We start from the raw sequence: 55,729 nt of genomic DNA on the forward strand, positions 1-55,729 counted from the left end.
TCTCGACACTGCCGGGGGCCGGCAACGCCACGGTAAAGTGGAACTGCGTGTTCCGCGCGAACGCGATCCCAGCCGGTGACCACACCTACACCTGCTACGTGGTTGTCGGTACGCTACAGGACGTGAAGGACGGTATGCGCGTTCTGCGCATTGCGCTCGGTGGTGTCCCGGCGCCAGTCGTAAAATCGAACGCCGCCCCGGTGCTGCGCACTGAAGTCGCCACGGGCGTCGCGCTCTTTGTTGGAATAGAGGCCGGTTGCAACGCTGGTGTGGTCACAGTCGATCCCGGGTACAAGGGATGCGCTACGGCGCCCGTGGGCTCGACCAGGGCGCGGCCTACTTCATCCGGAGATGTGGCCGTCTTTGTCGGCACGGCAGTTGGGCTCGATGCGGGACTTGTCACAAGCAACCCAAACTATCTCAATGCCGGCACGCGGCCTATCGGCTTTCTTACCAACGTGGGCTCAGACGGAACCCCGCTCTATGTCGGCACGCAAGGAGGCTGCAACGCGGGCGTTGTTTCCACCAACCCGGCCCATCTCAATTGCCGCAGTGCTCCACTCGGCTTCGCAGCACGCTAGGGTGTGTGAAGGGCGCCGAGCGCAAGAGCTTCATGAGCACCTGTCTCAAGGACTGAAACGCGCAACCATGGGAAGGTCTACCCGATGCAGCAGGACACGCTCGACGCCGACCAGCTGCCCGGAACATCGCAGAGAACGTCTATGCAGCGTTCACGCGGATCTCGACGATTCCCACTGAGCCGCTGGCCGAACAGACGGTTCTGACGCGGCTCGTCGAGGCGATCCGACCCGAGGTCTGGCAAGGATCAATGCCGGCGATCGTTGACGCGGCGAACGGCGCGCTCGATGCGTGAGAGCAGCGGGATGCGGATGCGCGCGGACCGCGGGTCGAGGCGGTCGATCCTCGCGATGGTGCTGTGAGAATGCGTTTTCCGTAGGGGCCGCGCCTTCACTTCGTTGAAACTGTAAAGGTTGCACATCGTAATATCGTGCGTCAGCGCAGCTTGAGAGCATAATTCGCCGCGTTAAGCCCCGCGGCGAGAGGATCTGCCTCTTTGTGTTGCCCTGAAGATGCGAAGGGCCACTCTCAAAAGATCGAGGCAGCTGGCTCTGTCTTCTGCGTCGTCAAAATCTCATGATTTTACTATGGGGTCGCCAGACTATCCCGGGAAAATCTGGGACAATCTGGCAATTGCACACAGTCTTTTGATCGAGTAGCGTGGAAAAAACTAAGCTTGAGATCAAACAGAACATGGGCTATAGGGAGATCATCCAGGGCGTCGACCTTGTGCCGCAGATTGTGCATAGTGATGCTAGAGGAAATCTCGTTGCCTTCGAAGAATTCGGCAACGTTCCGTTTTGTCCCAAACGCGTTTTTGTCATCAAAGCGGCTCATCCGGGGCAAGACCGGGGTGGCCATGCTAATTCCTGTGATGAACTGATCAGTGTCATCAGCGGCGCTGTGACGATCGAGATCGACAACGGCGACTGTCGTCGCTCCGTGCGCCTCGACAGTTTCGACGAGGCCTTATGGGTCCGAGCGGGAATCCTCATCGTCTTGAAGGATTTTGCGCCGGGCACCGCTCTCGTTGTCTGCGCGTCCGAGCGCTACGAGGACACGCGCCATTTTGACCGTCCCCGCACGAGCGTGAAGCGGCCCGTGTGCCCAGCATGATCCCGCAGGCGGCGCCGCCGCTACGGATCGCCCGGTTCCGAGGCGAAATCGACGCGAGCATAGCCCGTGTCCTCTCCGGTCCGTCTTACATTCTGGGGGAGGCAGTCGCTGCTTTCGAGGCCGCCTTCGCCGTGACGGCGGGCGTCAAGCACTGCGTCGGCGTCGCCTCCGGCACGGATGCGCTGGCACTGGCTCTGCGGGCGCTGGGGGTTGGGCTGGGCGACGAGGTGCTGCTGCCCTCCCTGACCTTCGCTGGCACCGCCCAGGCTATCCTGCATTGCGGCGCCGTCCCGGTCTTCGTGGAAGTCGATGCAGCCACTCGTTGCATTGACCCGGTGGCGGCGGAGCAGGTCATTGGTCCCCGTACTGCCGCTCTCGTACCGGTCCATCTGTTCGGCCACCCGGCCAACATGCACGCCTTGATGGCGCTCGCGGATAAACACCGGCTCGCGGTGGTGGAAGATTGTGCCCAGAGCCACGGTGGCACCCTCGACGGGAGAGAGCTCGGCAGTTTTGGTCACGCGGCGGCTTATTCCTTCTACCCAACCAAGAACCTCGGCGGGGTCGGTGACGGTGGTGCCGTAGTCACGGCGGACTCGGACCTAGCCGACCGCCTGAGACGCCTACGCTACTATGGCTTCGCAGCGGGTGGGCGTGTGAGCGGCGGGATCGGCTTCAACTCCCGTCTTGATGAGATCCAGGCGGCGATCCTCCTCGCTCTGCTGCCACATCTAGCGGAAGCCAATGCTGAGCGAAGGGCAAGCGCAGCTCGCTACCGGGCGCTGCTTGCGGGGATGGGGATTGGCATGCCGCCCGAGCAGGCCGGAAGCGTTTATCATCAGTTCGCGGTGACTGTTCCCGACCGGGACAGGTTGAAACGCCGCCTAGATGCGGCGGGGATCGGCACGGCAGTTCATTACGCGCCGGGCCTGCACCGCCACCCGGCCTTCGTCGATGGCGCCCGCACTCCCCTACCGATTACAGATGCGCTGGCAGACAGTCTCCTCAGCATGCCGATCCAGCCCGAGGTTGCATCGAACCACGAGGAGCGCGTGGCTTTGGCGATCCGAGGACTCCTTCATTGCGCGGAGTGATCCTGTACGGAATCGGTTCGCCGATCGTGGTCGATGTCGAGGAGAGCCTGTACCGGGCAAACCTGTCCCTTGTCGCTGGCATCGCCAATCATCCGGGGCCGGCCCATCTGCCAGAGGGCGCTCGGATTCTTGTGCCTTCCGACCTCTCCGTCGAGGAACGAGACCTGCCTTTCCTCGTGCCCCTGTTCACGCCGGGCCACCGGCAGGCAGCCGCTCGAGAGGCCGCTCGGCACGGCCTTAGCCGACCGCTAACCCTGATCGACCCGAGCGTCGCCGCCCCGCGTCATCTGGAGATGGGGCCGGGCTCCTACGTCAACGCCGGATGCAGCCTCGGCTCCGGCAGCGTGTTCGGCGCTTTCGTCTTCATCAATCGCGGGGCGAGCCTCGGCCACCATGTCCGAGGCGGCGAATACGTTTCGGTTGGGCCCGGCGCCGTACTCGCCGGCCATGTCAGCCTTGGCACGGGCGCCTTCGTCGGCGCAGGGGCGACGATCTTACCGGAAGTGTCCATCGGAGCGAACTCCGTTGTTGGTGCGGGCTCGGTGGTGACGAAGGACGTACCGGACGGTTGCCTTGCGCTTGGCAACCCGGCTCGGATCGTCCGCCAGAACATCGGCGGCTATAGAGGGCTCGCCACTTTATGACTCGGCCTGTCGTCCACCTCTACACACTATGCTGGGACGAAGCCGACATGCTCGGCTTCTTTTTCCGGCACTATGATCCCTTCGTCGACCGCTACGTGATCTACGACGACGGCTCGACGGACGGCTCGCGCGAGATTCTGCACGCCCACCCCAAGGTGGAATTGCGAGACTTTCCCCGCACGGATCCCGATTCCTTCGTGCTTTCTCACCGGGCAATGCAGAACGAGGCCTGGAAGGAGAGTCGTCATAGGGCAGACTGGATCGTTGTTACGGCCATCGACGAGCACCTACACGTGCCAGGCCGCGCCATGGCCGATTACCTCGCTGAGGAGGCCGACCGGGGCGTCACTCTGATTCCGGCGCTGGGCTTCGACCTAAACCACATCGAGATGCCCGATGATGCGGGCTTACTCGTGGAGCGCATCACGCGCGGGCGCCCGCGCCTCGCGTTCAATAAGCTCAGCATCTTCAAGCCCGAAGCACTTCGCGAGACTGGCTTCGGGCCTGGGCGGCATGGGGCAACGCCGGAGGGCGACCTCGTCCTGCCCCCGCACGACACCCTCCAGCTCTGGCACTACAAGCATCTCGGCTTCGAGCGGAACGCAACCCGAGAGACGATCCAGGCCGAACGGCTTGGGCAAACAGACCGCGTGGAGGGTTTCGGCCAGCACTACCTATGGGGACGCGACCGCCTGCGCGTTTTCTGGGACGAGATGGAGCGCGAGAGCATCGACCTCGCCGTCGCTGATGCGGGATCCCTCGCCATCCGGCCTCTCTGGTGGGAAGAGCATGGGATGCGGCGGGCCAATCCGGCGCCTTTGCCGCGCCTCGTGCCAGCGGCGCCGGGGGCCGTGCCAACTGTGTCGGTGCTGATTAAATCATACCAGCACGCGCCCTATGTCCGGCAGACAATCGAAAGTGTGCTCGCCCAATCCTTCCAGGATTTCGAGATCGTCGTCACTGACGACGGCTCAACCGATGGCACCGCCGATATCCTGCGCGGCTTCACCGATCCGCGTATTCGCCTCGAATGCCGGCGCGAGAACCAGGGCATATCGGCGGCAATGAATGCTACCGTTGCGCGGGCGCGGGGGCGCTACCTTGCGATCCTCAACTCCGACGATTGGGCGCTGCCGGGTCGTCTTCGGCAACAAGTCGGCTTCCTGGATGCGCATCCGGACGTCGCCGCAGTGTTCGGGATGCCCAGAGCCGTGGATGAGGCAGGCTTACCGACGCAGGCCTACAACGATTTCACTCTGCCGCTGCGCTTCGCAGACTTCTCCCGACGAACATGGCTGCGCTTCTTCTTTTTCCGAGGCAACATCATCTGCGCGCCCACCGCGATGATCCGCAGGGAGGCCTACGAGGCCGCTGGCCCCTACGACCCGCGGCTGACGAATATGCAGGATTTCGACATGTGGATTCGCATGGTGATGGCTGGGCAGCACATTCACGTCCTGCCCGACAGCCTGACGGCGTTCCGCATCCGCGACAACATGGCCAACGCCAGCGCTCCGAGCCTGGAGGCGCGCCTGCGCTCGACCTTCGAGCATTCCATGATCCTGCACCGGTTCAAGGTGATGAGTGAGGTGCTGTTCTCCGAGCTGTTCGACCCGGAGGAGATCGCCCATCCCGACGAGCCGCTTCCCCTGCGCCTTGCCCAGCTCGCGAGTGAGATCGATGCGGCCGTGTTCCGAAGCTTTGCCCTGCACACTCTCTACGAGGAGGCGCACACGCCGAAGCAGCTCGCCGACTTGCGCGACTGGAGCAGCCGGATTGACGTCCTCGGCCTTCGCGGAATCGAGGAACGCGAGAACCGGCTCCACGCCATGGCCGCCGAGCGGGAAGCACTCGCTGCCGACCGTGATCGCATCACCGCGGCACTAAGGAACGAGGAGGAAGTGCTTGCGCAGGAGCGCGCTGCGACCGAGGCTGAACGGGTCGTTTCCGTCGAGCGCCTAGCCCGGGCGGAGGCGGACTGCGTCCAACTCGCGGCCGAGCGAGACGATCTTGGCGCACGGCTGCACGCAGCCCTCCAGATACAGCAGCGTATGGAGAGGACTCTGTGGTTTCGCTCAGCCCGTGCCGTGCGCAAGGTTCGCCGGATGTTTCACGCCTGACACACGCTCTCGTACTTTCATGCCGGCGATGATCCCAACTATTGCTGGTGCTTCGATGAGCCCGACAGGTATCTCGGCACGTCGAGTTGCGACATCCTGGAACCGCTGCCGGTGGCGCGCCAGGTCGTAGGTGCCGCGCCGGTTGCACGGCGGGCACGCGACGACGAGCCGGCGGCCCCGGAGATCGCACAGGCGCTCCATCAGCCGGCCACCGCGATCGGCAGCTCGGCGACCTGCGTCGTGTAGCGCAGCGTGCGCATCTCGAACTTCGTGCTCCACGTCCGCTTCTCCACGAGACCAGCCCGGGCGGGGACGACGCTGCCGCGGCCGAACCGGGCGTTGCAGGCGTCGATCGCCGCCATCAGAGGCCCGGAGCGCTCTCGGTCGAGCTGTCCGATCGGTGCGCGCGGGCTGGCGTCGAGCAGCATCAGGTCCGTGGTGACGATCCCGGCCTTGCTGAACCGCCACGGCCGGGCGCCGGGCTCGCGCCAAGTCCTCGCCACGCCGAGGCGAGCGGCTTTGATGAGCGCCAGCGTGTCGTTCGTCGCCTCCGGCAGCGTCACCGTGGATCGCATTTCCCGTCGGCTCGTCGGCGCCTCGCGGCCCTGCTACGGTCGGACAACTTGTCCCGGAGCACCACCGCCATGCGCTCGCTCAGCCTCGTTCTGCCGATCGTCCTCAGCCTCGCCGTCCCGGCCATCGCACAGACGCCAGCACCGTCCGCTGCGCAGGCTGCTCAGCGCGATCGGATGAAAAGCTGCAACGCAGACGCTGGCTCGCAAAAGCTCTCCGGCAGTGCGCGCAAGGGCTTCATGTCCGACTGCCTCGCCGGTAAGGCTGCAGCGTCGGCGAAGGAGCTAACGCCGCAGCAGGCGAAGATGAAGAGCTGCAACGTCGATGCCTCGGCCAAGAGCCTAAAGGGCGCCGAGCGCCGCAGCTTCATGAGCAGCTGCTTGAAGGAGTGAACTACTGTTGCAACTGAGTGCTGCGACCTCCCCTTCTCAACGTTGAGCGATGGCTTCAGCGCATCATCGTCAGCGCGATCTCGCCCTCGGCTAGGCGAACCATTGATGCCTGAATTGGTGTTTCTATGCGCCGCGTGCAGCTGCGATAAATCCATCGATATCAGGCGATAGCATCCGATCATACAAAGCTCGGATCCGTTCCTCGGGCCAGTTCCACCAACCGATCTCGAGCATCGCCGCAATTTGCTCCGGAGAGAACCGCAGACGGATAACGCGGGCTGGGACACCGCCGACAATAGCGTAGGGTGGCACATTCCGCGTCACCAGCGCACCGGTCGCCACGCATGCCCCATCCCCAACCGTGACGCCTGACAAGATCCGGCAGGAGTCCCCCAGCCACACGTCATTGCCGATGTGCACATCTCCGTTGGTGACGGGGTGTCCGGTGTGGGCAGCTGCAGCGGGGTCCAGCACGCCGAACGGGAACGTCGTGACCCAATCCGTACGGTGATTGCCCCCAAGCATGATCGATACGCCACCAGCGATCGAACAATATCGGCCGATCGATAGGCCTGCGTCCTCCCCCCACCATAGCACGGCCGGCACGCCATACGTGTATTCACCAACCTCATATCGGAACCCGTACCCAGCCGCCTTGAAGGCGTCTCGTGTCACTGCAACGTTGGCTGCGGCGAAAGCCGCACGCATCGAGGGAAGCATTGCTTGATCCAGACCCAATAAGGTGCCGCACATAGTACCATGTGCACAGCGTATAAAAAGGCCCGCCGCGGCGGGTGCCGGGTGGGCTGAGGGGATCTGGAGGAAGTTGCTCAGCCGATGTGAATGTTGGTACGATGCTCATACGCTGGCTTGGGCCAATGACATACGGAAGGTTGCCGTTGACTGGACCGTCCTCGGAATTTGCACCAGCGAGTCGGCAAGCATTAACGTCTTGCGGTCCAAGCGTCGATTTAATCGCTAGGATCCATCTGGAGGCGGTCCAGGGCGCTTAGGGCGCCCGATCTTCAACAAACGGAGCGGCCGCGTCAGCTTCCAACTTAATGATGCTGCCGTCGAATCGTGGAAGGCGACGCTCCATTGCAGCAGTGCTGCATAGCGCAATCTCGCTCTCTCTATGTCCGACCGCGCCGTCTTCAATTCAGCTTCCAGTTCCTGGCGTGCCAGAATAGACGTGTCGCTCTCCAATAAAATTGAGTTGCGCTCCGCGATGATCGCATCGCGATCCGCGCGAGCGGCATCGCGATCCGCTCGAACAGCATCGCGATCCGCTCGAACAGCATTTAGTTCATCCTTGTTATTCAGAGATGCGGCGTTCACGGCAGCAAGCTCGGCCTTGATAATGTCCAGGTCCGCCTGGTACGCTTGTGCGCCGGCGAGTGCCGATCGCAGGGTCTCGTTGTCCGTCCGAAGCGACTGGATCTTGCCCTCGCTCGAGCTAACGAACGACTCGATCGCTGCAATGGCCTGGGTGTTGGCGAGGTTGCTCAAGTGAAAGTCGTGCGCTTGAGCGCGAGATACATCTAACTGCTGTCTGAGGGCCAAAATTTCTGCCCCGCGGGCGACGTATTCTTGTTCTCTCACGATTGCCCCGCCAAGGCGGGCGAAGTAATCACGGATCAACTGTCCATGTGGCTCGATACGGCCTCCGAACAACCGATCCATCCAGGGTGGCATTGGATCAAAGCCAACATAGATTACGCCTAATCCGTAGGAGTGATCGAAATCGAATGATGGATATCTTTGAGAAACTTCGTTCCAAAGTTGCCAGACACCAAAATTATTATCAAGTACGCGAATATCATGAAATAGCACGATTCCTCTACGACTCAACTTTGGCAGCCAGGTTTCTAAGTCGTGCTTTACGGCCTCATAGGTGTGGAGGCCGTCAATATGCAGCAGATCAACGCTGCCATCATCAAAATGCGGCAATGCGTCATTGAAGCTCATGCGCATGAGGTTGAGGGCGTCAAGTGGCCGTGCTGCCACGTATGCTTTGAGGTTCCAGTAGGTGTCTATGGTATGGGAGCCGGCATGTGCATCGCCAACCCAGTGATCCACGCCGTAAAATGCCCCAGCATGCCCAACATCGTTCGCCGCCTCGGCCATGGCACAGAGAGATGCACCATTGTGGACGCCCAGCTCGACTGTAATAGACGGTTGATGAATACCGACTAACCATTTGGAAAAGGGGATATGCCCCAGCCATGCCGACGCAACAATACGATCAGGCATCGTAAAGACATGTCGTTCGTTTAAATTCGGCAAGATCTGTTCGTCAGGCATTCGTAGCGCTTCCCCAAGTCAGACCAAGCCCTTATAAGTCCCTTTACTGTATAATGATTCAGCTCGAATTGGCTAGAGCTGTTTCTGAAGATGTGGCGATGAATTTCCCGCATCGGGCGGCGGGTCGCGGCACGCGGCTAGATCCTTCAGGACCGCCACCACCAGCATGACGATCGCGCTACACAGAGCCGCCATCCAGAGGTGGCCGGACGTGAACGCGCCTTCGGCGGAGGCCTTCAGATAGTTCGCCCTCTATGCGTCCTCGAACGCGCTCAGGATCGGCGAACCGCCAAGCCATGCTGTCGCCGCTTCCAGCGTCGGAAATCGGTGCTCGACGCAATCGAAGGGCCTTGGGCGTGTCCCAGCTGGAAGATCCTCCAGCAGCTCCGCGCACCACCCGGTAGGAACGCCTCCCGCGGTGGTCTCGCGAACGACACCGCCGACGATCACCCCGTCGAGGGCCAGGTCGTAGCTGCCGGCGGCGAGCTGATGCAGTGTGTATGTCATCAGCCGCGTGGTGCGTTCGAGCTCCAAGGTCTGAAGCGCCGCAAGCTGCTTGTCCCGCGTGCCACTGGACTGCGCCTGGCGTCCGCGTTCGGCGATGTCGTTCTCGATCGTCGCGGCGCCCATGCCCTGCGGCGTGAAGCCGACGGTGCGCTGCCCGAATTGTGCCTGCCGTAGGCTGGCGGCGTACTGCTCCCCGCCGGCCGCCATGTTGTCCTTCAGGATCCGCGACTGCGCAACGAGGCCTTCCATCGCGCTCCGGGCTGCGCCCTGTTCATCGAACGGCAGGCGGCTCAAGTTTTTTCCGATGTCCGTCACCTGGTCGGAGATTTTCTTGATCATCTCCGCCGCGGGGTCGAGGCCGCGGACGATGTCGCCGATCCGCAGGGAAAGCTGCCCCTGCTGTGCCTGACGGCTCGCCGCGTCGCGCTTGTCGACTTGAGCCTGCAGGCGCGCCACTTCATCCCGCGCCGCGGTCACGTCGCTGCCGGCGAGGCTCGGGAGGATGCTGCCGAACACGCCCGCCGCGCGGCTCCTGGAGTTCTCCGGCACCTTCTGCGCGGTAGCGAGACGGGTTTCTAGGTCGCCGCCGGTAACGACTCGATCGATCGCTTGGCCGGCCTTATCCCAGATATTCGAGATGGTGGCGCCGACGGCAGCCGTCGTCCGGCCCCACCCGGAGGTCAGTTCCGTCGCGCTCGTCAGGCCGGTCCGGTAGGCGTCGAACAGCACCTTTTGCGCGCCGAGGCGATCGCCCTGAGCCTGCAGCCGCTGGACGTTCTCCCGGGTCGTGTCGTTCAGGAACCCGAGCTGCTTGTTCAGCGCATCGGCGCCCTTCGACGGGTCGGCGAAAGCCTCGGCGAGCGCCTTGGTCGCGTCGGGCAATTCCTGACCCGTGGTCGCTGCATAGTCCTTGGCCGTGCCGATCAGGCCAGCATACATTTCCGTGCCGATCTGGCCCGTGGCCGCGAACTCGCCCGCCATCTGGCGTGCCGATCGGACCGACATGTTGCCGGCGGCCGCGGCGGCTGGCGCGATGGCGTTGATCTGGCCTGCGGTGGTGCCCGATGCGCGTCCGATGCCGGTGAGGGATTTCTCCAGTTCGGCCTGCGCGCTCCTGTACGACGAGAAGGCTGCCACGCCGGCGAGCGTGATGGTCGCCAAGCCGCCGATCACACCGCCGACGATGCCGATGCGGGCCGCCAACCCTGCTGCCGCCTCGCTGGCCTGCGCCCGAGGTCGGCGATCTGCTCCGCGAAGGCGCCTTTCCTCCGACCCAGCGCCGCCGTGTAGGCGTCCTCCGAGATGATGCCGGCGGCGAGGGCTCCCTTCATCTCCATGAGGTCGGTGCGGTAGGCCTGCTGCACCGCGAACAGCGGATCCAGCTTCGCCCGCAGACGATCGGCGCCGGCGGCCGCGGCGAGGAAATCAGCCTCCCTGTCGCCGTTGCTGGCCCCGATGTTAAACCGAGAGTTCAGGCTCCCTTGGAATTGCGCTGCCGTCGACCGGGCCGCGCTCTCCGTTGCTTCCCTTGCCGCGATGGTGGCGCGGGCGGCGGAACGCTGGGCGGCCTCGAAGCGTGCAGCCTCCGCGGCGGCTCCCGAGTAGCGCGCTTGGAGAAGGGCCACTGTCCGCTCGTAGCCGCTTGTTTCGGTGGCGCCCTGCTGAAGGGCTCGGTTGGCGGTGGCCATGCCACGCTCAAGCGCCTGCTGGGCCTTGAAGCTGTCATCGACGCTCCGTCGCAACCGGTCATAGGCGGTTGCTGCCGAAAGCTGACGACGCGAGGCAAGGTCCGTGGCGACGGAAACCGGGTCAGCAGCCGCGGCCACCTGTTCCTGGCCCTCGACAAGGCCGCGAAGATCTCGACGGACGGCGTCCGCACCCTCTGAGACCTGCTGGACGCGGATGCGCCTGATGGTTTCGATCGAGGCCATGGCGCTCTCCGTCAGTTCGGACGCCCAGCGGCCTGAGCCGCCTGCGCCATCACATCGATCTCGTTTCTCAGGGTACGCGTAGAGCGAGGCGACCGCCGCGCAGATGGCCCAGGTCTGGACCGTGAGGCTCTGATAGGGGCCGGCCGGGAATGGAACGTCTGCCGGGGTCAGCAACTCATGTCGAAGCTTGCTCGGCGCCGCGCTATCGGGAAGGCGGCATCGCCAAGAGCCAACGATAGAGTTGTCCGTGCTTAGCTTCCTCCTTCTCGTCGCTGGCATCGCGTTCGGCCCCGCTCTCATCCTGGGCGCCATTCGGCTCGCTTTGGGTCCGAGGGCAGCTCGCGCTACCTGGAGGCAAGCTCTCCGATGGCTTTACCTTGCGGCGCTGGCCATCGGCGGACTTGGGTTGATGTGGTGGGCCTGGGTCGATGGCGTGGCGGAGACTGACACCGGCATTCAATTCGGCATGGCCATCATGCTGATGATCCTAGTCGCGTTCTCCGGGGCAGTCTCGTGGACAGTCGCGGGCACCCGGTGGGTCTGCATGGCTGGCGGCACGATCCTCCGCTAGGCCGACTACCTATAGCTGGCTACTAAGGTCGCCTTTGGGTTCAACGCCCGATGCACCGATCCCTTGCCGATACCGAGTTGCGCAGCGATGGCGCTCATGCTGAGACCCGAGGCGGATAGTGCCTTGATGTCCTCGGCCTTCGCTCGCGCCGTCGGCTTCCGGCCCCGGTACTTGCCCTCGCTCTTCGCCTTGGCGATGCCCTCGCGCTGCCGCTCCAGCATCATTTCCCGCTCGAACTGAGCCACGCCCCCAAGGACGTTCAGCATCAGCTTGCCGGTTGGAGTCGCGGTGTCCACGCCGAGGTTCACGATCCGCAGGGCCACGCCCTTGGCTTCCAGCGCCGCCAGGATCGCACCCATGTGCGTCACCGACCGGGCGAGGCGATCGAGCTTGGTCACCACCAGCGTGTCACCCTCGCGGCAGAACTCTACGGCGGCATCGAGCGCCTTGCGGGTCGCCACCGACGACACCTGCTCCGAGAACAGCTTCTTGCACCCGAGGACTTTCAGGTCTCGCATCTGGGCCTCCAGGCCAGCTTCCTGCTCCAGGTTCGAGGTGCGAGCGTATCCGATGAGCATGGGAGGCCGTGTCCGTTCCAATAGGATCTCGGACATGATGCTTCCTGCCGTTCCAAAATTAAATATGACTTTATTGGAACCGTCGAGAAAGGGCTTCTGGAACGTTCCATACGACCTTGCTCTATTGGAACGGAGGCGCCGGTGCGCCGAATGCATGGGTGTATGTGACAGCCGTTATGGGCGGGAGCGGTCCAAAGCCTTTTGTCCCAGAGCGGACGGCCGCTTCCAGCCTATCGCGGTCATTGGCGACCGGCACAATATATTTTAGCTTCTGCCCCTAAACTGTCGCTCGGCTCCCAGCCTTCTCCTTAGATCCTGCGAAGGCGCGCTAGCGCGCGTAGTACGGGCGGGTTCTCAATGCCATGAGGTATGTAGGGGTCGTCGTCCGGTCGTAGCGCCATCACATCGGGATCATTGTCACCAACCTCCCACGCCGGGCGTACGTGAAGTTCGCGCATAAGAATTGGCTCAATTGGGATCGGGATGGGCTGACCTCGCTTTCCAGGCAAGTGGAACGGCACAAGTAGGAAGGCTCCTGCGCGTGCGTATGCGTCCAGAAAGCCCTCAAGATGAGCATTGTTTGCGGGATACATGCGATTCTTGCGAGAGACGTAGCCAAAAATTTGTCCGGGTTTCAGTTCATCACCGAAATGCATCGGTGGCCCGATCGACACACCATAGGCATTAGGGTCTTTATTATCGACGCCACGTAGGATGGTGATCCGTAAATGCTCGGTGCCATCGTCGCTGCCGATACGCGTATGCCAGCCGGCAAAAATCTCTTCTGCCGCTTCACGGTTTTCGAAGGAGAGTCCCAGGAACGGGATGTCTTCATATGGCGCGGGCGCGTACATGAAGGCTGAGCCGTTCCACTGCGCCCGGTTCCACGTCTGCACCTCGATCGGGGAACGCACCTCATAAGCGGTATGCGGCATCTTCTTCATATCGAAGCTGCCCGGCGGCGGCTCGCCTTCGCCAAAGACCGGCGGGCCTGCGGGCCGCTCGTCAACAGGGGCTGTCCAAGCCCGAGTGCGTTGATCCGGATAGAGGGCGGGCTCTTGCTTAACAAGTGCAAGCGGTACGGGTACGTTTTCGCCGAAAACATTGCGTGTCATCAGCGGGACGTTGCAGAAGATGAACGTACGATCAAAAACTCGTTCTTCAACGGCAAGTTTCTCTAGCCACTGTTCAGAGTCGGAAAAGCCCATCATGTGTCCAACGATCATAGCAAGTGCCTGATGGCAAAATTCGCGGAAGTTTTGGGCATCTTCCCGCGACGCACCTTCAAAGCTTGGACTGTAAGTTATGACACCCACAGAGACGCCCTGCGCGCTTTCAAACCGGATTGAGGGTGCGCCAACATGCGCCGCATCCGCGGTCACACGCACCGTCAACCTGTCTACGTTTGGCAGCGCGCGTGCCCCAAGGCTTGTGGCGAGAAAACTTTCGATCACGCCTAGAACCGCTTCCCCGATCTGTATTCCCTGCACACCTGCGTCTGTCTCAAAGGTCAGCTTTACGCCGAGGATGCGCGCTGAGAGCACGCGCATATCATCAAGGGTCAACTTCGGCGTTGTTCGAATGTCGTGTTCCTGACCAGCGTGCCATAGCGACTGCATGAGGGTATGCACTTCGTCATCGCCGATGCTCAGCGTAATTAATCCCTCTTCTCGTAGCTGGTCGAGCCGACCAAGCAGGAATAGCGACGGCATCCTTGCTTCAAATAACGCATACTGGTCAAGAATATCGGGCAGGCGCGTCAAGTCTTCTCGCCGCTCGAACGGCGTTCTGATCAGCAGCGCACTTATCAGCATCGCATTGCCATAACGACGCTGATCAGCGGCTGCGTCGCTCATCCCACGGGCGTGATGAATGATCATCTCGAGCTGATGTGTGAGCATGGCGTAGCCGACCCGACCAAGAGACAGCTCCATGCGCATGAGGCCGTGCAGCATCGCAGGGCTAATGGCACTTAGGCTGCCGTCGACCATAGTACCGGCGGTGATCTGATGGCTGATTACGGAAAGCGCGCAGACCCGCGCTGCCCACCATAATCCAGCCCTGTCGTACGCCATGGCAAGGCCGCCCAGCGCGAGCATCAGTTCACGTTCAAACTCCTTTTTCACAAGGCGATCGACAGCGTTGCCGAACCAGCGGATCGCCTCATAAGGCTCGCTTTGCTTCAGCTTCTAGTGACCGCGAGTCACTAACATGGTCGCGGCCTCGCCCTCACCCCTTCGCTGTGCCTGCACTTCCGCAATAACATTGTAAAGGGCGTCGAATACGTCACTATCTTTGATGTATTCTCCAAGCTCGATGAGCAAATCTGTGAGCTCTTCGAAGGGAAATGTGCCGTATCCTTCAGACCCGGTAATTATCTCACGAAGTGCGAGCCAGATATCGTCCATAGGCTCATCAGGACTATCATGGCGGCGGTCGATCATCTCGACTAACAATTGCAGCGACCGAGCATGTAGCGCGCTGTTGGGCCTAGTCTCATCGGCCGCGATATCCGAGAGCATTTTCGCGAGCGCAACTTTACGATCCGAAATCTTGGCCTGCGCTTCGTTCAGAGTGCCTGTGAACACCGCCATTCGTAGCAAGGACCACAGGTTAGTGAGCTTGGAGATTAGCTCCGCATTACCGATGTTCGCTACGAGGTCAGCGGCATCACCGTACAGATCCGACAGAAGGTCAAAGTCGTCGAACCAGAAGTTTGCTGTCCATGCCCAGTTATAGACGATTTTGTATTCGAGCAGATGGTTTCCCGCCTTGCGGGCGATACGGCGGGCCTGGGTGAAACGCCCCTCTATTTCAGAACGGGGTCGTTCAAGGCCACGGGCCGCGAGCGCGGCCTCCAGCATGTCTTGAGCGACAAGACTCGGCGCGCGGGACGTATCTGCAATCTGAGCATCCAGCGTCTCAAGCTCCCTTATACGCTCTTGGTCAAGCGGGCCGATTTCGGTGATCTGGCGCTTGAGTTCATCGCTCATGCCGAGGGCGTTTACTGCAAGCGGTACGTGCCCATGCTCGAACACGCATTCGAGGATCCAAGCCTGATCAAGGATCGTGACCGGCACGCCATGCTCTTTCTGCAGCGCCGCTTCGATGTCGGCTCGGTCTTTCGCGCGTGCATTACGGCTCGTGATGAAGTAGATCTTGGTATAGCCCCGATCCGTCTCGATGATTTTTTTAACGTCGCTGCGGACCTTGCCCTTCCACTCTTCCTTAGCGCTGATCGCAAACGCCCAACGCTCTGACGCAGCCTCCGGCTGGCCGATAAACCAGCGATCGGCGATCTCTGCGCTGACTTCGTAAGTTTCAGTGTCAACCTTGCCATCTCCACCGCCGCTAGGGCCGGTGTTCGGACGCAAATTCGGGCAGATTTCAACGGCGGCCAACTTGCGCGCAAATTTCTCAAAGACATTTTCTTCGTTGCGCGCAGTCATTGTATTGATGTGATTTGCTAGCACCTCGCGTGTCAACACGAACTCGATGCCGCCCTTAGTGTCTGAATACAGGTAGGGACGCCGCGCCCGCATAAAGCTGGATGGCGCATATCGCGGCCGATCTTCCGGTGCATCGTTTGTCATGTGCACCAGTATGTAGAATAATCGGTGCCGGAGTCGATCACTCCTTGCCTGGACCGGCGAGACGCTGGGCTGCCTGGAGGGCGTTGATCAAGGCGCCGATCTGCGACACCGGGACCCGAAGGCCTTTAGCCGTCTCGCACATCACGCCCCGGCCGTTGGTGGCCGCAACGCGGAGATCGAGGCCGAGGTCGCCCCGCTTCTCGCGCAGCACCACGCGGATGCTCTCCCGAGCTGACTTCCGCACCTCGCCAACTATGCGGTCGCTCATGCTGCGGCTCGCTGGAGACGGGAAAGCGCAAGGATGGCGGCGTCGCAGTCTCCGAACTGTCCAACCACGCTGCCCAATGGATCGTAGGCGAACGCGTTGCCGCCCTCCGACCGGATCACCGATCCGATGCACACGCCGCCGATGTGGATCTGGTACGCCACGCGAACCCCCGTCGAGGACGGTACAAAAATAATTTAATATCAGTACCATTTCTGTTTGAAAAATTCAACACGGCGTAGGGGCGTTGCTCCTGCTGACCGTCACGCGGTTCTGGCACTCCATGCCGAGTTCAACCGAGGGTCTTCTTGATGAAGCTGAAGGCGCCGGACACCGCAGATCCAGCCGTATGTGCGGCATCTTCGGCTGATGCGATGACCTTCGCGGCAATGCCAGTTTCGGACGGCGCGATCAGCGCTGGCTCTGGGTTGAACCGCTCGGCGGCGAGTTGGATCACGCGACGATCGTTCTCCATCAGGGCGGCAATGCCGACGTCCGTCATTGCGAGCATGGTGGTGCCGTCCTGAAACACCACCTCGATCAGGGCCCGCTGTTTCGGACCACTATCAAGAGCGCCGAGGCCTGCACCGAGGGCCGTGGCGGCCACAGTGACCGGCATCGTGAGATCCATCTGCTGCGCCAGGGCCAGACCACCTCGAAGGCCGGTCAGCACCTGCCCGAGCGTCGACTGTTTCTCACCGACGCCGCCATGAACCGTCACGGTCGCGATGGTCTCAGCACCACGATCACCACCGGCTGGCAGGGTGAATAGACCGGTGTCATATTCGCCGGAGCCACGACCGCACTCGCCCGCCACGATCATTAGCTCTGCCATTAATTCCTCTCACCGGCCCGATCCGGCATGGCGGGTCAGGGCTCTGCTAGGATCGCCACCAAAGGGCAAAATCCGAATTTTCTGCAATTTCGGCTAGAAATTAAATTCGACGCCAATTTGTTTTTGGCGACCGCCAGCGAAAAACCTCCGTCCGTGAAATCCGATGCGGTTGGAAACCCTATAGGCGCCAGACTTTCGACTCCCCCCCCCCTCCCTCATTAGGGGCGCCACAGAAGCACGTGTGCTGGATGCCTAAGCAGGGTGCCACTGAGACGTGGTGCGGCCGAAGAGGTGATCCCTCGCCGCCTCAGGCGATCGCCACCACGTGGGCCCAGCGCACGCAGACATCTCCTTGGTCAGCCGTCCGGACCCATACGAACTCGTCGCCGCTGTGGATGTGCTTCGACCCCTCACGCATGGCCGACCATGAGGTTGGATAGGGGAGCGCCACGTTGGTGATGCTCGCCAACTCGAAGAAGGCGCCCATCTCGCGGAGCATCAATTCGGTGGCCGTCTGAACCTTCTGGAGCTGTTCCGTGGCCTGCTTGGCGGCGACGCCTGCCAGGAAGCCGGACACCAAGGTGAGTGCACCGGCCTCGGCCGCGAGCGTCCAACTCGGCGACCCACCAACTCCGACGAAGCTGGCCCCTGGTCCGAGCGCCTTCATCGCCTTGGCCCGCGTCGTTGCGATTTGCCCTACGTCGTCGGCCTTGTAGAGCTTGATGGCCTCGGCATGGAGCCATATCGCGCCTGGCAGCAAAACCTGCATTCTGGTCCCCACCGCAATGGCCGATATCAATTAGCCTATGGTCACCCCGCCGGCATGTTGAATGCCGGCGCCACGAGAGCCCAGATCATCATGGGGTAGGGGGCATCGAAAGTCCGGAGGTCTAGGAGCCTCCGACCCCACCAGGTGCCGATCGCACAAAACTTTTTCGGTGCCGCAGAATTTTCGGCTCTCCTATTTTGGCAAATTCCGAATTTCGAATTGGCTGGTATCAATGATCGCCGTTGCGCTTCGGATCGAGGTGATAGCGTGCAGGAGGTATCAGCCCGCCTGAGCAGATCGTCGAACAGCACCGACCGTCGTCGGTGAGATCCCGAGACGCCGAGCTATTTCTCGATCGGGATGACCCTGAGCCAGGAGAGCACGAATAGCGGCGTGCCGTTCGGCTCGGGTTGGGCGGCGTGCCTGTACAGAATGGACGGGGCCGGTCTGGCTCGGATTTGAACTATCGGATGGGATTTCGTCTCGCTCGCGAAGCCGCTGTCCCATGCGCTCAATATCGGCGCGCAGGGTGGCTACCGCGGCGCGGTGGTCGTCTCTGCTCTGCTCAGCCTCGCCGTCTGCCCAATGGCTCAGCCACGCTCCGCGGGCGCGCATATCGTGGAGGGAGCGCGCCGGCAGGGTGTTGAGGATCTCTGCCACGAGCTGCTGGCGCGCCTCGGTGAATAGGTGCGGCTCGTAATAGCCGTCGACAGTGTAACGCTCACGGGTGAGGCGATCGGTGGCCTCGTATTCAGCCTATGTCGCAGCGACGGTCTCGGGCATTGGCCATGCCCGGCAGACCGCATCCCGCACAGTGGCCGGCATTTGGTGACGAGACCCCAGGCTGCCCCAGCCGTTGAGGTGGTAATCCATTTCCCAAGTCTCATGGGACCCGAGGAGCGGCTCGCACGCGGCGCGCCAGGCCTCTTCCATTGGGGTATCCGCGAACACCGCACCTTCCGACCCGTGCCGCTCAAGGATCGCCGCAACCTCGATCCGCCGGCGCGCATCCCGCTCCATCCGCTCAGCCACAAACTCGGGCCGGCTCGTGAATTCGGCGAAGGAGTCGGCCATAGCCTGAGCGGGCGCCTTCGGCGTGTCCAAATTGGACACGGCCTGCTCAACGGTGAGCCCGGCTTTACGGGCGAGGATCTTCATCCGTGCAGCGGCCGCTGCCTTCTCGCCCGGGTTCGAGGTGCTGTCGTGCAGAGCAAGGACCTTGGCGAAGGTCTGCAGGCCGGCCGTCATCCCACGCTCCCCGTCGGGTGCCGCGCGCACGTGGTCGCCATATCCTCGGCCGCTTCTCTTTTTCTATTTGCAGACACGGTCCGACAGCCTCGCGCTGGCGGATGGTCACCACCAACGGCGGCGACCATCGAGATTTGAATTATCAGTGGGTCGAAGTCAGGTAGGGGGCGACGGTCTGGAAGGCGTAGGCATAGGCCGCCGGGTAGGGCGCATAGAGGTTTGAGTGCTCGCCGTAGAGGTGCCCCCAGAACTCCGCGAGGTTCATCCCGGGCTCGACGTCCCCGCCCGACCCATATTCGGTCCGACGCATCCGACGCGCGAGCTCAAGCGGGCCGCGATGCGCCGCCTCGGCCAGGGCGAGCAGTTCAGATCGATCGCTGATGCTCTCGAAAGCGCGGACCGCCTCGAATTGCGCGACCGCCCATTCCTGCTCGGGTGAGCCGTCCGACATCCAGGGGTGCATCTGCTTTCGGACCGTCATGACGCACGCCCTCTGATCGCAGGGCGACGCTTGGTCCGGTGCTCGACGACTACAGGGGGTCGAGGTGCTGGTACCTGCACGGCAGGCGGTGGGGAGGGCTCGGCTTCAATGATGGGTTCGGCGGCCACCACCTCAACACATGGAGGCAGCACAGCGTCAACCTCGCAGAACACAGCGAATTCTCTACCGAGCCGCTCGGCCAGCACCACGGCCTGAGCTTTCGCCTCGGCGCACGTCCCGTGCTCGTAGGGTGTCTTTCCGAGAGTGATTAGCCGGCCCGTTCGATCATCTCGCCTAACGATAATGAAGCCGCCTCGTATCGTGGCCGGCGGCTTATTGGGGTTGGGCGTCGGCACGTTCGTGGCGAAGGCCCTTTTTCCATCGGTGCTCATCAGGCCTGCCCTCCGAAATCGAAGCGGTCGTTGATGTCCTGGAGGCGTTCGAGCTGCGCCAGATCGTCGGCAATTCGAGCCAGGAGCGATGCACGGAGCGTCTGAAGTGCCGACCGTTCGTGATCGCCATCGCGCATCGCCGCTATTACAGCGGCAACTGGAGCTCGTTGCGGGCGTGCGTGCGGATCGGCCGGAGCCGTGATATCGATGTTCATGATCGGATTTCCTGCTGAGGGGATTGGATCGAGGCTCGGGAGCGCTGGCCGGCGTTTCCCGAGCCGCTCTATTTCGATCTCAGCCGCGGGCTGGATCTGAGTGAGCGTCGTCGACGTGCTCCATCAGGTGCTCGACGAGCGTCGTTGCGGTGTCGCTGGCGCTTCGAAACCCGATATCGCGCAGCAGCACCGGTTGCGTCTCCGAGGTCTGCGAAGCCATCTCGTCGTGCCAGGCCTCGGAATACCGACGCATGAGGTCGTCCGGCACGTCGATCACGCTGGCCGCGATACGCTTCAGCAATTCGGCGGCTGGTTTATTTCGCGGCTCGTTCGGGAATTGTTCGGCCTTCTCGAGGCGCCACCGTGCGGTTTCCAGGATGGCCTCAGACAGCGCATCGCGAGCGTCATCGATTTCCGACGATTCATTTCTCGGATGACGACGATTCGGATTGATCGGCTGTGGCTTGGTGCTGAACTCCTCCATGGTGCCTCTCACAGCGTTGTTGAGGCTCTCGGCACGCGGGGCCTGTTCCTGTTCGATCGACATAGTTCTCTCCTCTCCTCGGTAGCGCGAGGTCGCACAGCCGCGGTGACGGCCGATCTGGGATGGTGCTGGATGCTTGTCGCGTGAGGCGCTCGGCGCTCTACGGACTGGCATATTAGATGTGTACCTGAGGACGGACCGTGAGAGTGCCGAAACCGACCTTCACAGTCCGCGCTGAGATACCGTTTTAGGAATTGATGACCTCAGCGGTCCGCCCTCAGATACCGACTGTCCGCCCTCAGGTACCGACCGTACCCCAGCGCGGACCGTCAAATCCTTTCCAGGCGCCCAACTCATGAAGCGCTTGGTCGGCAATTCGCGAGTCACATTGCATTCGTGTTCGGTCAGCCGCCACTCGGTCGCCCGGCCATCTTTCCGCCCGTCGAAGCTTCCGCGGATCACGATCTCGATGAAGCCGTGCACCTCCAATTCCTGAAAGGCCTTGGCCGCGGTCGTTTTTCCGATTTGGAGATTCTCGCAGGCCTGCCGCACCGAGAGGATGATCCGGCCATTGTTATTGCCGCGGTATTTCTGCTTCAGCAGGATATAGAGGGCCCGGGCGTCCGTGCTAAGATCCGTCCAAGCCTTGGAGTCGGTGAGCCACTCGTAGAGTCGCAGGTGGGGCTTTTCCTTTTTCGGATTGCCCTTTGAGTCCGCGTGCTTCACGCCGCGCCCCCCTGGCTGATCAGGAGGCGCCACAGGTGCGCTCGGATGGCGCCCTCGTAGGATCCGACCTCGGACCGGATGAGCGGCTCCGCGACGCCCTTCTTCCGAAGCCCGTCCTCGAGCCTGCGGAGCTGTTCGCGAAGGTGTCCCTCGGCATGGTTGGCCGGGACCGAGACCATATAGCCGGCCGTTTTCCTGATTTGCGGGAGCCGCCGAGCGAACCGGAAGGGCAGGACGATCGCGCTCATGCTGCAGCTCGCCGACGGGCTGCCGACGCCTGAGACCTTTCCCAAGTGAGAAGCTCTGAAAGGGGATAAAGCTTGCGCCGGTTGATCACCATTGGTGCCGGAAATTCGAGCGCTTCATCGCGATCCCAGCGGTTAAGCGTCGCTGCCGAGATTCGATATCTAGCGCGAACCTCTGCGCTGTTTAGCCAATTTTCTGTATCGCTCATCGGGCGCTCCTGTTTGCTTGCGAGCGACCGACTGAGTATGCGGGATTTCAAGCTCCTCCTATGGCATCCGAATTCCCGGCGGAATTCCCAAAATACCATGCCGAGTTCTCAGAACGCTCTCGACGGGCATCCTGCTTCCATCGTTGGATTGCGCGATTGAGGGTGTTGAGACTCGGCTTGCCGAGACCGGCCCCGTCATGGACGACATTGACGAAGCGGTGGAGCTTATTTGTCCCATTAACCGAACCTGCCACTCGTCTTCCGTGCTGCTCCCAGATCATGAACAGTGTCGGCCACAAGGCGGCAGTCTCCAAGTTGTTATTGGCCGCATGGAGTGGCGGCAGAAAGTAATAGCTCCTCAGCATTTTGTCGTTACTCGCGAGCCGGCCCGAAGACCTCGCAACATTGCCAACAAGCTGGCGGACGTCCTGAAGAGTGATTGCCTTGTCGCCCCATAGCGGCGTTCGATCGAGGGGCTTCAACTCCGGCGGGGCCCCCATCATTTCCCACAAGCCTCCAAACGGCAGGTCGCAAACCGCATCGTCCTCAAGCAGCTTTGACAAGGTGGAAGCTGCGGCGGCAATTTGCGCCAGCTTGGCACCCACCTTGTCGACAGGGCCCATACGTTTTTTCGCGCTGTAACCGATATGATAAAGGGCGACGGCCCGGGTTATAGACTCAGCGGCAAAGAGTGCCCGGTCATGATCTTCGAGGCCGAGAAGAGCGCTGATTTCCTCCACCTGATCACGAGAGAAGGGCAGACCCTGGTAGCGATCCTGCCAAATCATGACGCGCGCCTTTCCATCCGAACGACCTTCGCGCTTCCGGAAATCAGCCCGTCGCAGTGAGCCGCCCATAGCTCCATCGCTCGACGTCTCTCCTCGCCGTATTCGTGGCGCTGATACACACCGACGATTCCGGAATGCGTGCCGGAGGTGTGGTTCAACGCCTTTTCAACGACGTGCACCGGCACACCGAGACGCGCGCACCCGCTGGCAAAGGTTCGGCGCAGGTCATGCAGCCGCCAGGCAGTGCTTTCCACGCCGTCTGGAAGCAGGGAACCGGCAATGGCCTGCAGCCGGTCCGTCGCTTTGCTGACGCCACTGAATGCCGTCTCGCCGGTGGTGGTGAATAGCAGGCGAGGGCGCTGCCCTATGCGTGGCAGCTGGCGAAGGATTTCGACGGCACCCGGCGCAAGCGGAACGACGTGCGCCCGATCGTTTTTCGCCCGGGTCCGGGGGATCGTCCAGGTCGCCGTGTCGAGGTCGAATTCCCGCCACTCCGCTTCGAGCACCTCAGACCGACGCTGGCCGGTCAGGATCAGCAATTGCACCACCGGTCCGAATGGATAGCCGACCTGCGCGGCAGCTTTCCATGCGGCGACTAATTCGGGGTCCGTCAGGACCCGATCCCGAGACACCTCAGGGGAGGGCGGTTTGAGGCCGGCCATTGGGGATGCCTCGAGAATCCCCCGTTCGACCGTCCAGGCGAAGAACCGTCGTAGGGCCGCGAACAGCCGGTTCGCATGAATGGATGCGCCACGCCCAATCACCGCGTCGAGGGCGTTCAGCACCTCCTTCCGGCCGATCGACCGGACGTCTCGGTCCTGCCATTTATCCGTGGCATCAAGAGTGCGCGTCAGAAAAGCTTCCGTCTCGCGCCAGCTCCTGTTCCGCGGCTTCGCATACCGCTCCACGTAGTCAGCAGCTACGGCACCGAACCGCATCGCGTCTGCTGCCGACGGCTCGCCCTTGGCTGCCTGCTTTTCACCTGCAGGGTCGCGGCCTTCGGCGACGGCTCGCAATGCCGTCCGAGCCGCCTCGCGGGCCTCGATTAGCGGCAGGCGCGGGTAGGCCCCGAGGGTGAGCTTCTTTGGCTTCCCGTCCACTCGATAGCGGACGGCCCAGGATTTCCCCCCGGCCGGTTGCACGACCAAATAGAAGCCGGGGAGGGCACCGTCAGGTACTTCTCGACGCTTGCCGAGATCGGCTTTCGCGGACTCGACAGACTTTACGGTTAGGACGGCCACGGCGTGCACCTCGGCAGCGTTACCCGAGCCATAGCAAGGCAGCGGGGTAACGACCGGGTAACAGGATTACCCTGTCTAGTGACGTTACCCCATGAGTGATGAATGAGCGATCATCGCGCGTCAAGACACTGTATGGACTCGAATTTCACGATCGTAGACGCACGGATTTGAGCGGCCGCGAAACTACTTCGAACGGACTTTTAATCTGTAGGTCTTGGGTTCGAACCCCAACGCGCTCAGCACCATTTTAGCCCAGTTAATGATTTGGCGCATTCTTTATGGCCTGGGATCAAGCTCTCGGTGTTGCGGGACCTGCAACGCCTCGCTGAAGGACATGGGATTGCGACGCTTGACGATCCGTCGTCCGCCGTTCCGTACGACACGGACGCATCACGACCGGCCTGCTGGTCAAACCGACCCGAGCCGCACGACGAAGCCGGAGAACCAAGGCGGAAGTCGAAACGGCGAGCGCGGTCGCGTCCGTGTCGCCCGTCAGCGATCGGCCGACGGCTCGACCTAAATGCGATCGATCGCAGCGGCATCCCGCGCCGCGGGGGGAGGCGAACGGAACGGACACCATGCACCGCATCCTGCCCGCGATCCGAGGCGTGACGCTCCGGGCGGGGCTAAAGACCTGCGTCCAGGCCGAGAAGCTCTCCCATCGCGCCTTGCGAAGGCGCCCGAGCCGTCCGCCACGGGCGTCGCTGCAACGCGGTCAATCGACATAGACGCCGGCGCCCACGAGCGCAGCCACGCCTCCGACGCGCGTTCCGCAGACATAGCTCCACTTGACGGACGGTATCGATGAACCGGGCTTGGGAAACATGTAGTCGACCCAGCCGGCGCCGAACCTATTGACGACATCGATGAAGTCTTTGTGAAATCGGTTCCCGTCGGCATCGCGCTCGTTGAACAGATCCCGTCCCTCGCGATCCGGATGAGCGGCGTTGAACAGGACGGTGCCCTGCATGTCGACGACGAACAGGTATACGTCCCCATGACGCCAGAACGTATTCTTCTTTCGAAAATCTCCGAATGCTTCCGCACCGTGCGTTTCCAGAATCCGGGCCGCCTCATCAACGAGCGCCTCGATGTCCACCGCCTGGCTCGACGATGGAGGATTGATCATCTCGGCGACAAGGATCCTCGCGCTTAAGGCCAGCACCGCCGGCCAGATCAGCAGGGGCTTGAACATGCCGGCGCCTCGATGACGAGCACAACGGTCCTGCGACAGGCCGTGACCGGAGACCAGGACCTATTTGTCGGAACCCGTCATCGTCGACGAATTCCCATGCGTTTCGATTTCGGACGGGATGAAAGCGGCCGAGGTCGGCGTCTCGAAGGTGCGATCATTGCCTTTGTTGCGCCCTAGCACGATTGCCCACCAGCGCCGCTTGATGACAACGGGAATCTCAACAGCGTTGATAGGCGATCTCGAGCTTATAAGACAATCATGCCGATCGATGATTTGACCGAGCCGCTTCAGCGCCGCGAAATTCTGGGCGGCCATCAATTTATGTCCCAAGCAAGCGCCGCCCTCGTTCAAGCAAAGAAAAGTTTCCTCTGCGCGCGCAATAATATTCCTTGCTTCATCGCAATATAATCCGACTTTTGCCAGATCCGACATCTGCCACTCCATGTATACCACACGTGTGATGCTAGGAATCGCTTGGCCTCGTTACATCATGCGTTTGATGGATGCAATGGATGAATGCCGCAACACAGATCAACCGGCGGGAGGCAGGGCGGAAACCGTTTGGTTTTCATGGCCTGACTGGCTCCGCAAGGCCAAAGAGCCCCGTAGGCAGCCGATTCTGCTTGGCCTTCGGGGAAGGATGGCTTACGTAAATTCCGATAAACAGTTAAGTTACGCCCTGCAAGGCCGTCGTCTTGCAATCGTCTTTCGAGTATATATTTGATAGCACGTCCTTATCTTCGACATCAACAACATAGAATTGCGGAAATTTGCAGTCTTGCAAGTCTAAGAGACGACTTCACGACGCAGCCGGGATGAGGGAAAAATCCAGGCTATTTACTGAATCAAAAGTCATGCGCCTCATGAAATACCTTGATTTATTGCGATATACAAGTCGGTTTTTGATTACTGAAGAAGTTACTTAGAAAAATTATATTTATTGGTTCTCGGCGACGGGCCGTGGAAGCGCTGGGCGCCCCTGATCATTGGGGGGGCCGGACCTGAAGGGCGCGGCCCGGTGCGACGACCGGACGTTCGTCGGGGGCGTCCTCTGGATCCAGCGCCGCGGCTGGCCTCGACGCGATCCGCCGGAGGCTCCGAGCAGAACGGCGTGCTTCGTCGGTTCGGCTGCCGGAACCGGAGAGGGGGGTGGCGGCAGATCTCCGGGGCGCTGTCGGACGATCCCGGCTTCGAAGACCCGATCGTGGATGCCACCATCGCGCGCGCCCGCCGGCCTTCGGTCGGCGCCGGGGGCCGGCGATCGAGCCGCGTCCGACCCGGCGCTCGGACGTTCGCGCGGCCGGCGGAGCAGTCGGATCCATTTCGCCTTGCACGGCCCAGGCTGCCCGGTTGTGCTTCACCCTCGGCGCGGGCCGGAGGGGCGGTGCGCCTCAGGCCGAGAGCCTGATCACCCACCTTCGGGTCGACATCGTCACGGCCGATGCGGCTTGGGACAGGAATCGCCTGCGCGAAGCCCGTCGCCGGCATCGTCCCAGGACTCGAACCACTGCCCACGCGGCCCGAAGTGCCCGACGATGCAGCTTCACGGGCTCGAGCCGGCCCAGGCATCCAAACCCGTCTTCGCCGCGGCGAGATGGAACACGCTCGTCAGCGCCACCCGAGCAGCACGAGGTAGCCGGAATAGGTGAGGGCGGTGGCCATCAGGGCGAGCGCGGTCGGATCCATGGCGGGCGGATACCGGGGGGAGTCCCGCGCGGCCATCCCGCGATCCGTCGCTGCGGCGGGATGCCCTGGCGCGGGCGGACGCTCAGGCGGCCTGCATCAGCACGAAGTCGTCGGGCACCGCGTCGGTGTGGACGTCGAACTGCGCCAGCAGCGCCGTGCCGAAGCTGGTGGAGATCGCGACGTCGGTGGCGTCGCGGCCGCGCGCGATGACAATGCGGCCGATCCGGCGCGCGTCGTGGCGGGCGTCGAAGGTGTACCAGCGGCCACCGTTCGGGCCGTTCAGGTAGACCTCGAACCAGGCGGAGAAGTCCATCGGGTTGATGTCGACCGGCACGCCGATGTCGCCGAGATAGCCGGTGCAGTAGCGCGCCGGAATGTTCATGCAGCGGCACAGGGCGACGGCGAGGTGCGCGTAGTCGCGGCAGACGCCGACCTGCTGGTTGTAGCCGTCGAAGGCCGAGCGGGTGGCGTCGGCGAGCTGGTAGTCGAAGCGGATGCGCTGGTGCACCCAGGTGACGATCGCCTGCACCCGGGCCCAGCCCTCTTGCGTGTTGCCGAACAGCGACCACGCGATGCCGGAGAGCTTGTCGGTCTCGCAATAGCGCGAGCCCAGCAGGAACACGAGCACGTCGTCGGGCAGGTCCGGCACCGCGAATTGCTGCGCGGTCGGCTCGTAGGCGTCGAGCTCGCCGCTGTCGACGATCAGGAAGTCGGCCGACACCGTGATGCGCCCGCCCGGCGACAGCAGCCGCACGCAGGTGTTGCCGAACCCGTCGGTGTAGGTCCGCATCGGCACCGGCGGATCGACCCGCATCGCGTCGGAGGTGAGCAGGTCGATCGCCCGCGAGGGGTGGACGTTGAGCTGGTAGGTGAGCGCCGTCGGGCCGAACGTGTCGTAGCCGATCGTGTAGCCGGTCCGGATCTTCATGGGGCGCTCCGCCGCGAGGAGGAAAGACTTTCCAAATACCGGTAGAGGTGAATGTTCCTCATGCGAAAGTGCCGGAACGGGCATTCGGCGCTCAAAGAGTCGGCAAATGGCGCGGAACCGTCATTCGAGGCTCCCGAAACGTCGGGTGCGTGCCGGCCGGCGGCCGGAACGCGTCGTCGCCGAGGGGCGCGGCGGGCGTCGGTTCACTCCGCCGCGGCCTCGTAGCTGTCGGGGGCCGGGCAGGAGCACATCAGGTTGCGGTCGCCGTAGGCGTTGTCGACGCGGTTGACCGGCGGCCAGTACTTGTCGATGCCGCGCGCGCCCGACGGGAAGCAGGCCGCCTCCCGCGAATAGGGCCGCTCCCAGGCGCCGATCAGGTCCTGGACCGTGTGCGGCGCGTGCTTGAGGGGGTTGTCCGCCCGGTCCGCGCGGCCCTCCTCGATGGCGCGGATCTCGTCGCGGATCGCCAGCATCGCGTCGCAGAAGCGATCGATCTCGGCCTGGGTCTCGGATTCGGTCGGCTCGATCATCAGCGTGCCGGCCACCGGCCAGCTCATGGTCGGCGGGTGGAAGCCGCAATCGATCAGGCGCTTGGCGATGTCCTCGACCGTGATGCCGGCGCTCTTCTGGAAGGGGCGCACGTCGACGATGCACTCGTGCGCGACCCGGCCGTTGGCGCCAGCGTAGAGGATCGGGTAGGCGCGGCCGAGCCGGGCGGCGATGTAGTTGGCGTTGAGGATCGCGACGCGGGTCGCCTGGGCGAGGCCGCGCCCGCCCATCATCAGGCAGTAGCTCCAGGAGATCGGCAGGATCGAGGCCGAGCCGTAGGGGGCCGCCGAGACCGCCCCCTCCTCGCCCGAGCGCGGATCGGAGGGCAGGAACGGGATCAGGTGTGCCTTGACGCCGATCGGCCCCATGCCGGGCCCGCCGCCGCCGTGCGGGATGCAGAAGGTCTTGTGCAGGTTGAGGTGGCTGACGTCGGCGCCGATGTCGCCGGGCCGGGCCAGCCCGACCAGCGCGTTGAGGTTGGCCCCGTCGAGGTACACCTGGCCGCCATGGGCGTGGACGACGTCGCAGAGCTCGCGCACCCGCACCTCGAACACCCCGTGGGTCGAGGGGTAGGTGATCATGCAGGCCGCGAGGTTGTCGGAATGCCGCTCGGCCTTGGCGCGGAAATCCGCGACGTCGATGTTGCCGTTCGCGTCGGCGCCGACGACCACCACGCTCATCCCGCACATCTGCGCCGAGGCCGGGTTGGTGCCGTGGGCCGAGGACGGGATCAGGCAGATCGTCCGGTGCGCCGCGCCGCGGGAGAGGTGGTAGCGCCGGATCGCGAGCAGCCCGGCATACTCGCCCTGCGCGCCGGAATTCGGCTGCATCGAGATCGCGTCGTAGCCGGTGATCGCGCACAGCTTCCCGGACAGGTCGCCGATGAGCTCGTGATACCCGGCGGCCTGATCGGCCGGCACGAACGGATGGATCTCCGAGAATTCCGGCCAGGAGATCGGCAGCATCTCGGCGGTGGCGTTGAGCTTCATCGTGCAGGAGCCGAGCGGGATCATCGCCCGGTCGAGCGCCAGGTCGCGGTCGGCGAGGCGGCGCATGTAGCGCGTCATCTCGCTCTCGGCCCGGTTCATGTGGAAGATCGGGTGCGTGAGGTAGGCGGAGGTGCGGACAAGGCCGTCCGGCAGCCGGGACGCGGGCCAGGCCTCGTCGTAGATCGGATCCGTCGCCCCGAAGGCGCACCAGACCGCCTGCAGGATGTCGGGGCGGGTGCGCTCGTCCACCGTGATGCCGATCCGGTCGTCGCCGACCTTGCGCAGGTTCACCCCGTTGGCGACCGCCTGGGCCAGGATCACGCCCTGGAACGCCCCGACCCGGACGGTGATCGTGTCGAAGAAGTGCTCGGGCTCGACCGTGAAGCCCAACGCCGCGAGCCCCTGGGCGAGGCGCACCGCGTCGCGGTGGACGCGCTGGGCGATGGCCTTCAGCCCGGCGGGGCCGTGGAACACCGCGTACATCGAGGCGATGACGGCGAGCAGCACCTGCGCGGTGCAGATGTTCGAGGTCGCCTTCTCCCGGCGGATGTGCTGCTCGCGGGTCTGCAGCGCGAGGCGGTAGGCACGGTGTCCGTGGGCGTCGACCGAGACGCCGACGAGGCGCCCGGGCAGCGCGCGCTTGTGCGCGTCGCGGGTCGCCATGTAGGCGGCGTGCGGTCCGCCGAACCCCATCGGCACGCCGTAGCGCTGCATCGAGCCGATCGCGATGTCGGCGCCCATCTCGCCGGGCGACCTCAGCAGTGTCAGGGCCAGCGGATCGGCCGCGACCGCGGCGATGGCGCCGGCCGCGTGCAGGGCCGCGATCGGCCGCGAGACGTCGTGGATCGCGCCGCAGACGCCGGGATACTGGAAGATCGCCCCGAAGACCGCTTCCGGGTCGAGGTCGGCGAGGGGATCGCCGACGACGATGCGCCAGCCCATCGGCGCGGCGCGCGTCCGCAGCACCGCGATGGTCTGGGGCAGGCAGTCGCGGTCGACGAAGAAGGCCTCGGCCTTCGAGCTGGCGACGCGGCGGGCCATGCCCATCGCCTCGGCGGCGGCTGTGGCCTCGTCCAGCAGCGAGGCGTTGGCGACGTCGAGGCCGGTGAGGTCGCAGACCAGCGTCTGGAAGTTGATCAGCGCCTCGAGCCGTCCCTGGCTGATCTCCGGCTGGTAGGGCGAGTAGGCGGTGTACCAGGCCGGGTTCTCGAAGATGTTGCGCTGGATCGCCGGCGGCATCGTCGTGCCGTGGTAGCCCTGGCCGATCAGCGAGACGAGGACCCGGTTGCGGTCGGCGATCTCGCGCATCCGCTCGATCGCCCGGCGCTCGGTCAGCGCGGGGCCGAAGGCGAGGTCGTCCGCGAGCGGCCGCGCCTGCCGGATGTCGGGGGGCAGGGTGTCGTCGATCAGCGCCTCCAGGCTCGGGGCCGCGACCACCGAGAGCATCGCGTCGATCTCGGCATGGGTCGGGCCGATGTGGCGGCGGTTGGCGAAGTCGTAGGGGTCGTAAAGCGCGGTCATGGCGGCATCCCGGCTTGGAAGGGCGATAAGGCCGCCGGCGCGTCGGCGCCGGCGGCGGAGCGTCGCAGGCGGTTACTTCGGCAGGGCGGCGTAGGCGGCCTCGTCCATCAGCCCGTCCATCTCGGACGGGTCGTCGAGGCGCAGGCGGTAGAGCCAGCCGGCCCCTTGCGGATCGGTGCCGACGGCGGCCGGGTCGCCCGCCGCCGCGTCGTTGACCGCGACGACCTCGCCCGAGAGCGGGGCGTAGACGTCCGAGGCCGCCTTGACCGATTCGACGACGGCCGCCGCCTCGCCCTTCGACAGCTTGGCGCCGACCTTCGGCAGCTCGATGAAGACGAGGTCGCCGAGCTGCTCGGCGGCATGCGCCGTGATGCCGACGGTGACGACCTCGCCCTCCGCCCTCAGCCACTCGTGCGCGTCGGTGAATCGCAGCATGGTCTTGCTCCTGACGGGATGTTTCAGATCCGGCCGCGCTTGAACCCAGCCGGGACGAAGGGGAGGGGGACGACCCGAACCGGCAGGCGCTGGCCGCGGACCTCGGCGAAGACGCGGGTGCCGTCGGTCCCGAGCGCGACGGGCAGCATCGCCATCGCCGCCGGCGCGCCGAGGCTCGGGCCGAAGCCGCCGGAGGTGACGGTGCCGACGGGCTCGGTGCCGGCCTCCTCGGCAAACAGCGGTGCCCCCGCCCGCACCGGGCTGCGCCCCTCCGGGCGCAGGCCGACGCGGCGGCGGGACGGGCCGGCGGCGATCTCGGCGAGGATCCGGGCGTCGCCCGGGAAGCCGCCGGCGCGCGCGCCGCCGATGCGGCGCACGGACGGGATCGCCCAGGCCAGGCCGGCTTCGACCGGCGAGGTGTCGGGGCCGATATCGGCGCCGTGCAGGCACAGGCCAGCTTCGAGCCGAAGCGAATCGCGGGCGCCGAGCCCGATCGGCATCACCGCCGCGTCCGCGAGCAGGGCCTCGGCGACGGCCTCGGCGGCGACGTCCGGCAGCGAGATCTCGAAGCCGTCCTCGCCGGTGTAGCCGGAGCGGGTCACGAGGCAGGCATGCCCGAGGATCGGAACCTCCGCCGCATCCATGAAGCGCATCGCCGCGACCTGCGGGGCGATGCGCGCCAGGGCGGCTTCCGCCTTCGGGCCCTGGAGCGCGATCAGCGCGCGGTCGAGCGCCGTCGCCGTCACCGCGGCGGGAAGGTAGGCCCGGAGATGGGCGAGGTCGGCCGCCTTGTTGGCAGCGTTGACCACCAGCACCAGCCGGTCGCCGAGATTGCCCACCATCAGGTCGTCGCGGATGCCGCCGGCGGCGTCGGTCAGCAGGCCGTAGCGCTGCCGGCCGGGCTTCAGCCCGACGATGTCGGCCGGGATCAGGGCCTCGAGGGCGCGGGCGGCCTCGGCCGGGTCGTCCGCCGCGAGCGCGATCTGGCCCATATGGGACACGTCGAACAGGCCGGCGTTCGCGCGGGTGTGAATGTGCTCCTTCAGCAGCCCGGCGGGATAGTGCAACGGCATGTCGTAGCCGGAGAACGGCACCATCCGCGCGCCGCGGCGCAGATGCAGGGCGTGCAGCGGGTTGCGCAGCAGGCCGGAAGCGCGGGGGGTGTCGACGGTCGCGAGGGGGTCCGCATGCATCTGGTGTTTCCACGACGACGAGCCGCCGAAGAACGCGGATGCGTTCCTCGGATGCCCCCATCTGTCGCGGTTACCTGAGAGCTTCCCCCGGACGCCGCGTCGGCGGTCTCCGAGGTTTCTCCTTCGGTGGGCGCCAGGTGGCGCCTCTCTCCAGATCGTCCAACGATACGGTGATTGTGCCTGAGAGTTTCCGGGGGTGGTTGCTCCGTCGGCGCCATGATCGGTCGTCGGACCGATCTGGGCTCTCCCGTATCGCTTTATGCGGACGCGGTCAGACTGGCATTCTGCGATGCGGCCGGCAAGCGCCGGCCGGACAACCTGCCCCTGACTGTCACGCTTTCCGCTGCCGGAAGGGGTGTCATCGGCCGGGGAATGTTCGCGCCGCCTTCGAAAACGCGATGGACGCCGCCGGCGCTTCCGGCGATACATCCTGCTAAAGATGCAGGGGAGGGTTGCGTTTGGCACAGGACATCATCCTGTCCACGACCAGGTTGACCAAGGAGTTCAAGGGGTTCCGCGCCGTCAACGGCGTGACGCTCGAGGTTGTGCGCGGCACCATCCACGCGCTGATCGGCCCGAACGGCGCCGGCAAGACCACCTGCTTCAACCTTCTCACCAAGTTCCTCAGCCCCACGGCCGGCGCGATCCATTACAAGGGCCGCGACATCAGCCGCCTGCAGCCGGCCGACGTCGCCCGGCTCGGGCTGGTGCGCTCGTTCCAGATCTCGGCGGTGTTCCCCCACCTCACGGTGATGGAGAACGTCCGCATCGCGCTGCAGCGGCGCAAGCACGGCGACTCCTTCGACTTCTGGCGCGCCGAGACGGTGCTGCGCCGCCTCGATGCCGAGGCCCTGGACCTCGTCGACCAGGTCGGCCTATCGGAATTCGCCGGCCACCAGGCGGTGGAGCTGTCCTACGGCCGCAAGCGCGCGCTCGAGATCGCCACCACCCTGGCGCTCGATCCCGAGATGCTGTTGCTCGACGAGCCGATGGCCGGGATGGGCCACGAGGACGTCGAGCGCACCGCGGCCCTGATCCGGCGGGTCGGCAAGGACCGCACCATCCTGATGGTCGAGCACAACCTGTCGGTGGTCGCCTCGCTCTCCGACCGGATCACCGTGCTCGCCCGCGGCCAGGTGCTGGCGGAGGGCGACTACGCCACCGTGTCGAAGGATCCGCGCGTGATCGAGGCGTATATCGGGGCCGGGCATGGCTGAGGCGGCGCTGAAGACCGTTCCGCGCGCGAGCTCGGACGCCCTGCTGGCGGTGCGCGGCCTGGAGGGCTGGTACGGCGAGAGCCACGTCCTGCACGGGATCGACCTCGACGTGCGGGCCGGCGAGGTGGTGACGCTGCTGGGCCGCAACGGCGCGGGCAAGACCACGACGCTGCGCGCCATCATCGGCATCCTGGCGCGCCGCGCCGGCTCGATCACCTACGAGGGCGTCGAGACGATCGGGATGGCCTCGCGCAACATCGCGCGGCTCGGCCTCGGCTACGTGCCGGAGGAGCGCGGAATCTTCGCGAGCCTCACGGTGGCCGAGAACCTGATGCTGCCGCCGATCGTGAAGCCGGGCGGCATGTCGGTGGCCGAGATCCACACCCTGTTCCCGAACCTCGCGGAGCGGGCCGGCAGCCAGGGCACCAAGCTCTCGGGCGGCGAGCAGCAGATGCTGGCCATCGGCCGCATCCTGCGCACCGGCGCCAAGCTGATCCTGCTGGACGAGCCGACCGAGGGGCTCGCCCCCGTCATCGTCCAGCAGATCGGCCGGACGATCCGGGAGCTGAAGGGCCGCGGCTACACCATTGTTCTCGTCGAGCAGAACTTCCGCTTCGCCCAGACGCTCGCCGACCGCCACGTGGTGATCGAGCAGGGGCGGGTGGTCGACGAGATCGCCAACGACGCGCTTGACGCCAATATCGACAAGCTCCACGCCTATCTCGGGGTCTGAAGACCTCGGGCATCGACGGACTTCTAGAGTCCTCATACGAAGAGAAACGCGACGCACGAGGCCGACGACGGACGGGCACTTGGCCCCGACGCGTAAAACGGCCGGCGCACCGAGGAGGACGGACCGGATGCTGAGACGAATGCTGCTTGCCGCCGCGCTGGGGACCCTGACGGCGGCGGCCGCGCAGGGTCAGACGCCGGTCAAGATCGGCGTGCTCACCGACCGCTCCGGCGTCTACGCCGACATCGCGGGCGAGGGCTCGCTCGTGGCCGCCCGGATGGCGGTCGAGGACTTCAAGGCCGCCGACAAGGGCCTCAAGGTCGAGGTCATCTCGGCCGACCACCAGAACAAGCCCGACGTCGGCTCGGCGATCGCGCGGCAATGGTACGACCGCGACGGCGTCGACATGATCATCGACGGCGTGACCTCCTCCGTGGCCCTGGCGATCAACCAGGTCACCAAGGAGAAGAACAGGACCTTCATCGACACCGGCGCCGGCACCGCCGACCTCACCGGCGTGCAATGCACCCCCAACACCGTGCACTGGGTCTACGACACGGTGGCGCTCGCCAACGGCACCGGCGGCGCCATGGTCAAGCGCGGCGGCGACACCTGGTTCTTCCTCACCGCCGACTACGTCTTCGGCCAGACGCTCCAGCGCGACACCACCGCGGTCGTCACCAAGAACGGCGGCAAGGTCGTCGGCTCGGTCAAGACCCCGTTCCCGACCGCCGACTTCTCCTCGTTCCTGCTGCAGGCGCAGGGGTCGGGCGCCAAGGTGATCGGGCTCGCCAACGCCGGCGGCGACACCATCAACGCGATCAAGCAGGCCGGCGAGTTCGGCATCACCGAGGGCGGGCAGGCGCTGGCCGGCCTCCTCGTCTTCTCCTCCGACGTGCATTCGCTCGGCACCAAGGTGGCCCAGGGGCTCGTCCTGACCGAGCCGTTCTACTGGGACCTCACCGACGCCACCCGCGCCTTCTCGGACCGCTTCGCCAAGCAGATGGGCGGCAAGAAGCCCACCGCCAACCATGCCGGCGTCTACGCAGGCACGCTCCACTACCTCAAGGCGGTGGAGGCGCTGAAGGCGGCCTCCGACGGCGCCAGGGTCGTCGCCAGGATGAAGGACATGCCGACCGACGACCCGCTGTTCGGCAAGGGCACGATCCGCGTCGACGGGCGCAAGATCCACGACATGTACCTGTTCGAGGTCAAGAAGCCCGCCGAGTCCAAGGGCGAGTGGGACCTCTACAAGCTGCTGGCCACCATCCCCGGCAACGAGGTGTTCCGCCCGCTGAACGAGGGCGGCTGCCCCCTCGTAAAGGGCTGAGCGGTTGGCGTTCTCCCGCGGCGCACGGCGCGCCGCGGCGTCGGGGCAGACGATGGCTGGGTTGCGATGACCACGATCTTCGGCGTGCCGATGCAGGCGCTGTTCGGCCAGCTCCTGCTCGGGCTGATCAACGGCTCGTTCTACGCGATCCTCAGCCTGGGGCTGGCGATCATCTTCGGGCTCCTGAACATCATCAACTTCGCCCACGGGGCGCTGTACATGATGGGCGCCTTCGTCGCCTGGATGCTGCTCAACTACCTCGGGGTCAACTACTGGTGGGCGCTGGCCCTGGCACCGCTCCTCGTCGGCGCCTTCGGCATCGTGCTCGAGCGGGTGCTGATCGCGCGCCTGTACAAGCTCGACCACCTCTACGGCCTGCTGCTGACCTTCGGCATGGCGCTGATCATCCAGGGGCTGTTCCGCAACTACTACGGCGTCTCGGGCCTGCCCTACGCGATCCCGCCGGAACTCTCCGGCGGGCAGCGCCTGCCGTTCATGTTTCTGCCGAACTACCGCGCCTGGGTCGTGGTCGCGTCGCTGGCCGTGTGCCTGGCCACTTGGCTCGTCATCGAGAAGACCAAGCTCGGCTCGTACCTGCGCGCGGCAACCGAGAACCCGACCCTGGTCCAGGCCTTCGGCGTCAACGTGCCCCTGTTCCTGACCCTGACCTACGGCTTCGGCGTCGCGCTCGCAGGCTTCGCCGGGGTGCTCGCTGCGCCGATCTACTCGGTCAACCCCAACATGGGCGCCGACATCATCATCGTGGTCTTCGCCGTGGTGGTGATCGGCGGCATGGGCTCGATCCTCGGCTCGGTCATCACCGGGTTCGGCCTCGGGCTGATCGAGGGGCTGACCAAGGTGTTCTATCCCGAGGCCTCGGCCACCGTGATCTTCGTGATCATGGTGCTGGTGCTGCTGGTGAAGCCCGCCGGCCTGTTCGGGCGGGCGGCCTGATGCGCCAGCCCACGCCGACGAGCGCCGAGGCCGGCCCGCCCACGCGCGGTCGGCGGCAAGCGCGACCGCGCGTCGCCGCAGGTGCGGCGGACGCCATCGGCCGTTCACGGTCGATGGCCATCCAGACAGACGGATTCTGACATGGCCGACACCGCCGCCCTCGCTCCCGCGGACGCCGCCATCGCCCCGGTCATTTCCGAAGGCAGGGACGACCGCGCCCTGCATCGCAGGATCATGCTCGGCATCGCCGTGTTCCTCGCGGTGGCGCCGTTCGTGCTCTACCCCGTGTTCCTGATGAAGGTGCTGTGCTTCGGGCTGTTCGCGCTCGCGTTCAACCTTCTGCTCGGCTACGGCGGCCTGCTCTCCTTCGGGCACGCCGCGTATTTCGGGATGGCGAGCTATCTCTGCGCCTACGCGGCCAAGGTCTGGGGCCTGAGCCCGGAACTCGCGATCCTCTGCGGCACGCTGACGGCGGCGCTGCTCGGGCTGGTCTTCGGGGCGCTCGCGATCCGGCGCCAGGGCATCTACTTCTCGATGATCACGCTGGCGCTCGCGCAGATGGCGTTCTTCTTCTCGCTCCAGGCCAAGTTCACCGGCGGCGAGGACGGGATCCAGGCGGTGCCGCGCGGCGCCCTGTTCGGCACGATCAGCCTCGCCGACGACCGCGCACTCTACGGCCTCGTGGCTCTGGTGTTCATGGGCGGCCTGCTGCTGATCTATCGCATCATCCACTCGCCGTTCGGGCAGGTGCTGAAGGCGATCCGCGACAACGAGCCCCGCGCGATCTCGCTCGGCTACCGGGTGAACCAGTACAAGCTCGCGGTGTTCGTGCTCTCGGCGACGCTCGCGGGGCTCGCCGGCTCCACCAAGGCGATCGTGTTCCAGCTCGCCTCCCTCACCGACGTGCACTGGGCGATGTCGGGCGAGGTGGTGCTGATGACGCTGGTCGGCGGCATGGGCACGGTGTTCGGGCCGATCATCGGCGCGCTGGTGATCGTCACGATGGAGACCTACCTTGCGCAGTTCGGCGCCTGGGTGACGATCATCCAGGGCGTGGTCTTCGTGCTCTGCGTGCTGCTGTTCCGCGAGGGCATCGTCGGCCTGATCGCGCGGATCACCCGGCGTCCGCTGTGACCCGGGCCGGCGGAGGCGCGGGGAGGGTGGGCGCATGAGCCCGTTCGAAACCGGGCTCGACCGCTCGGCCGCGAACTGCGCGGCGCTGACGCCCGTGAGCTTCCTGGCGCGCGCCGCCGACGCCTTCGCCGACCGCTTGGCGGTGATCGACGGCGACCGGCGCCTGACCTACCGCGCGCTCGACGCCCGCTGCCGCCGCCTCGCCGCGGCGCTGGGGGGGCGCGGGATCGGCCGGCTCGACACGGTGGCGATCCTGGCCGGCAACGTGCCCGCGATGATCGAGGCGCACTTTGCCGTGCCGATGCTCGGCGGGGTGCTGAACCCGCTCAACACCCGCCTCGACGCCGCCACGCTCGCCGCCTCGCTGACCCATGGCGGGGCGCGGGCGCTGATCGTCGACGCGCCGTTCCGGGCGCTCGCCGCCGAGGCGCTGGAGGCCGTCCCGAACCCGATCCTGGTGATCGCCGTGGACGACCCCGGGGGCGGCGGCCTCGCCTACGAGGACCTCGTCGCGGAGGGCGACCCGGACTTCGTCGGGCCGGGGCCGGACGACGAGTGGCAGTCGCTCTGCCTGCTCTACACCTCGGGCACCACCGGCGACCCGAAGGGCGCGGTCTACAGCCACCGCGGCGCCTACCTCCAGGCCCTCGGCAACGCGCTCACCTTCGGGCTCTCGCCGGGCAGCGTCTATCTCTGGACGCTGCCGATGTTCCATTGCAGCGGCTGGTCCTACCCCTGGGCGGTGGTGGCGGCCGGCGGCACCCAGGTCTGCCTGCGCCGGGTCGAGCCGGCTGCGATCTATCGGGCGATCGCCGAGCACGGCGTCACGCATCTGTGCGGCGCGCCGATCGTGCTGTCGATGATCGTCAACGCCCCCGCGGACGTGCGCAGGCCGTTCCCGCAGCGGGTGCGCTGCGCGACGGGCGGCGCCGCGCCGCCCTCGACCGTGATCGCCGCGATGGAGGCGGCCGGCTTCGCGGTGACCCACCTCTACGGCGCCACCGAAAGCTACGGCCCGGCGACGATCTGCGTGCCCGGCCCCGACTGGGACCGGTTGGAGCCCGGCGAGCGCCACCGCCGCATGGCCCGCCAGGGCGTGGCGCTGCCGACGGTCGAGGCCGTGCGCGTCGTCGATCCCGGAACGCTGGCGGCGGTGCCGCGGGACGGCGCCACGGTCGGCGAGATCGCCCTGCGCGGCAACACCGTGATGAAGGGCTACCTCAAGAACCCCGAGGCGACGGCCGCGACGCTTCGCGACGGCTGGTACCTCTCGGGCGACCTCGCGGTGCAGCACCCCGACGGGCAGATCGAGATCAAGGACCGCGCCAAGGACATCATCATCTCCGGCGGCGAGAACATCTCCAGCCTGGAGATCGAGGAGGTCCTGACCCGCCACCCCGCGGTGATGCTCGCCGCCGTGGTGGCGCAGCCCGACGCCAAATGGGGCGAGAGCCCCTGCGCCTTCCTGGAGCTCAAGGCCGGCGCGACCCCGCCGAGCGAGGCCGAGATCGTCGCCTTCTGCCGGGCCGGCCTCGCCCGCTTCAAGGTGCCGAAGCGGATCGTGTTCGGCCCCCTGCCGAAGACCGCCACGGGCAAGATCCAGAAGTTCGTGCTGCGCGAGCAGGCCCGCGCGCCGTAGACGCGCGCCCCGGCAAGGCGTCGCTCCGGACACGATCGGATACACGCCGTTACGCTTCGTTAACCATCCGCTCGCCATCCTGTGGCCTTCAAGCCGGGAGCGACCGTGGTGACCCAGACCCTGACCCTCAGCTTCGACGACCCCACCGCCGAGTGCCCGCTGCCGCCCGACGCGCTGGGCCGGATCTCCCGCGCCGACCCGGAGACCGTGTCGGCGATGGTCTGCGAGATCCCCGAGGCGACCCGCGCGCGGCTGGCGGTCTACCTCTACGGCCGCAGCCACACCCACGAGCTCGGCATCCGGATCGCGGCCACCTGCGACGGCGCGGTGCTGCGCCGCGCCGCCGGCCTCGTCGGCAACACCCTCTACGACCTGTCGCGCCGCCCCTACGCTGCCCCGAGCTACGGCAACCACCGTTCGCAGGGCAGCCGGATCAGCCTCGGCGGTCCGCGCCTCGACAGCCGCCGCGGCTAGAGCGGTTGCCCTCATCGATCGATCGCGGAAACGAGTCTGACCTGCTGAGGGGCCGCATGTTCGTCACGCAGGCCGGCATCCGCCGCCCTTGAGGATGCTCCGCGGCGGTACGGACGGCACAGGACGTGGTACGGCCGGCCCCTCTGCGAGGGATGCCGCCATGTCGTGGATCAGCCTCACCCGGTTGCGGCTTCGCGGCTGGCGGTTCGTGCCCGGATTCGCGTGGTACGCGATCCGGTCGAGCCGGCAGGCCTCCAGGGCCGCCGGCTACCGCGACGGCGCGCTGCTCAACGACGCCAAGCTGACCTTCTGGACCGTCACCGCCTGGACCGACGAGGCGGCGATGCGCGCCTACGTGCTGGCCGGCGACCACCGCGCGGCGATGGGCAAGCTCAGCCGCTGGTGCGACGAGGCCTCGGTCGCCCACTGGATCGCGCCGGGCCTGCCGGACTGGCCCGAAGCCGACCGGCGGATGCGCGAGACCGGCCGGCCCTCCAAGGTCCGCCATCCGTCGCCCGCGCACGCGGCGCTCGCCTACGATCCGCCGCGCACGACCCGCGGCGGACGGCTTCCCCGGGCGGCCGGCTGAGCCGGACCGCTCAGCCCGGTTTCCGCTCGTCGGCCTTCAGCTCCGGGAAGTCCGACTGCGCGAAGGCCAAGCCCCGGAACGGGTCGTCGGTGGTGCCGTCGTGCTCCAGGCGCCGGAGCTGGACCCGGCGGATCTTGCCGGAGATGGTCTTGGGCAGCTCCGCGACGAACTCGATCGCCCGCAGCCGCTTGAACGTCGCGAGCCGCGCGTTGGTGAAGCGGAAGATGTCGAGGGCGGTCTCCCGCGTCGCCTCCGCGCCGTCGACGAGCGACACGAAGGCCTTCGGGATCGTGTAGCGGATCGCGTCGGGCGCCGGCACCACCGCCGCCTCGGCCACCGCCGCATGCGCGATCAGCACGCTCTCCAGCTCGAACGGGCTGATGCGGTAGCCGGAGGACTTGAACACGTCGTCGGCGCGCCCGACGAAGGTCAGGGTTCCGTCCGGCTCGACGAAGGCGACGTCGCCGGTGCGGTAGAGCGGTCCGTCCGCGCCGGAAAGGTGGCCGGCGCCGTCGTCGTAGCCCTGCATCAGGCCGGCCGGGCGGTGCTCGCCGAGGGCGAGGCAGACCTCGCCCTCGCCCGCCGGCTGATCGTCGATGTCGAGGATGCGGACCGTGTAGCCCGGCAGCGGCCGGCCCATGGCGCCGGGCTTCACCGTCTGGCCCGGGGTGTTGGCGACCTGGGCCGTGGTCTCGGTCTGGCCGTAGCCGTCGCGGATGGTCAGGCCCCAGGCGTCGCGCACCCGCTCGATCACCTCCGGGTTCAGCGGCTCGCCGGCGGCGCAGACCTCGCGCAGCGCCAGGTCGTGCCCGGTCAGGTCCTCCTGGATCATCAGCCGCCACACCGTCGGCGGCGCGCACAGGGTGGTGACGCGGCAGCGGGCGAGCACCGCGAGCAGGGCAGGGGCCGAGAACGGCGCCTGGTTGACCACGAACACCGTGGCGCCGGCGTTCCAGGGGGCGAAGACCGAGGACCAGGCGTGCTTGGCCCAGCCGGGGGAGGAGACGTTGCAATGGACGTCGCCGGGCTGCAGCCCGAGCCAGTACATCGTCGACAGGCTGCCGACCGGATACGAGCGGTGGCTGTGCCGCACGAGCTTGGGCTTCGCCGTGGTGCCGGAGGTGAAGTACAGCAGGAACGGGTCGTCGGCGCCGGTCGCCGCGTCGGGCGCGAACGCGTCGGAGGCCGAGAATGCGGCCGCGTAGGGCTGCCAGCCGGGCGCGGCCGGCCCGGTCGTCAGGCGCACCACCGGCCCCAGGTCGACGCCCTCGAACTTCGGCACCTGATCGGCCCCGGCCACGATCAGCCGCGGCCGCCCGCGGTCGAGCCGGTCGGCGAGCTCGCCGTCGGTCAGCAGCGTGGTCGCCGGGATCACGATCGCCCCGAGCTTCATCGCCGCCAGCATCGTCTCCCACAGGGCCGGCACGTTGCCGAGCAGCAGCAGCAGGGTGTCGCCGCGTCGCAGGCCCAGCGACCGCAGGCGGTTGGCGACCTGGTTCGAGCGCCGGCTCATCTGCGAGAACGAAACCTTCGTCTCCGCCCCCGAGGCCGCGTCGACGATCCACAGGGCAGGGCGGTCGCGGGTCTCCGGGCGGGTCGCGAGATCCGCGTCGAACCAGTCGAGCGCCCAGTTGAACGCCGCCGCGTCCGGCCATCGGAAGCCCGCATAGGCCGCCGCGTAGTCGGTGCGGCGGGCCAGAAGAAAGTCGCGGGACTCGCGAAAGCTCGGCATCGGCGTTCTCCCTGGTTTTCGGTGGCTTTTCCGTTGTCTTGTGTTCGATCAGTCTTTTGCTGAACTGAAGCTTCGGCGGAGCCTCTTTCCCCTCTGCGGGGGCTATCACGTCCGCCCGGCTCGCGCGTTTCGGTTCGAAAACCCCCACCGTCCTCCCGGGGCGCCGGAGGCGAGCCCGGGATGACGGGGCGGGGCCGGATGAGTTTCGCTCGAGGCCGGGACGATGCGTGAAGACGATCGGCCTCCGTAGCGAGAAGTGGCGCTACCCGTGCGTGAACTTGGGCGCGCGCTTCTCGACGAAGGCGGCCATGCCCTCCTTCTGGTCCTGGGTGGCGAACATCGCGTGGAACACCCGCCGCTCGAAGCGCACGCCTTCCGTGAGCGTGGTCTCGTAGGCGCGGTTGACCGCCTCCTTGGTCATCATCGCGATCGGCTTGGACATACCGGCGATGGTCTCGGCGACCCGCATCGCCTCCGCGACGAGCCCGTCGGCGGGCACGACCCGCGAGACCAGCCCGGCCCGCTCGGCCTCGGCCGCATCCATCATCCGGCCGGTCAGGCACATCTCCATCGCCTTGGCCTTGCCGACGAACCGGGTCAGCCGCTGGCTGCCGCCGATTCCGGGCATCACCCCGAGCTTGATCTCCGGCTGGCCGAACTGCGCGGTGTCGGCGGCCAGGATCAGGTCGCACATCATCGCGAGCTCGCAGCCGCCGCCGAGCGCGAAGCCGGCCACGGCCGCGACGATCGGGGTCCGCAGGGCCGTGAAGCGCTCCCAGTCGGCGAAGCGGTCGCCGGCATACATCTCGGCATAGGTCGCCGCCTGCATCTCCTTGATGTCGGCGCCGGCGGCGAAGGCCTTGGCCGACCCGGTGATGACGATGCAGCCGATCCCCGGATCGGCATCGGCGGCGGTCGCCGCCGCGATCAGCGCGCGGGTGAGCTGCGCGTTGATCGCGTTCAAGGCCTTGGGCCGGTTCAGGGTGATGAGCCGGACGCGCCCGCGCGTCTCGATGAGGATCGTCTCGTCCCCGGTCAGATTCTCCGGCATGGTCAAACCTCCTCGCGCGGTCCGCGCAGCATCTGGACGATCGCCGAGAAATCCTGCCCGCCGTGGCCTTGCGCGTCGAACCGGGCATAGAGGCGCTCGGCCTCGGCGCCGAGGGGCGTCGCGGCGCCGGCCGTCCCGGCGGCTTCTTGCGCGAGGCGCAGGTCCTTCAGCATCAGGGCGGCAGCGAAGCCCGGCCGGTAGCCGCTGTTGGCGGGCGAGGTCGGCACCGGCCCCGGCACCGGGCAATAGGTGGTGAGCGACCAGCACTGCCCGGACGAGACCGAGGCCACGTCGAACAGGGCCTGCTGCGAGAGCCCGAGCTTCTCGCCGAGCGCGAAGGCCTCGCACACGCCGATCATCGAGATGCCGAGGATCATGTTGTTGCAGATCTTGGCGGCCTGGCCGGCGCCGGCCGCGCCGCAATGGAACACGCTCCGGCCCATCCGCTTCAGGATCGGCTCGGCGGCGGCGAAGGCCTGTTCCGAGCCGCCGGCCATGAAGGTCAGCGTCCCGGCCTTGGCGCCCCCGGTGCCGCCGGAGACCGGCGCGTCGATCGCGGCGCAGGAGCGCGCCTCGGCCAGGGCGTGGGCCTCTCGGGCGCTCGCGACGTCGACCGTCGAGGAATCGATCAGCAGGGTGCCGGCGGGGACCGCTCCGGCGACCTGCGACCAGACCTCGACCACGTGCCGGCCGGCCGGCAGCATCGTCACCACCGCGGACGCGCCCTCGACCGCCTCCAGCACCGAGCCGGCGACGGCGACGCCCTCGGCCCGCGCCGCCTCCAGCGAGGCCGGGGCGAGGTCGAACCCGCGGACCGCGTGCCCGGCGCGGACGAGGTTGGCCGCCATCGGGCCGCCCATGTTGCCGAGCCCGATGAAGGCGATGGTCTGGGGCCGCGTCGTCATGGGTTCCTCCCGTATGTCTCTCACGGCGGCGCTCTGCCTGGAGCACGACCGATCCTTGTTCCTTGCTCCCATCCCCCCCTCATCCTGAGGTGCCGGAGCGAAGCGGAGGCCTCGAAGGAGAGATCTAGGTCCCGCTGCGATCCCTGGAGCCCTCCTTCGAGGCCCGCTGGCGCGGGCGCCTCAGGATGAGGGGGCAGGGTGGGACAAGACGTCGTCCGGCACCGAAAAGACCGGGGCCGCCCGCGGCGCGAGCCAGCCGGCGATCCGTTCGGGGTCGACCGCGTCGAGGGTCGGCGGCGACCAGCGCGGCGCCTTGTCCTTGTCGATCACCGCCGCGCGGATGCCCTCGCGAAAATCCCCCTCCGCCAGCAGGGCGAGGGACGCGTGGAACTCGCGCTCCAGGCAGGCCTCCAGCGTCGTCGCCGCGCGGCCGAGACGCAGCAGGCGCAGCGTCAGCACGAGGCTCGACGGCGACTTCTCCAGCAGCGTCGCGCGCGTCCGCCCGGCGAATTCGGAGCCTTCGCCGGCGAGCGCGGCCAGGATGTCCTCGACGCGATCGTGCGCGAAGCAGCGGTCGATGACGGCTTGCGCCGCGGCGAGCGGGGCCGGCCCCGGCGTGACGGCGCGCGCGTCGATCGCCGCCCGGACGGTGGCGTGGCCGGCCTCCGGGGCGAGGGCGGCGAGCGCCTCGATCAGGGCGGGCAGCGTCGCTGCGGGCACGCAGGCGTCGGCGAACCCCGCGAAGATCGCGTCGGCCGCGCCCATGGGCTCGCCGGTCAGCCCGAGATAGGTCCCGGTCTCGCCGGGCACGCGCGGCAGCAGCCAGGTGCCGCCGACGTCGGGCAGGTAGCCGATGCCGGTCTCCGGCATGGCGATGCGGGAGCGCCCGGTGACGACGCGGTGGCCGGCATGGCCCGACAGCCCGACGCCGCCGCCCATGGTGATCCCGTCCAGGATCGCCACGAACGGTTTTTCGTAATGCGCGATCCGCGCATCGAGGCGATACTCGTCGCGCCAGAAGTTCTCGGCGGAGCTTGAACCCGCGCTCTCGTAGAGCGAGCGCAGGTCGCCGCCGGCGCACAGGCCGCGCTCGCCTTCGCCGGTGAGCAGGATCGCGGCGACGCCTTCGTCGGCGGCGAAAAGATCGAGGGCGGCATCGATCGCGCCGACCATGCCGTGGGTCAGCGCGTTCAAGGCCTTCGGCCGGTTCAGGCGGATGCGCCCGAGCGTGCCGACGCGCTCGACGAGGATGTCGGGCATCAGCGCCCCCCGAGCAGCGCGCGGGCGATGATCACCCGCATGATCTCGTTGGTGCCCTCCAGGATCTGGTGGACGCGCAGATCCCGGACGATCTTCTCGATGCCGTACTCGGCGAGATACCCGTAGCCGCCGTGGAGCTGCAGCGCCTCGTTGGCGACGTGGAACGCGGCGTCCGTCACGTGGCGCTTGGCCATGGCGCAGAGCTTGGTCGCCTCCGGCGCCCTGGCGTCGAGGGCGGCGGCCGCGTGGCGCAGGAACGCGCGGGCGACCTCGAGCTCGGTCGCCATGTCGGCCAGCCGGAACTGCAGCGCCTGGAAGTCCGAGAGCTTCTGGCCGAAGGCGCGGCGGTCGCCCATGTAGGCGAGCGTCCGGTCGAGGGCCGATTGCGCGCCACCCAGCGCGCAGGCGGCGATGTTGAGGCGGCCGCCGTCGAGCCCGGCCATGGCGTAGCGGAAGCCGTCGCCCTCGGCGCCCAGCCGGTTCTCGACGGGCACCCGGCACTGGTCGAAGCGCACCGCGCGGGTCGGCTGGGCGTTCCAGCCCATCTTGCGCTCGTCGGCGCCGAAGGAGAGGCCGGGCGTGCCCTTCTCGACGACGATCGCCGAGACGCCCTTCGCGCCCTCGCCTCCGGTCCGGGCCATGACGAGGTAGAGGTCGCTGGCGCCGGCGCCCGAGATGAACTGCTTCTCGCCGGTCAGCACGTAGGCGTCGCCGTCGCGGACCGCGCGGGTTCGGAGCGCCGCGGCATCCGAGCCCGAGCCGGCCTCGGTCAGGCAATAGCTGGCGATCCTGTCCATCCGCGTCAGCGACGGCAGCCAGCGCCGGCGCTGCGCCTCGCTGCCGAAGGCGTCGATGATCCAGGACGACAGGTTGTGGATCGAGAGGAAGGCCGCCACCGTCGGGCAGCCTTCGCCCAGAGCCTCGAAGATCAGGCTGGCGTCGACGCGGCTCAGGGCCGATCCGCCGACATCCTCGCGGATGGTGATCGCGGCCATGCCGAGAGCTGCCGCCGCGCGAAGAGTCTCGACGGGGAAGTGCTTGCGCGCGTCCCAGTCGAGGGCGTGCGGCGCGATGTGCTCGCGCGCGAAGTTCTGGGCCATCTCCCGGATGGCGACCTGATCCTCGTCGAGCCCGAAGCGCATGGCATCAAGTCCTTGGCTGGACGGTTCTCCCTCCCCCGCAGAGGGGGGAGGGTCGGTTCACCGCATCGTCGGGATCGAGAACTCCGCGCCGCTCTTGATGCCCGAGGGCCAGCGCTGCGTCACGGTCTTGGTCTTGGTGTAGAAGCGGATCGCGTCGGGCCCGTGCTGGTTCAGGTCGCCGAAGCCCGAGCGCTTCCAGCCGCCGAAGGTGTGGTAGGCGATCGGCACCGGGATCGGCACGTTGACGCCGACCATGCCGACGTTGACCCGGGCGGTGAAGTCGCGCGCCGCGTCGCCGTCCTGGGTGAAGATCGCGACGCCGTTGCCGTACTGGTGGGTGGAGGGTAGGGCCAGCGCCTCCTCGTAGTCCTTGGCCCGCACGACCGAGAGGACCGGGCCGAAGATCTCCTCCTTGTAGATCGTCATGTCGGCGGTGACGCGGTCGAACAGGCAGCCGCCCATGTAGAAGCCGTTCTCGTAGCCCTGCAGGGTGAAGCCGCGGCCGTCGACGGCGAGCTCGGCGCCCTCCTGGAGGCCGGTCTCGATGTAGCCCTTCACCCGCGCCACCGCCTCGGCGGTGACCATCGGGCCGTAATCGGCCGAGCCGTCGTGCGAGGGGCCGATCTTAAGGCTCTCCACCCGCGGCACCAGGCGCTCCATCAGCCGGTCGGCGGTGCCCTCGCCGACGGGGACGGCGACCGAGATCGCCATGCAGCGCTCGCCGGCCGAGCCGTAGCCGGCGCCGATCAGCGCGTCGACGGCCTGGCCCATGTCGGCGTCGGGCATGATGATCATGTGGTTCTTGGCGCCGCCGAAGCACTGGGCGCGCTTCCCCGTCTGCGCGGAGCGGACGTAGATGTACTCGGCGATCTGCGAGGAGCCGACGAAGCCCACCGCCTTGATGTCCGCGTCGTCGAGGATCGCGTCGACCGCCTCCTTGTCGCCGTTGACGACGTTGAGGATGCCCGGCGGCAGACCGGCCTCCAGGAAGATCTCGGCGATGCGCATCGGAACGCCGGGGTCGCGCTCGGACGGCTTGAGGATGAAGGCGTTGCCGCAGGCGATGGCCGGGGCGCATTTCCAGAGCGGGATCATCGCGGGGAAGTTGAACGGCGTGATGCCGGCGACCACGCCCAGCGGCTGGCGCAGGGAGTAGACGTCGATGCCGGGGCCGGCGCCTTCCGTGAACTCGCCCTTCAGCAGGTGCGGGATGCCGCAGGCGAACTCCACCACCTCGACACCGCGCTGGATGTCGCCCTTGGCGTCGGGCACGGTCTTGCCGTGCTCGGAGGCCAGCAGCTCGGCGAGCGAATCCGTCTCGCCGCGGATCAGCTCGAGGAAGCGCATCATCACGCGGGCGCGCTTCTGCGGGTTGGTCGCGGCCCAGGCGGCTTGCGCGTCGCGGGCGTTCTCGACCGCCGCGCGAAGCTCGGCGCGGCTCGCCAGGGCGACGCGGGCCTGGACCTCGCCGGTCGAGGGAAGGAACACGTCGGCGAAGCGGCCGCTGGTGCCCGCGACGGTCTTGCCGCCGATGAAATGCCCGATCGTGCGCATGTGCGCCTCTCCTGTGCTCGTTTCCTCAGATCCGGCCGGCGCGACGGCCGGCCGATTTTGAGCGGACCATAGCAGCGCCGATCGGGCGATAAAGCTGGACCTGCTCGCAGCCGTTGTGCATCGATGCACAGCGCCATCCCCGTCGGACCCAGCCCGTGAGCCTCAAGAAGACCCGCAACTGGGACGACCTGCGCTTCTTCCTCGCCGTCGCCCGCACCGGCACGCTGACGGCCGCGGCGGCGCAGACCGGCACCGAGCACACCACCGTGGCCCGGCGCATCCTGGCCCTGGAGGAGGGGCTCGACCGCCGGCTCTTCCACAAGAGCAACCTCGGCTACGCGCTGACCGAGGCCGGCGAGGCGCTGCTCGGGACGGCGGAGGCGATGGAGAGCGCCTTCGTCTCGGGCTCGGCGGCCGGCGGCACCGGGCGGAGCGTCGCGGGCACGGTGCGGATCGGCGCGCCGGACGGGTTCGGCAGCGTGTTCCTCGCGCCGCGGATGCACCGCCTGACCGAGGCCCATCCCGGGCTCGAGATCGAGATCATGGCGACCGCGCGGATCTTCAGCCTGTCGAAGCGCGAGGCGGACATCGTCGTCAGCCTGTCGGCGCCGCAGCAGGCGCGGGTGGTGACGCGGCGGCTCACCGACTACCGGCTCTTCGTCTACGGGTCGAAGGCCTACCTCGACGCGGCCGAGCCGATCCGGACGGCGGCCGACCTCGGGCGGCACCCGTTCGTCAGCTACATCGAGGACATGCTGTTTGCGCGGGAGCTCAACTACCTCAACGTGATCGGGCCGGGCGCCAGCGCGCGGCTGCGCTCGACGAACCTGCTTGCCCAGGTGCACGCCACGCTCGCCGGTGCCGGCCTGTGCATCGTGCCGGCCTTCATCGCGGCCGCCCATCCCGGCCTCGTGCCGGTGCTGCCGGACGCGCTGTCGCTGACGCGGGCCTTCCACATGCACATCCACGAGGACCACCGGAAGGCCGCCCACATCCGCGAGGTGGCGGCCTTCATCGTCGGCGCGGTCGAGGCGGCGCAGGCGCTGTTCTCGCGGGCGGGATAGTGCGTCGCACCGGCAAGCTCAGGCAGGATACTGCGCGCCGGATGTCGCGCGACGGGCGCCGACCGGGCTTGTCCTCGCGCCCGCGCAGCCGCTAGCCTGCCTTTCGTATTCTGCGTTCATTCGCGCGCGTCCCCTCGGCGCGTCCCTTTGGAAAGACGGATCCAACGCCATGATCAGCGCCATCGCCCTGCCGCGGCTGATGCGGATCGGAGCCGGTGCGTGCGGGCTGCTGCCGGAGGTGCTGGGGCAGCTCGGGCTGTCCCGGCCGTTCGTCGTCACCGATCCCTACCTCGCCGACAGCGGCCGGGCGGGGCGGCTCGTCGAGCGCCTGGCGGCGGCCGGCATCCGGGCCGGGCTGTTCTCGCAGACCGTGCCGGACCCGACCGTGGCCTCGGTGGAGGCGGCTTTGGCCGCGCTCAAGGCCGGCGACCACGATTGCGTCGTCGGCTTCGGCGGCGGCAGCCCGATGGACACGGCCAAGGCCGTCGCGGTGCTGGCCCGCCACGGCGGCCACATGCGCGACTACAAGGCGCCCCACAGCCAGGACGCGCCCGGCCTGCCGATCCTGGCGATCCCCACCACCGCCGGCACCGGCTCGGAGGCGACGCGCTTCACCATCGTCACCGACGGGGCCACCGACGAGAAGATGCTGTGCGCCGGCCTCGCCTACCTGCCGGTGGCGGCGCTGGTCGATTACGAGCTGACCCTGAGCAAGCCCGCGCGGCTCACCGCCGATACCGGGATCGACGCGCTGACCCACGCGATCGAGGCCTACGTCTCGCGGAAATCCAACCCGTTCTCGGACGGGTTCGCGCTCGCCGCGATGCGGGCGATCGCGCCGAACCTGCGCCGGGTCTGGACCGATCCGGGCGACCGGGCTGCGCGGGAGGCGATGATGTTCGGCGCGACGCAAGCAGGCATCGCCTTCTCCAACAGCTCGGTGGCCCTCGTCCACGGGATGAGCCGGCCGATCGGCGCGCATTTCCACGTGCCGCATGGGCTTTCGAACGCGATGCTGCTGCCGGCCGTCACCGCCTTCTCGGCGCCGGGCGCGCCCGGGCGCTACGCCGCCTGCGCCCGGGCGATGGGCGTGGCGCGGGAGGGCGACGACGAGCGCAACGCGGTCTCCCGCCTGATCGCCGAGCTGCAGAACCTCAACGACGACCTGCAGGTGCCGACGCCCGGCGACTACGGCATCGACGAGGCCCGGTGGAACGGCCTGATCCCGACCATGGCGGCGCAGGCCCTGGCCTCGGGCTCGCCCGGCAACAACCCGGTGGTGCCGGACGCGGAGGCGATCGCGACGCTGTACCGCCAGGTCTGGGCCGCCTGAGCGGGACGGGCGGGGCAGCGGGATGCGGGCGGCTGCCGGCTCAGGCGGCCTGGCCGCCGTAGGTCGCGAACGAGGACTCGACCTTGTCCGCGAGCGCCGGCTCGACCTCGGCCGAGACCTTGAGGCGCCCGGCGAGCTTCGGCTCGCCGTCGGTGTGGGTCTTCTCGACGCGGCCGTCCTCGATGTCGGCGCCCGCGGTCTCGGTGCCGGCGCTGTTCTCGTCCGAGACCGGCGCGATGGTCACGGCCTTGCGGTCGATCTTGTGCTCCTGGACGAGGTGCTCGACCGCCATCTCGGCGTCGCGGCGGGTCTCGAACGTGGCGGCGATGATCTTCGACATGGATCTGGCTCCGATGGCGGGGCGGTCCGGCCCCGCGGGGGTTCCGCCGTCAATCGCAGGCGCGGCGCTCCGTTCCGGATCGCCGCGCCTCGTGCGTCAGTACATCGGCGTGCCGCCGGTGACGGGCACCAGGGCGCCGGACATGTAGCTGCCCTCGCGGGACGCCAGCAGCACGTAGGCCGGGGCGAGCTCGGCCGGCTGCCCGGCGCGGCCGAGGGGCGTGTCGGCCCCGAGCTGCTCGATCTGCTCGGGGCTCTTCACGATCGGCTGGATCGGGGTCCACACGGGGCCGGGCGCGACGCAGTTCACCCGGATGCCCTTCGGCGCCAGCAGGTTCGACAGCCCGATCGTCAGGCTCGCGATCGCGCCCTTGGTGGCGGCGTAGATCAGCATCGTCTTGTCGGCGACCTTGGCCTGCTGGCTCGTCGAGTTCACGATCGCCGAGCCCGGCTTCATGTGCGGCACCGCCGCCTGGGCGAGGTAGTACATCGCGAAGACGTTGGCGCGGAACGAGCCCTCGAGGTCCTCCGCCGTCACGTCGTCGAGCCCTTCGTTGATCGTCTGCGCGGCCGCGTTGTTGACCAGGACGTCGAGGCGCCCGAACGCGGCCACCGTGCGGGCGACGAGGTCGCGGCAATGGGCCTCCTCGCGCAGGTCTCCCGGCAGCAGCAGGACGCGGCGCCCGGCCCGCTCGACCCAGCGCGCCGTCTCCTCGGCATCGGACTGCTCGACCGGCAGGTAGGAGATCGCCACGTCGGCGCCCTCGCGGGCGTAGGCGATCGCCACCGCGCGGCCGATCCCGGAATCGCCGCCGGTGATCAGCGCGACCTGATCCGTCAGCAGCCCCTTGCCGACGTAGCTGTGCTCGCCGTGATCGGGGGCGGGGGTCATCCGCGACGACAATCCCGGCCGCTCCTGCTGCTGGTCGCCGGGGAAGGGGGGTCGGGCTCCGGCCTCGCGGGGATCGTCGGTCATGGTTGGCTGCTCCCGGTGTCGCTTCCCATCGAGATAGGGCGCGGCGCCGCGGACGCAGGCGCGACCCGATGACCGCGGCGCCGGCGATCCCGATCGAACGATCGCGGCGACGCCTCAGATCGCCAGGCCGAGCTGCAGCGGTTCCGCGGCGTCGCCGTGGTCGAGGGCCGAGAGCGAGACGCCGAGCAGCCGCACGCTGCGCCGGAGCGGGCGGAGGTCGCGCAGCAGGCCCAGGCTGATCGCCTCCAGGCTGGCGCGGTCGCCGACGGGGGCCGCCAGGGAGCGCGCCCGCGTGACCTGCGCGAAGTCGGAGAACTTCACCTTCAGCGTCACGGTCCGGCCGCGCAGCCCCTTGGCGGCGCAGGCCGCCGCGACCTTGTCGAGGATCGGCGCGAGGCGCTCGGCGAGGATTTCGAGGTCGGCGCTGTCGTCGGAGAAGGTGTTCTCGGCACCGATCGACTTGCGGATGCGGTGCGCCCGCACCGGGCGCTCGTCGATGCCGCGGGCCACCCCGTGATAATAGGGGGCGGCGCTGCCGAGGATGGCGGCCAGATCCTCCAGCGAGCGGGCCTTGAGGTCGCGGCCGGTATGGATGCCGAGGCGGCGCATCTTCGCCTCTGTCACCGGGCCGATGCCGTGGAAGCGGCCGATGGCGAGGTCCTCGACGAAGGCCGGGCCCATCTCGGGGGTGATCACGAACAGCGCGTCGGGCTTGCGGTAGTCCGAGGCGACCTTGGCGAGGAACTTGTTGTACGAGACGCCGGCCGAGGCGACGAGTCCGGTGCGCGCGCGGATCGTGGTGCGGATCGCCCGGGCGACGGCGGTGGCGGTCGGCAGGCCCTGCAGGTTCTCGGTGACGTCGAGGTAGGCCTCGTCGAGGGAGAGCGGCTCGATCACCGGCGTGTGCTCGGAGAACACCGTCCGGATCTCCTCCGAGATGCCGCGGTAGACCTCGAAGCGCGGGCGCACGAACACCAGGTCCGGGCAGAGCCGGCGCGCCGTCACCGAGGGCATCGCCGAGCGCACCCCGAAGGCCCGCGCCTCGTAGCTCGCGGCGGCCACCACGCCGCGCTCGCGCGAGCCGCCGACCGCGACCGGCCGGCCGCGCAGGGCCGGGTCGTCGCGTTGCTCGACGGAGGCGTAGAACGCGTCCATGTCGATGTGGATGACTTTCCGCACCGGGGCGGTCACTGCGCTGTCCCGTTCCGCGAGACCGCCGCACGGCAGGGCGGCCGCCTCGATGTTCGATCTTTGTTCCGACTGTCCATCACCGCGGGGCGCGGTTCAACCCATCCGGGCGCCGCCGTCCACCACCGAGCGCACGATCGGCGGCCGCGGCAAAGGCTTTGTTAACCGACCCGGACGATGGTCGCGCCATGGTCGTCCGTCGCCGCGTCAGAATGGTCGTTTTGCCTCTCAGCCTCTGGACCCTGTCCGGGCTGGTGGTCGGCTACTTCGTGTACCAGGCCGAGAACGGCAACCGGGGCCTGGAGGCCAAGCGCGCCCTCAAGATCCAGGCCTTCGGGCTCACCCGGGAGCTCGCGGCGGCCAAGGCCGAGCGGGCGACCTGGGAGCACCGCGTCGCGCTGCTGCGCAGCGAGCAGATCGACCGCGACCTGCTGGAGGAGCGCGCCCGGGTCGTCCTCGGCCGGGTGCACGCCAACGACGTGGTCGTCATCGACCCGTGAGCGGGCACCGCCTCCAGTCCCGCGCGCGCGTCCCGGCTTGAGCGTGGCCCGCATCCGCCGTCCCGAGGGGATCATGCCGATCGGGCGTGCGGATCGGGCATGCGGATCGGGTATGACAACCACAAACACCTGTCAGAGCGTCGGCCCTCGCATTCCCGGAGCGCGTGTCCTAAACCGGGCGGGAACAGACGCCAGCACGGGAGCACGCCGATGGATGCCGCGAAAGATGCGGGGCAGCCCAACCCTGCCGCGGAGACGCCGGAGGCCGTGGCGGCCGAGCACCAGCCCGCACCGAACGCGCCGCAATTCACCCGCGAGGAAGACCTCCACGCCTACCACCAGATGCTGCTGATCCGCCGCTTCGAGGAGAAGGCGGGGCAACTTTACGGAATGGGCCTGATCGGCGGGTTCTGCCACCTCTACATCGGCCAGGAGGCGGTCGTCATCGGCATGCAGATGGCCTCGGTCGACGGCGACCAGGTCATCACCGGCTACCGCGACCACGGCCACATGCTCGCCTGCGGCATGGACCCGAAGGGGGTGATGGCCGAGCTCACCGGCCGCCGCGGCGGCTACAGCCGCGGCAAGGGCGGCTCGATGCACATGTTCAGCCGCGAGAAGCAGTTCTTCGGCGGGCACGGCATCGTCGGCGCGCAGGTCTCGCTCGGCACCGGCCTCGGCTTCGCCGATGCCTACCGCAAGAACGGCAAGGTCAGCCTGACCTACATGGGCGACGGCGCGGCCAACCAGGGCCAGGTCTACGAGAGCTTCAACATGGCGCAGCTGTGGAAGCTGCCCGTGGTCTACGTGATCGAGAACAACCGCTACGCCATGGGCACCTCGGTCGCCCGCGCCTCGGCGCAGACGGACTTCTCCCGCCGCGGCATCTCGTTCGGCATCCCCGGCGAGCAGGTCGACGGCATGGACGTGCGCACGGTCCGCGAGGCGGCGGGCCGGGCGATCGCGCATGCCCGCACCGGGGAGGGGCCCTACATCCTCGAGATGCAGACCTACCGCTATCGCGGCCACTCGATGTCCGACCCGGCGAAGTACCGCACGAAGGACGAAGTCTCGAAGATGCGCGACGAGCACGACCCGATCGAGATGGTGCGCAAGCGCCTGGTCGAGCTGCACGGCGTCGCCGAGGCCGAGCTCAAGGCCACCGACGCCAAGGTCCGCGAGACCGTCAACGACGCCGCCGAGTTCGCGACGCACGATCCCGAGCCGGATCTGTCCGAGCTGTGGACCGACATCCTCCTGGAAGCGCGCGCCTGAGGGCGCCGCCGCCCCGCGACGATCCCCTGCCAGGCCGCCCCGCCCGCCTCACCGATCAGAGACCCTCCATGGCGACCGACATCCTGATGCCCGCCCTGTCTCCGACCATGGAGGAGGGCAAGCTCTCCAAATGGCTCAAGAAGGAGGGCGACGCGATCAAGTCCGGCGACGTGCTCGCCGAGATCGAGACCGACAAGGCGACCATGGAGGTCGAGGCGATCGACGAGGGCACGCTCGCCAAGATCCTGGTCGCCGAGGGCACCGAGGGCGTCGCCGTCAACACCCCGATCGCGATCATCGCGGGCGAGGGCGAGGACGTCGCGGCCGCCGCCGCCGGAGGGGCCTCGTCGAAGCCGAACGGTGCGGACACGGGCGGGCAGCCCGCCCCGACGCCGACGATGCAGGCCGAGGGCATGGCCTCCGGCCCGTCGGCCACCGCCAAGACCGGCGACGACAAGCCCGCGGCGCCGGCCGCGCCCGCCACCATCACCAACAAGGCCGCCGAGCCGGTGATGGAGGAGTTCCCGGCCGGCACCGAGATGGTGACGATGACCGTCCGCGAGGCGCTGCGCGACGCCATGGCCGAGGAGATGCGCCGGGACGAGGACGTCTTCGTGATGGGCGAGGAGGTCGCCGAGTACCAGGGCGCCTACAAGGTCACGCAGAACCTGCTGCAGGAATTCGGCGCCCGCCGCGTGGTCGACACCCCGATCACCGAGCACGGCTTCGCCGGCATCGGCGTCGGCGCGGCCCTGTCGGGCCTGAAGCCGATCGTCGAGTTCATGACCTTCAACTTCGCCATGCAGGCGATCGACCACATCATCAACTCGGCGGCCAAGACCCTGTACATGTCCGGCGGCCAGCTCGGCTGCCCGATCGTGTTCCGCGGCCCCAACGGCGCCGCCGCCCGCGTCGGCGCCCAGCACAGCCACGACTACGCCGCC

57 protein-coding genes, 1 tRNA gene, 1 pseudogene and 1 riboswitch (1 of these 60 cut by a window edge) are annotated in these 55,729 nt (G+C 66.9%); of the genes and pseudogenes, 21 read left to right on the plus strand and 38 right to left on the minus strand.

The genetic code is table 11. The annotated features are described in order from the left end of the window. Together MKK70_RS15535 and MKK70_RS31075 are read left to right on the plus strand one after the other, a co-directional pair. Positions 1-581 (plus strand): hypothetical protein (locus MKK70_RS15535; protein WP_243948767.1); only part of this gene is annotated, 581 nt, incomplete at its 5' end. Positions 582-586: 5 nt separating this feature from the next. Continuing rightward, positions 587-637 (plus strand): PsiF family protein, encoded by a 51-nt coding sequence (locus MKK70_RS31075; RefSeq protein WP_409568283.1) that lies wholly within the window; start codon positions 587-589, stop codon positions 635-637. Between the two features lie 189 nt (positions 638-826). On the opposite strand, the gene MKK70_RS15540 is transcribed toward MKK70_RS31075, so the two are convergent. Continuing rightward, complete coding sequence (locus MKK70_RS15540) at positions 827-1,000, minus strand: hypothetical protein (protein WP_243948768.1); 174 nt, start codon at positions 998-1,000, stop codon at positions 827-829. A gap of 239 nt (positions 1,001-1,239) precedes the next feature. On the opposite strand from MKK70_RS15540, the gene MKK70_RS15545 reads away from it, so the two are divergent. Genes MKK70_RS15545 through MKK70_RS15560 form a run of 4 tightly spaced genes read left to right on the plus strand, consistent with a single transcriptional unit; the run spans position 1,240 to position 5,553 of the window. Beyond that, positions 1,240-1,695 carry a sugar 3,4-ketoisomerase gene (locus tag MKK70_RS15545; protein WP_243948769.1) on the plus strand — a complete coding sequence of 152 codons (456 nt, stop codon included), beginning with the start codon at positions 1,240-1,242 and terminating at the stop codon, positions 1,693-1,695. Continuing rightward, entirely contained in the window at positions 1,692-2,789 is a 1,098-nt protein-coding gene (locus MKK70_RS15550; protein ID WP_243948771.1) for a DegT/DnrJ/EryC1/StrS family aminotransferase, read from the plus strand. The genes MKK70_RS15545 and MKK70_RS15550 overlap by 4 nt, the downstream gene beginning before the upstream one ends. After that, on the plus strand, positions 2,786-3,433 hold the full coding sequence (locus tag MKK70_RS15555) for a DapH/DapD/GlmU-related protein (protein ID WP_243948875.1): 648 nt from the start codon (positions 2,786-2,788) through the stop codon (positions 3,431-3,433). The genes MKK70_RS15550 and MKK70_RS15555 overlap by 4 nt, the downstream gene beginning before the upstream one ends. Positions 3,434-3,480: 47 nt before the next feature. Beyond that, entirely contained in the window at positions 3,481-5,553 is a 2,073-nt protein-coding gene (locus MKK70_RS15560) for a glycosyltransferase (RefSeq protein ID WP_243948772.1), read from the plus strand. 200 nt (positions 5,554-5,753) lie between these two features. Here MKK70_RS15560 and MKK70_RS15565 read toward each other — a convergent pair. Next, positions 5,754-6,119 (minus strand): annotated as a pseudogene (locus MKK70_RS15565) (DUF4113 domain-containing protein); the annotation flags it as partial. A 78-nt stretch (positions 6,120-6,197) separates the two neighbouring features. Here MKK70_RS15565 and MKK70_RS15570 point away from each other — a divergent pair. Next, positions 6,198-6,518 carry a PsiF family protein gene (locus MKK70_RS15570; protein WP_243948776.1) on the plus strand — a complete coding sequence of 107 codons (321 nt, stop codon included), beginning with the start codon at positions 6,198-6,200 and terminating at the stop codon, positions 6,516-6,518. 123 nt (positions 6,519-6,641) lie between these two features. Here MKK70_RS15570 and MKK70_RS15575 read toward each other — a convergent pair whose 3' ends face one another. From MKK70_RS15575 to MKK70_RS15670, 21 genes are all read right to left on the minus strand, one after another. After that, positions 6,642-7,238, minus strand: coding sequence for a CatB-related O-acetyltransferase (locus tag MKK70_RS15575; protein ID WP_243948777.1), 597 nt, complete (start codon positions 7,236-7,238; stop codon positions 6,642-6,644). 258 nt (positions 7,239-7,496) lie between these two features. Next, on the minus strand, positions 7,497-8,822 hold the full coding sequence (locus MKK70_RS15580; RefSeq protein ID WP_243948779.1) for a class I SAM-dependent methyltransferase: 1,326 nt from the start codon (positions 8,820-8,822) through the stop codon (positions 7,497-7,499). 252 nt (positions 8,823-9,074) lie between these two features. Continuing rightward, the gene (locus MKK70_RS15585) at positions 9,075-10,532 is read right to left on the minus strand and encodes a phage tail length tape measure family protein (protein WP_243948781.1); all 1,458 of its coding nucleotides are present in this window, start codon (positions 10,530-10,532) and stop codon (positions 9,075-9,077) included. Next, positions 10,499-11,260, minus strand: coding sequence for a hypothetical protein (locus MKK70_RS15590; protein ID WP_243948783.1), 762 nt, complete (start codon positions 11,258-11,260; stop codon positions 10,499-10,501). Before MKK70_RS15590 ends, MKK70_RS15585 begins: the two co-directional genes overlap by 34 nt. Before the next feature lie 576 nt (positions 11,261-11,836). Beyond that, positions 11,837-12,409, minus strand: coding sequence for a recombinase family protein (locus tag MKK70_RS15595; RefSeq protein ID WP_243948877.1), 573 nt, complete (start codon positions 12,407-12,409; stop codon positions 11,837-11,839). A gap of 308 nt (positions 12,410-12,717) precedes the next feature. Continuing rightward, positions 12,718-14,535 (minus strand): hypothetical protein, encoded by a 1,818-nt coding sequence (locus tag MKK70_RS15600; protein ID WP_243948785.1) that lies wholly within the window; start codon positions 14,533-14,535, stop codon positions 12,718-12,720. 63 nt (positions 14,536-14,598) lie between these two features. After that, positions 14,599-16,002 carry a hypothetical protein gene (locus MKK70_RS15605; RefSeq protein WP_243948787.1) on the minus strand — a complete coding sequence of 468 codons (1,404 nt, stop codon included), beginning with the start codon at positions 16,000-16,002 and terminating at the stop codon, positions 14,599-14,601. 37 nt (positions 16,003-16,039) lie between these two features. Next, the gene (locus tag MKK70_RS15610; RefSeq protein WP_243948790.1) at positions 16,040-16,270 is read right to left on the minus strand and encodes a hypothetical protein; all 231 of its coding nucleotides are present in this window, start codon (positions 16,268-16,270) and stop codon (positions 16,040-16,042) included. Continuing rightward, entirely contained in the window at positions 16,267-16,431 is a 165-nt protein-coding gene (locus MKK70_RS15615) for a hypothetical protein (RefSeq protein ID WP_243948792.1), read from the minus strand. Before MKK70_RS15615 ends, MKK70_RS15610 begins: the two co-directional genes overlap by 4 nt. A gap of 128 nt (positions 16,432-16,559) precedes the next feature. Continuing rightward, entirely contained in the window at positions 16,560-17,090 is a 531-nt protein-coding gene (locus MKK70_RS15620; protein ID WP_243948794.1) for a hypothetical protein, read from the minus strand. 319 nt (positions 17,091-17,409) lie between these two features. Beyond that, positions 17,410-17,871, minus strand: a complete 462-nt coding sequence (locus MKK70_RS15625) for a hypothetical protein (protein WP_243948796.1) — start codon at positions 17,869-17,871, stop codon at positions 17,410-17,412. Between the two features lie 279 nt (positions 17,872-18,150). Then, positions 18,151-18,486 carry a helix-turn-helix domain-containing protein gene (locus MKK70_RS31080; RefSeq protein WP_409568284.1) on the minus strand — a complete coding sequence of 112 codons (336 nt, stop codon included), beginning with the start codon at positions 18,484-18,486 and terminating at the stop codon, positions 18,151-18,153. Positions 18,487-18,627: 141 nt separating this feature from the next. Beyond that, positions 18,628-19,119, minus strand: coding sequence for a hypothetical protein (locus MKK70_RS15630; protein ID WP_243948797.1), 492 nt, complete (start codon positions 19,117-19,119; stop codon positions 18,628-18,630). 142 nt (positions 19,120-19,261) lie between these two features. Continuing rightward, complete coding sequence (locus MKK70_RS15635) at positions 19,262-19,600, minus strand: hypothetical protein (RefSeq protein ID WP_243948799.1); 339 nt, start codon at positions 19,598-19,600, stop codon at positions 19,262-19,264. 391 nt (positions 19,601-19,991) lie between these two features. Beyond that, complete coding sequence (locus MKK70_RS15640; protein ID WP_243948800.1) at positions 19,992-20,207, minus strand: hypothetical protein; 216 nt, start codon at positions 20,205-20,207, stop codon at positions 19,992-19,994. A gap of 79 nt (positions 20,208-20,286) precedes the next feature. Next, the gene (locus MKK70_RS15645) at positions 20,287-20,754 is read right to left on the minus strand and encodes a hypothetical protein (protein ID WP_243948802.1); all 468 of its coding nucleotides are present in this window, start codon (positions 20,752-20,754) and stop codon (positions 20,287-20,289) included. Between the two features lie 159 nt (positions 20,755-20,913). Next, a complete protein-coding gene (locus MKK70_RS15650) occupies positions 20,914-21,417 on the minus strand; it encodes a hypothetical protein (RefSeq protein ID WP_243948804.1) in 504 nt (167 codons plus the stop codon). Continuing rightward, positions 21,414-21,665 carry a DUF6074 family protein gene (locus MKK70_RS15655; protein WP_243948806.1) on the minus strand — a complete coding sequence of 84 codons (252 nt, stop codon included), beginning with the start codon at positions 21,663-21,665 and terminating at the stop codon, positions 21,414-21,416. The genes MKK70_RS15650 and MKK70_RS15655 overlap by 4 nt, the downstream gene beginning before the upstream one ends. After that, positions 21,662-21,871, minus strand: coding sequence for a DNA-binding protein (locus MKK70_RS15660; RefSeq protein WP_243948807.1), 210 nt, complete (start codon positions 21,869-21,871; stop codon positions 21,662-21,664). Before MKK70_RS15660 ends, MKK70_RS15655 begins: the two co-directional genes overlap by 4 nt. A gap of 47 nt (positions 21,872-21,918) precedes the next feature. Further along, positions 21,919-22,659 (minus strand): hypothetical protein, encoded by a 741-nt coding sequence (locus MKK70_RS15665; protein WP_243948809.1) that lies wholly within the window; start codon positions 22,657-22,659, stop codon positions 21,919-21,921. Beyond that, complete coding sequence (locus tag MKK70_RS15670) at positions 22,656-23,900, minus strand: tyrosine-type recombinase/integrase (protein WP_243948811.1); 1,245 nt, start codon at positions 23,898-23,900, stop codon at positions 22,656-22,658. Before MKK70_RS15670 ends, MKK70_RS15665 begins: the two co-directional genes overlap by 4 nt. Before the next feature lie 156 nt (positions 23,901-24,056). On the opposite strand from MKK70_RS15670, the gene MKK70_RS15675 reads away from it, so the two are divergent. Continuing rightward, positions 24,057-24,139, plus strand: a tRNA-Lys gene (locus tag MKK70_RS15675). 476 nt (positions 24,140-24,615) lie between these two features. Here the strand turns inward: MKK70_RS15675 and MKK70_RS15680 are convergent. From MKK70_RS15680 to gcvT, 6 genes are all read right to left on the minus strand, one after another. Next, positions 24,616-25,095, minus strand: a complete 480-nt coding sequence (locus MKK70_RS15680; protein ID WP_147725812.1) for a cache domain-containing protein — start codon at positions 25,093-25,095, stop codon at positions 24,616-24,618. Positions 25,096-25,155: 60 nt separating this feature from the next. Then, on the minus strand, positions 25,156-25,527 hold the full coding sequence (locus tag MKK70_RS15685; RefSeq protein ID WP_147725811.1) for a hypothetical protein: 372 nt from the start codon (positions 25,525-25,527) through the stop codon (positions 25,156-25,158). Between the two features lie 1,336 nt (positions 25,528-26,863). Continuing rightward, on the minus strand, positions 26,864-27,709 hold the full coding sequence (locus MKK70_RS15690; protein ID WP_147725810.1) for a transglutaminase-like domain-containing protein: 846 nt from the start codon (positions 27,707-27,709) through the stop codon (positions 26,864-26,866). 203 nt (positions 27,710-27,912) lie between these two features. After that, the gene (gene gcvP / locus MKK70_RS15695; protein WP_147725809.1) at positions 27,913-30,768 is read right to left on the minus strand and encodes an aminomethyl-transferring glycine dehydrogenase; all 2,856 of its coding nucleotides are present in this window, start codon (positions 30,766-30,768) and stop codon (positions 27,913-27,915) included. 72 nt (positions 30,769-30,840) lie between these two features. After that, positions 30,841-31,203 carry a glycine cleavage system protein GcvH gene (gene gcvH / locus MKK70_RS15700; protein WP_147725808.1) on the minus strand — a complete coding sequence of 121 codons (363 nt, stop codon included), beginning with the start codon at positions 31,201-31,203 and terminating at the stop codon, positions 30,841-30,843. 23 nt (positions 31,204-31,226) lie between these two features. After that, positions 31,227-32,396, minus strand: a complete 1,170-nt coding sequence (gene gcvT, locus MKK70_RS15705; protein WP_147859256.1) for a glycine cleavage system aminomethyltransferase GcvT — start codon at positions 32,394-32,396, stop codon at positions 31,227-31,229. 158 nt (positions 32,397-32,554) lie between these two features. After that, a riboswitch (glycine riboswitch) is annotated at positions 32,555-32,656 on the minus strand. Between the two features lie 198 nt (positions 32,657-32,854). On the opposite strand from gcvT, the gene MKK70_RS15710 reads away from it, so the two are divergent. The 8 genes from MKK70_RS15710 to MKK70_RS15745 all read left to right on the plus strand — a co-directional run bounded on the left by MKK70_RS15710 (position 32,855) and on the right by MKK70_RS15745 (position 40,466). Continuing rightward, complete coding sequence (locus tag MKK70_RS15710) at positions 32,855-33,613, plus strand: ABC transporter ATP-binding protein (protein WP_147728199.1); 759 nt, start codon at positions 32,855-32,857, stop codon at positions 33,611-33,613. Beyond that, positions 33,606-34,346: an ABC transporter ATP-binding protein gene (locus MKK70_RS15715; RefSeq protein ID WP_147728198.1), complete on the plus strand. Its 741-nt coding sequence runs from the start codon at positions 33,606-33,608 to the stop codon at positions 34,344-34,346. Before MKK70_RS15710 ends, MKK70_RS15715 begins: the two co-directional genes overlap by 8 nt. A gap of 127 nt (positions 34,347-34,473) precedes the next feature. Next, positions 34,474-35,676 carry an ABC transporter substrate-binding protein gene (locus MKK70_RS15720; RefSeq protein ID WP_147728197.1) on the plus strand — a complete coding sequence of 401 codons (1,203 nt, stop codon included), beginning with the start codon at positions 34,474-34,476 and terminating at the stop codon, positions 35,674-35,676. 66 nt (positions 35,677-35,742) lie between these two features. Beyond that, complete coding sequence (locus MKK70_RS15725; protein ID WP_147728196.1) at positions 35,743-36,630, plus strand: branched-chain amino acid ABC transporter permease; 888 nt, start codon at positions 35,743-35,745, stop codon at positions 36,628-36,630. Between the two features lie 141 nt (positions 36,631-36,771). Beyond that, positions 36,772-37,764: a branched-chain amino acid ABC transporter permease gene (locus MKK70_RS15730; RefSeq protein ID WP_147728195.1), complete on the plus strand. Its 993-nt coding sequence runs from the start codon at positions 36,772-36,774 to the stop codon at positions 37,762-37,764. Between the two features lie 34 nt (positions 37,765-37,798). Then, positions 37,799-39,403 (plus strand): AMP-binding protein, encoded by a 1,605-nt coding sequence (locus tag MKK70_RS15735; protein WP_147859257.1) that lies wholly within the window; start codon positions 37,799-37,801, stop codon positions 39,401-39,403. 108 nt (positions 39,404-39,511) lie between these two features. Continuing rightward, a complete protein-coding gene (locus MKK70_RS15740; protein WP_147728084.1) occupies positions 39,512-39,877 on the plus strand; it encodes a hypothetical protein in 366 nt (121 codons plus the stop codon). Positions 39,878-40,037: 160 nt separating this feature from the next. Continuing rightward, positions 40,038-40,466, plus strand: coding sequence for a DUF3291 domain-containing protein (locus MKK70_RS15745; protein ID WP_147728085.1), 429 nt, complete (start codon positions 40,038-40,040; stop codon positions 40,464-40,466). 10 nt (positions 40,467-40,476) lie between these two features. On the opposite strand, the gene MKK70_RS15750 is transcribed toward MKK70_RS15745, so the two are convergent. From MKK70_RS15750 to MKK70_RS15775, 6 genes are all read right to left on the minus strand, one after another. Continuing rightward, positions 40,477-42,198, minus strand: a complete 1,722-nt coding sequence (locus MKK70_RS15750) for an AMP-binding protein (protein WP_147728086.1) — start codon at positions 42,196-42,198, stop codon at positions 40,477-40,479. 262 nt (positions 42,199-42,460) lie between these two features. Beyond that, entirely contained in the window at positions 42,461-43,249 is a 789-nt protein-coding gene (locus MKK70_RS15755; protein ID WP_147728087.1) for an enoyl-CoA hydratase, read from the minus strand. A gap of 2 nt (positions 43,250-43,251) precedes the next feature. Next, entirely contained in the window at positions 43,252-44,154 is a 903-nt protein-coding gene (mmsB, locus tag MKK70_RS15760) for a 3-hydroxyisobutyrate dehydrogenase (RefSeq protein WP_147728088.1), read from the minus strand. Positions 44,155-44,334: 180 nt separating this feature from the next. Beyond that, positions 44,335-45,414, minus strand: a complete 1,080-nt coding sequence (locus tag MKK70_RS15765) for an enoyl-CoA hydratase/isomerase family protein (protein WP_243948814.1) — start codon at positions 45,412-45,414, stop codon at positions 44,335-44,337. Continuing rightward, positions 45,414-46,556 (minus strand): acyl-CoA dehydrogenase family protein, encoded by a 1,143-nt coding sequence (locus MKK70_RS15770; protein ID WP_243933202.1) that lies wholly within the window; start codon positions 46,554-46,556, stop codon positions 45,414-45,416. Before MKK70_RS15770 ends, MKK70_RS15765 begins: the two co-directional genes overlap by 1 nt. A 57-nt stretch (positions 46,557-46,613) precedes the next feature. Continuing rightward, positions 46,614-48,110: a CoA-acylating methylmalonate-semialdehyde dehydrogenase gene (locus MKK70_RS15775; protein ID WP_147842730.1), complete on the minus strand. Its 1,497-nt coding sequence runs from the start codon at positions 48,108-48,110 to the stop codon at positions 46,614-46,616. 155 nt (positions 48,111-48,265) lie between these two features. On the opposite strand from MKK70_RS15775, the gene MKK70_RS15780 reads away from it, so the two are divergent. Both MKK70_RS15780 and MKK70_RS15785 read left to right on the plus strand, forming a co-directional pair. Further along, positions 48,266-49,174: a LysR family transcriptional regulator gene (locus tag MKK70_RS15780; protein ID WP_243933198.1), complete on the plus strand. Its 909-nt coding sequence runs from the start codon at positions 48,266-48,268 to the stop codon at positions 49,172-49,174. Positions 49,175-49,343: 169 nt separating this feature from the next. Then, positions 49,344-50,507 carry an iron-containing alcohol dehydrogenase gene (locus MKK70_RS15785; protein ID WP_243948816.1) on the plus strand — a complete coding sequence of 388 codons (1,164 nt, stop codon included), beginning with the start codon at positions 49,344-49,346 and terminating at the stop codon, positions 50,505-50,507. 40 nt (positions 50,508-50,547) lie between these two features. On the opposite strand, the gene MKK70_RS15790 is transcribed toward MKK70_RS15785, so the two are convergent. The 3 genes from MKK70_RS15790 to dinB form a co-directional block, all read right to left on the minus strand. Then, positions 50,548-50,847: a hypothetical protein gene (locus tag MKK70_RS15790; RefSeq protein ID WP_147727705.1), complete on the minus strand. Its 300-nt coding sequence runs from the start codon at positions 50,845-50,847 to the stop codon at positions 50,548-50,550. A gap of 96 nt (positions 50,848-50,943) precedes the next feature. Then, positions 50,944-51,822, minus strand: coding sequence for an SDR family oxidoreductase (locus MKK70_RS15795; RefSeq protein ID WP_147727704.1), 879 nt, complete (start codon positions 51,820-51,822; stop codon positions 50,944-50,946). A gap of 114 nt (positions 51,823-51,936) precedes the next feature. Then, on the minus strand, positions 51,937-52,977 hold the full coding sequence (gene dinB, locus MKK70_RS15800; RefSeq protein ID WP_147859264.1) for a DNA polymerase IV: 1,041 nt from the start codon (positions 52,975-52,977) through the stop codon (positions 51,937-51,939). A 221-nt stretch (positions 52,978-53,198) separates the two neighbouring features. Here dinB and MKK70_RS15805 point away from each other — a divergent pair, with 221 nt between their 5' ends. The 3 genes from MKK70_RS15805 to MKK70_RS15815 form a co-directional block, all read left to right on the plus strand. Continuing rightward, positions 53,199-53,510: an FtsB family cell division protein gene (locus MKK70_RS15805; protein WP_147728758.1), complete on the plus strand. Its 312-nt coding sequence runs from the start codon at positions 53,199-53,201 to the stop codon at positions 53,508-53,510. A gap of 210 nt (positions 53,511-53,720) precedes the next feature. Next, entirely contained in the window at positions 53,721-54,785 is a 1,065-nt protein-coding gene (gene pdhA / locus MKK70_RS15810) for a pyruvate dehydrogenase (acetyl-transferring) E1 component subunit alpha (protein ID WP_243948818.1), read from the plus strand. Between the two features lie 68 nt (positions 54,786-54,853). Further along, positions 54,854-55,729, plus strand: the 5' portion of a protein-coding gene (locus tag MKK70_RS15815; protein WP_243948819.1) for a pyruvate dehydrogenase complex E1 component subunit beta. Its footprint extends 576 nt past the window's final position; only the first 876 of its 1,452 coding nucleotides appear in the window; its start codon is at positions 54,854-54,856; its stop codon lies beyond the right edge, outside the window.

Source organism: Methylobacterium sp. E-041 (genome assembly GCF_022829665.1).
In the GTDB taxonomy this organism is placed as follows: domain Bacteria; phylum Pseudomonadota; class Alphaproteobacteria; order Rhizobiales; family Beijerinckiaceae; genus Methylobacterium.

What these genes read in the sequence shown, in the direction of transcription:
- MKK70_RS15625 (WP_243948796.1), bottom strand. Translation starts at nt 17,871, where the DNA reads ATGCAGGTTTTGCTGCCAGGCGCGATATGGCTCCATGCCGAGGCCATC.
- MKK70_RS15655 (WP_243948806.1), bottom strand. Translation starts at nt 21,665, where the DNA reads ATGAGCGCGATCGTCCTGCCCTTCCGGTTCGCTCGGCGGCTCCCGCAA.
- MKK70_RS15750 (WP_147728086.1), bottom strand. Translation starts at nt 42,198, where the DNA reads ATGCCGAGCTTTCGCGAGTCCCGCGACTTTCTTCTGGCCCGCCGCACC.
- MKK70_RS15730 (WP_147728195.1), top strand. Translation starts at nt 36,772, where the DNA reads ATGGCCGACACCGCCGCCCTCGCTCCCGCGGACGCCGCCATCGCCCCG.
- MKK70_RS15575 (WP_243948777.1), bottom strand. Translation starts at nt 7,238, where the DNA reads ATGCTTCCCTCGATGCGTGCGGCTTTCGCCGCAGCCAACGTTGCAGTG.
- MKK70_RS15610 (WP_243948790.1), bottom strand. Translation starts at nt 16,270, where the DNA reads ATGAGCGACCGCATAGTTGGCGAGGTGCGGAAGTCAGCTCGGGAGAGC.
- MKK70_RS15645 (WP_243948802.1), bottom strand. Translation starts at nt 20,754, where the DNA reads ATGTCGATCGAACAGGAACAGGCCCCGCGTGCCGAGAGCCTCAACAAC.
- MKK70_RS15720 (WP_147728197.1), top strand. Translation starts at nt 34,474, where the DNA reads ATGCTGAGACGAATGCTGCTTGCCGCCGCGCTGGGGACCCTGACGGCG.
- MKK70_RS15590 (WP_243948783.1), bottom strand. Translation starts at nt 11,260, where the DNA reads ATGGCCTCGATCGAAACCATCAGGCGCATCCGCGTCCAGCAGGTCTCA.
- gcvT (WP_147859256.1), bottom strand. Translation starts at nt 32,396, where the DNA reads ATGCATGCGGACCCCCTCGCGACCGTCGACACCCCCCGCGCTTCCGGC.
- MKK70_RS15785 (WP_243948816.1), top strand. Translation starts at nt 49,344, where the DNA reads ATGATCAGCGCCATCGCCCTGCCGCGGCTGATGCGGATCGGAGCCGGT.
- gcvP (WP_147725809.1), bottom strand. Translation starts at nt 30,768, where the DNA reads ATGACCGCGCTTTACGACCCCTACGACTTCGCCAACCGCCGCCACATC.
- mmsB (WP_147728088.1), bottom strand. Translation starts at nt 44,154, where the DNA reads ATGACGACGCGGCCCCAGACCATCGCCTTCATCGGGCTCGGCAACATG.
- MKK70_RS15550 (WP_243948771.1), top strand. Translation starts at nt 1,692, where the DNA reads ATGATCCCGCAGGCGGCGCCGCCGCTACGGATCGCCCGGTTCCGAGGC.
- MKK70_RS15605 (WP_243948787.1), bottom strand. Translation starts at nt 16,002, where the DNA reads ATGACAAACGATGCACCGGAAGATCGGCCGCGATATGCGCCATCCAGC.
- MKK70_RS15540 (WP_243948768.1), bottom strand. Translation starts at nt 1,000, where the DNA reads ATGTGCAACCTTTACAGTTTCAACGAAGTGAAGGCGCGGCCCCTACGG.
- MKK70_RS15685 (WP_147725811.1), bottom strand. Translation starts at nt 25,527, where the DNA reads ATGTCGGATCTGGCAAAAGTCGGATTATATTGCGATGAAGCAAGGAAT.
- MKK70_RS15715 (WP_147728198.1), top strand. Translation starts at nt 33,606, where the DNA reads ATGGCTGAGGCGGCGCTGAAGACCGTTCCGCGCGCGAGCTCGGACGCC.
- MKK70_RS15630 (WP_243948797.1), bottom strand. Translation starts at nt 19,119, where the DNA reads ATGACGGCCGGCCTGCAGACCTTCGCCAAGGTCCTTGCTCTGCACGAC.
- MKK70_RS15560 (WP_243948772.1), top strand. Translation starts at nt 3,481, where the DNA reads ATGCTCGGCTTCTTTTTCCGGCACTATGATCCCTTCGTCGACCGCTAC.
- MKK70_RS15570 (WP_243948776.1), top strand. Translation starts at nt 6,198, where the DNA reads ATGCGCTCGCTCAGCCTCGTTCTGCCGATCGTCCTCAGCCTCGCCGTC.
- gcvH (WP_147725808.1), bottom strand. Translation starts at nt 31,203, where the DNA reads ATGCTGCGATTCACCGACGCGCACGAGTGGCTGAGGGCGGAGGGCGAG.
- dinB (WP_147859264.1), bottom strand. Translation starts at nt 52,977, where the DNA reads ATGGACGCGTTCTACGCCTCCGTCGAGCAACGCGACGACCCGGCCCTG.
- MKK70_RS31080 (WP_409568284.1), bottom strand. Translation starts at nt 18,486, where the DNA reads ATGCGCGCCCGCGGAGCGTGGCTGAGCCATTGGGCAGACGGCGAGGCT.
- MKK70_RS15580 (WP_243948779.1), bottom strand. Translation starts at nt 8,822, where the DNA reads ATGCCTGACGAACAGATCTTGCCGAATTTAAACGAACGACATGTCTTT.
- MKK70_RS15680 (WP_147725812.1), bottom strand. Translation starts at nt 25,095, where the DNA reads ATGTTCAAGCCCCTGCTGATCTGGCCGGCGGTGCTGGCCTTAAGCGCG.
- MKK70_RS15795 (WP_147727704.1), bottom strand. Translation starts at nt 51,822, where the DNA reads ATGACCGACGATCCCCGCGAGGCCGGAGCCCGACCCCCCTTCCCCGGC.
- MKK70_RS15620 (WP_243948794.1), bottom strand. Translation starts at nt 17,090, where the DNA reads ATGATCGTGGCGGGCGAGTGCGGTCGTGGCTCCGGCGAATATGACACC.
- pdhA (WP_243948818.1), top strand. Translation starts at nt 53,721, where the DNA reads ATGGATGCCGCGAAAGATGCGGGGCAGCCCAACCCTGCCGCGGAGACG.
- MKK70_RS15755 (WP_147728087.1), bottom strand. Translation starts at nt 43,249, where the DNA reads ATGCCGGAGAATCTGACCGGGGACGAGACGATCCTCATCGAGACGCGC.
- MKK70_RS15635 (WP_243948799.1), bottom strand. Translation starts at nt 19,600, where the DNA reads ATGACGGTCCGAAAGCAGATGCACCCCTGGATGTCGGACGGCTCACCC.
- MKK70_RS15640 (WP_243948800.1), bottom strand. Translation starts at nt 20,207, where the DNA reads ATGAACATCGATATCACGGCTCCGGCCGATCCGCACGCACGCCCGCAA.
- MKK70_RS15595 (WP_243948877.1), bottom strand. Translation starts at nt 12,409, where the DNA reads ATGCTCATCGGATACGCTCGCACCTCGAACCTGGAGCAGGAAGCTGGC.
- MKK70_RS15745 (WP_147728085.1), top strand. Translation starts at nt 40,038, where the DNA reads ATGTCGTGGATCAGCCTCACCCGGTTGCGGCTTCGCGGCTGGCGGTTC.
- MKK70_RS15805 (WP_147728758.1), top strand. Translation starts at nt 53,199, where the DNA reads ATGGTCGTCCGTCGCCGCGTCAGAATGGTCGTTTTGCCTCTCAGCCTC.
- MKK70_RS15725 (WP_147728196.1), top strand. Translation starts at nt 35,743, where the DNA reads ATGACCACGATCTTCGGCGTGCCGATGCAGGCGCTGTTCGGCCAGCTC.
- MKK70_RS15765 (WP_243948814.1), bottom strand. Translation starts at nt 45,414, where the DNA reads ATGCCCGACATCCTCGTCGAGCGCGTCGGCACGCTCGGGCGCATCCGC.
- MKK70_RS15770 (WP_243933202.1), bottom strand. Translation starts at nt 46,556, where the DNA reads ATGCGCTTCGGGCTCGACGAGGATCAGGTCGCCATCCGGGAGATGGCC.
- MKK70_RS15735 (WP_147859257.1), top strand. Translation starts at nt 37,799, where the DNA reads ATGAGCCCGTTCGAAACCGGGCTCGACCGCTCGGCCGCGAACTGCGCG.
- MKK70_RS15690 (WP_147725810.1), bottom strand. Translation starts at nt 27,709, where the DNA reads ATGAAGATCCGGACCGGCTACACGATCGGCTACGACACGTTCGGCCCG.
- MKK70_RS15775 (WP_147842730.1), bottom strand. Translation starts at nt 48,110, where the DNA reads ATGCGCACGATCGGGCATTTCATCGGCGGCAAGACCGTCGCGGGCACC.
- MKK70_RS15790 (WP_147727705.1), bottom strand. Translation starts at nt 50,847, where the DNA reads ATGTCGAAGATCATCGCCGCCACGTTCGAGACCCGCCGCGACGCCGAG.
- MKK70_RS15665 (WP_243948809.1), bottom strand. Translation starts at nt 22,659, where the DNA reads ATGATTTGGCAGGATCGCTACCAGGGTCTGCCCTTCTCTCGTGATCAG.
- MKK70_RS15660 (WP_243948807.1), bottom strand. Translation starts at nt 21,871, where the DNA reads ATGAGCGATACAGAAAATTGGCTAAACAGCGCAGAGGTTCGCGCTAGA.